The organism is Nocardioides sp. (genome assembly GCF_041913365.1).
Classification (GTDB): Bacteria; Actinomycetota; Actinomycetes; order Propionibacteriales; family Nocardioidaceae; genus Nocardioides.
Genome location: NZ_JAYSFM010000002.1, coordinates 171,139 through 222,483 on the forward strand (window position 1 = coordinate 171,139; position 51,345 = coordinate 222,483).

General features: G+C 73.1%; 51 protein-coding genes (1 of these 51 only partly in view). 15 read left to right on the forward strand and 36 right to left on the reverse strand.

The window, feature by feature from the left end; translation table 11 throughout:
- The 4 genes in view from mshC to ACE3QY_RS05855 are tightly spaced (at most 60 nt apart) and all read right to left on the reverse strand, a layout consistent with a single transcriptional unit that may run on beyond the window.
- Positions 1–1,024 carry the 5' portion of a cysteine--1-D-myo-inosityl 2-amino-2-deoxy-alpha-D-glucopyranoside ligase gene (mshC, locus tag ACE3QY_RS05840; protein ID WP_374455067.1) on the reverse strand. It extends 215 nt beyond the left edge of the window, so only the first 1,024 of its 1,239 coding nucleotides appear in the window; its start codon is at positions 1,022–1,024; its stop codon lies beyond the left edge, outside the window.
- A 60-nt stretch (positions 1,025–1,084) separates the two neighbouring features.
- Positions 1,085–1,864 (reverse strand): SCO1664 family protein, encoded by a 780-nt coding sequence (locus tag ACE3QY_RS05845; protein ID WP_374455068.1) that lies wholly within the window; start codon positions 1,862–1,864, stop codon positions 1,085–1,087.
- Positions 1,854–2,438 (reverse strand): DUF3090 domain-containing protein, encoded by a 585-nt coding sequence (locus ACE3QY_RS05850; RefSeq protein WP_374455069.1) that lies wholly within the window; start codon positions 2,436–2,438, stop codon positions 1,854–1,856. Before ACE3QY_RS05850 ends, ACE3QY_RS05845 begins: the two co-directional genes overlap by 11 nt.
- A 10-nt stretch (positions 2,439–2,448) precedes the next feature.
- Positions 2,449–3,168, reverse strand: a complete 720-nt coding sequence (locus tag ACE3QY_RS05855) for a histidine phosphatase family protein (RefSeq protein WP_374455070.1) — start codon at positions 3,166–3,168, stop codon at positions 2,449–2,451.
- 33 nt (positions 3,169–3,201) lie between these two features.
- Here ACE3QY_RS05855 and corA point away from each other — a divergent pair, with 33 nt between their 5' ends.
- Complete coding sequence (gene corA, locus ACE3QY_RS05860) at positions 3,202–4,182, forward strand: magnesium/cobalt transporter CorA (RefSeq protein WP_374455071.1); 981 nt, start codon at positions 3,202–3,204, stop codon at positions 4,180–4,182.
- Positions 4,173–5,441: an MFS transporter gene (locus ACE3QY_RS05865; RefSeq protein ID WP_374455072.1), complete on the forward strand. Its 1,269-nt coding sequence runs from the start codon at positions 4,173–4,175 to the stop codon at positions 5,439–5,441. Before corA ends, ACE3QY_RS05865 begins: the two co-directional genes overlap by 10 nt.
- On the opposite strand, the gene ACE3QY_RS05870 is transcribed toward ACE3QY_RS05865, so the two are convergent.
- Positions 5,407–6,228, reverse strand: a complete 822-nt coding sequence (locus ACE3QY_RS05870) for an undecaprenyl-diphosphate phosphatase (protein ID WP_374455548.1) — start codon at positions 6,226–6,228, stop codon at positions 5,407–5,409. The two genes, ACE3QY_RS05865 and ACE3QY_RS05870, sit on opposite strands and share 35 nt — an antisense overlap.
- Positions 6,229–6,295: 67 nt before the next feature.
- Here ACE3QY_RS05870 and ACE3QY_RS05875 point away from each other — a divergent pair, with 67 nt between their 5' ends.
- From ACE3QY_RS05875 to ACE3QY_RS05885, 3 genes are all read left to right on the forward strand, one after another.
- A complete protein-coding gene (locus tag ACE3QY_RS05875; protein WP_374455073.1) occupies positions 6,296–7,243 on the forward strand; it encodes an aldo/keto reductase in 948 nt (315 codons plus the stop codon).
- A gap of 20 nt (positions 7,244–7,263) precedes the next feature.
- Positions 7,264–7,491 carry a DUF5703 family protein gene (locus ACE3QY_RS05880; protein ID WP_374455074.1) on the forward strand — a complete coding sequence of 76 codons (228 nt, stop codon included), beginning with the start codon at positions 7,264–7,266 and terminating at the stop codon, positions 7,489–7,491.
- A 100-nt stretch (positions 7,492–7,591) separates the two neighbouring features.
- Positions 7,592–7,966, forward strand: a complete 375-nt coding sequence (locus ACE3QY_RS05885; RefSeq protein WP_374455075.1) for a hypothetical protein — start codon at positions 7,592–7,594, stop codon at positions 7,964–7,966.
- Positions 7,967–7,970: 4 nt separating this feature from the next.
- On the opposite strand, the gene ACE3QY_RS05890 is transcribed toward ACE3QY_RS05885, so the two are convergent.
- From ACE3QY_RS05890 to ACE3QY_RS06000, 23 genes are all read right to left on the reverse strand, one after another.
- Entirely contained in the window at positions 7,971–8,435 is a 465-nt protein-coding gene (locus ACE3QY_RS05890; RefSeq protein ID WP_374455076.1) for a DUF427 domain-containing protein, read from the reverse strand.
- Positions 8,435–9,097 carry a ribulose-phosphate 3-epimerase gene (gene rpe / locus ACE3QY_RS05895; RefSeq protein ID WP_374455077.1) on the reverse strand — a complete coding sequence of 221 codons (663 nt, stop codon included), beginning with the start codon at positions 9,095–9,097 and terminating at the stop codon, positions 8,435–8,437. The genes ACE3QY_RS05890 and rpe overlap by 1 nt, the downstream gene beginning before the upstream one ends.
- Before the next feature lie 9 nt (positions 9,098–9,106).
- A complete protein-coding gene (locus ACE3QY_RS05900) occupies positions 9,107–10,054 on the reverse strand; it encodes a lipid kinase (protein WP_374455078.1) in 948 nt (315 codons plus the stop codon).
- A 67-nt stretch (positions 10,055–10,121) separates the two neighbouring features.
- Entirely contained in the window at positions 10,122–11,078 is a 957-nt protein-coding gene (gene ligD, locus ACE3QY_RS05905; RefSeq protein ID WP_374455079.1) for a non-homologous end-joining DNA ligase, read from the reverse strand.
- A gap of 29 nt (positions 11,079–11,107) precedes the next feature.
- Complete coding sequence (locus ACE3QY_RS05910) at positions 11,108–12,118, reverse strand: hypothetical protein (protein ID WP_374455080.1); 1,011 nt, start codon at positions 12,116–12,118, stop codon at positions 11,108–11,110.
- 146 nt (positions 12,119–12,264) lie between these two features.
- The gene (locus ACE3QY_RS05915) at positions 12,265–13,584 is read right to left on the reverse strand and encodes an RsmB/NOP family class I SAM-dependent RNA methyltransferase (RefSeq protein WP_374455081.1); all 1,320 of its coding nucleotides are present in this window, start codon (positions 13,582–13,584) and stop codon (positions 12,265–12,267) included.
- Positions 13,577–13,996 carry an MmcQ/YjbR family DNA-binding protein gene (locus ACE3QY_RS05920; protein ID WP_374455082.1) on the reverse strand — a complete coding sequence of 140 codons (420 nt, stop codon included), beginning with the start codon at positions 13,994–13,996 and terminating at the stop codon, positions 13,577–13,579. The genes ACE3QY_RS05915 and ACE3QY_RS05920 overlap by 8 nt, the downstream gene beginning before the upstream one ends.
- Positions 13,993–14,931, reverse strand: coding sequence for a methionyl-tRNA formyltransferase (fmt, locus tag ACE3QY_RS05925; protein WP_374455083.1), 939 nt, complete (start codon positions 14,929–14,931; stop codon positions 13,993–13,995). The genes ACE3QY_RS05920 and fmt overlap by 4 nt, the downstream gene beginning before the upstream one ends.
- Positions 14,931–15,476 (reverse strand): peptide deformylase, encoded by a 546-nt coding sequence (gene def, locus ACE3QY_RS05930; RefSeq protein WP_374455084.1) that lies wholly within the window; start codon positions 15,474–15,476, stop codon positions 14,931–14,933. The genes fmt and def overlap by 1 nt, the downstream gene beginning before the upstream one ends.
- Positions 15,477–15,560: 84 nt before the next feature.
- Positions 15,561–17,567, reverse strand: coding sequence for a primosomal protein N' (locus ACE3QY_RS05935; protein ID WP_374455085.1), 2,007 nt, complete (start codon positions 17,565–17,567; stop codon positions 15,561–15,563).
- A gap of 57 nt (positions 17,568–17,624) precedes the next feature.
- Positions 17,625–18,827, reverse strand: coding sequence for a methionine adenosyltransferase (gene metK, locus ACE3QY_RS05940; protein WP_374455086.1), 1,203 nt, complete (start codon positions 18,825–18,827; stop codon positions 17,625–17,627).
- Positions 18,828–18,900: 73 nt separating this feature from the next.
- Positions 18,901–20,115, reverse strand: coding sequence for a bifunctional phosphopantothenoylcysteine decarboxylase/phosphopantothenate--cysteine ligase CoaBC (gene coaBC, locus ACE3QY_RS05945; RefSeq protein ID WP_374455087.1), 1,215 nt, complete (start codon positions 20,113–20,115; stop codon positions 18,901–18,903).
- Positions 20,116–20,128: 13 nt separating this feature from the next.
- On the reverse strand, positions 20,129–20,440 hold the full coding sequence (gene rpoZ / locus ACE3QY_RS05950) for a DNA-directed RNA polymerase subunit omega (protein WP_374455088.1): 312 nt from the start codon (positions 20,438–20,440) through the stop codon (positions 20,129–20,131).
- Positions 20,441–20,511: 71 nt separating this feature from the next.
- Complete coding sequence (gmk, locus tag ACE3QY_RS05955) at positions 20,512–21,117, reverse strand: guanylate kinase (RefSeq protein ID WP_374455089.1); 606 nt, start codon at positions 21,115–21,117, stop codon at positions 20,512–20,514.
- Positions 21,114–21,437 (reverse strand): integration host factor, actinobacterial type, encoded by a 324-nt coding sequence (gene mihF, locus ACE3QY_RS05960; RefSeq protein WP_310252650.1) that lies wholly within the window; start codon positions 21,435–21,437, stop codon positions 21,114–21,116. The genes gmk and mihF overlap by 4 nt, the downstream gene beginning before the upstream one ends.
- A gap of 132 nt (positions 21,438–21,569) precedes the next feature.
- Positions 21,570–22,007 carry a hypothetical protein gene (locus ACE3QY_RS05965; RefSeq protein WP_374455090.1) on the reverse strand — a complete coding sequence of 146 codons (438 nt, stop codon included), beginning with the start codon at positions 22,005–22,007 and terminating at the stop codon, positions 21,570–21,572.
- Positions 22,004–22,828: an orotidine-5'-phosphate decarboxylase gene (gene pyrF / locus ACE3QY_RS05970; RefSeq protein WP_374455091.1), complete on the reverse strand. Its 825-nt coding sequence runs from the start codon at positions 22,826–22,828 to the stop codon at positions 22,004–22,006. Before pyrF ends, ACE3QY_RS05965 begins: the two co-directional genes overlap by 4 nt.
- Positions 22,825–23,661, reverse strand: a complete 837-nt coding sequence (locus ACE3QY_RS05975) for a tRNA-dihydrouridine synthase (protein ID WP_374455092.1) — start codon at positions 23,659–23,661, stop codon at positions 22,825–22,827. The genes pyrF and ACE3QY_RS05975 overlap by 4 nt, the downstream gene beginning before the upstream one ends.
- Entirely contained in the window at positions 23,658–24,479 is an 822-nt protein-coding gene (locus ACE3QY_RS05980; RefSeq protein WP_374455093.1) for a hypothetical protein, read from the reverse strand. Before ACE3QY_RS05980 ends, ACE3QY_RS05975 begins: the two co-directional genes overlap by 4 nt.
- Entirely contained in the window at positions 24,476–25,558 is a 1,083-nt protein-coding gene (locus tag ACE3QY_RS05985) for a quinone-dependent dihydroorotate dehydrogenase (RefSeq protein ID WP_374455094.1), read from the reverse strand. Before ACE3QY_RS05985 ends, ACE3QY_RS05980 begins: the two co-directional genes overlap by 4 nt.
- Entirely contained in the window at positions 25,555–28,914 is a 3,360-nt protein-coding gene (carB, locus tag ACE3QY_RS05990; protein ID WP_374455095.1) for a carbamoyl-phosphate synthase large subunit, read from the reverse strand. The genes ACE3QY_RS05985 and carB overlap by 4 nt, the downstream gene beginning before the upstream one ends.
- 1 nt (position 28,915) lies before the next feature.
- A complete protein-coding gene (gene carA, locus ACE3QY_RS05995) occupies positions 28,916–30,058 on the reverse strand; it encodes a glutamine-hydrolyzing carbamoyl-phosphate synthase small subunit (protein WP_374455096.1) in 1,143 nt (380 codons plus the stop codon).
- Positions 30,059–30,175: 117 nt separating this feature from the next.
- Entirely contained in the window at positions 30,176–31,807 is a 1,632-nt protein-coding gene (locus tag ACE3QY_RS06000) for an ABC-F family ATP-binding cassette domain-containing protein (protein WP_374455097.1), read from the reverse strand.
- Between the two features lie 170 nt (positions 31,808–31,977).
- Between ACE3QY_RS06000 and ACE3QY_RS06005 the strand changes: the two genes are divergently transcribed.
- Positions 31,978–33,222, forward strand: a complete 1,245-nt coding sequence (locus ACE3QY_RS06005) for an acetyl-CoA hydrolase/transferase family protein (protein ID WP_374455098.1) — start codon at positions 31,978–31,980, stop codon at positions 33,220–33,222.
- A gap of 4 nt (positions 33,223–33,226) precedes the next feature.
- Here ACE3QY_RS06005 and ACE3QY_RS06010 read toward each other — a convergent pair whose 3' ends face one another.
- Positions 33,227–33,679: a hypothetical protein gene (locus tag ACE3QY_RS06010; RefSeq protein WP_374455099.1), complete on the reverse strand. Its 453-nt coding sequence runs from the start codon at positions 33,677–33,679 to the stop codon at positions 33,227–33,229.
- An 18-nt stretch (positions 33,680–33,697) separates the two neighbouring features.
- Positions 33,698–34,120, reverse strand: coding sequence for a VOC family protein (locus ACE3QY_RS06015; protein ID WP_374455100.1), 423 nt, complete (start codon positions 34,118–34,120; stop codon positions 33,698–33,700).
- Positions 34,121–34,161: 41 nt separating this feature from the next.
- Here ACE3QY_RS06015 and ACE3QY_RS06020 point away from each other — a divergent pair, with 41 nt between their 5' ends.
- From ACE3QY_RS06020 to ACE3QY_RS06040, 5 genes are all read left to right on the forward strand, one after another.
- The gene (locus ACE3QY_RS06020) at positions 34,162–34,887 is read left to right on the forward strand and encodes a VOC family protein (protein ID WP_374455101.1); all 726 of its coding nucleotides are present in this window, start codon (positions 34,162–34,164) and stop codon (positions 34,885–34,887) included.
- Positions 34,888–34,937: 50 nt separating this feature from the next.
- The gene (locus tag ACE3QY_RS06025; RefSeq protein ID WP_374455102.1) at positions 34,938–35,588 is read left to right on the forward strand and encodes a DUF3060 domain-containing protein; all 651 of its coding nucleotides are present in this window, start codon (positions 34,938–34,940) and stop codon (positions 35,586–35,588) included.
- Positions 35,589–35,671: 83 nt separating this feature from the next.
- Positions 35,672–36,976, forward strand: coding sequence for a hypothetical protein (locus tag ACE3QY_RS06030; protein WP_374455103.1), 1,305 nt, complete (start codon positions 35,672–35,674; stop codon positions 36,974–36,976).
- A gap of 11 nt (positions 36,977–36,987) precedes the next feature.
- The gene (locus ACE3QY_RS06035) at positions 36,988–37,650 is read left to right on the forward strand and encodes an RNA polymerase sigma factor (protein ID WP_374455104.1); all 663 of its coding nucleotides are present in this window, start codon (positions 36,988–36,990) and stop codon (positions 37,648–37,650) included.
- Position 37,651: 1 nt separating this feature from the next.
- A complete protein-coding gene (locus ACE3QY_RS06040) occupies positions 37,652–39,325 on the forward strand; it encodes a hypothetical protein (RefSeq protein ID WP_374455105.1) in 1,674 nt (557 codons plus the stop codon).
- Here the strand turns inward: ACE3QY_RS06040 and ACE3QY_RS06045 are convergent, their stop codons facing one another.
- The 4 genes from ACE3QY_RS06045 to ACE3QY_RS06060 form a co-directional block, all read right to left on the reverse strand.
- Positions 39,326–40,594 (reverse strand): dihydroorotase, encoded by a 1,269-nt coding sequence (locus ACE3QY_RS06045; RefSeq protein ID WP_374455106.1) that lies wholly within the window; start codon positions 40,592–40,594, stop codon positions 39,326–39,328.
- Entirely contained in the window at positions 40,594–41,532 is a 939-nt protein-coding gene (locus tag ACE3QY_RS06050) for an aspartate carbamoyltransferase catalytic subunit (protein ID WP_374455107.1), read from the reverse strand. The genes ACE3QY_RS06045 and ACE3QY_RS06050 overlap by 1 nt, the downstream gene beginning before the upstream one ends.
- Complete coding sequence (gene pyrR / locus ACE3QY_RS06055) at positions 41,529–42,122, reverse strand: bifunctional pyr operon transcriptional regulator/uracil phosphoribosyltransferase PyrR (protein WP_374455108.1); 594 nt, start codon at positions 42,120–42,122, stop codon at positions 41,529–41,531. Before pyrR ends, ACE3QY_RS06050 begins: the two co-directional genes overlap by 4 nt.
- A 189-nt stretch (positions 42,123–42,311) precedes the next feature.
- Complete coding sequence (locus ACE3QY_RS06060; protein ID WP_374455109.1) at positions 42,312–43,592, reverse strand: acetyl-CoA C-acetyltransferase; 1,281 nt, start codon at positions 43,590–43,592, stop codon at positions 42,312–42,314.
- Positions 43,593–43,720: 128 nt separating this feature from the next.
- Here ACE3QY_RS06060 and ACE3QY_RS06065 point away from each other — a divergent pair, with 128 nt between their 5' ends.
- Together ACE3QY_RS06065 and ACE3QY_RS06070 are read left to right on the forward strand one after the other, a co-directional pair.
- Positions 43,721–45,055, forward strand: coding sequence for a 3-oxoacyl-ACP reductase (locus tag ACE3QY_RS06065; RefSeq protein ID WP_374455110.1), 1,335 nt, complete (start codon positions 43,721–43,723; stop codon positions 45,053–45,055).
- Positions 45,055–45,936, forward strand: coding sequence for a MaoC family dehydratase (locus ACE3QY_RS06070; RefSeq protein WP_374455111.1), 882 nt, complete (start codon positions 45,055–45,057; stop codon positions 45,934–45,936). The genes ACE3QY_RS06065 and ACE3QY_RS06070 overlap by 1 nt, the downstream gene beginning before the upstream one ends.
- On the opposite strand, the gene ACE3QY_RS06075 is transcribed toward ACE3QY_RS06070, so the two are convergent.
- Both ACE3QY_RS06075 and ACE3QY_RS06080 read right to left on the reverse strand, forming a co-directional pair.
- The gene (locus ACE3QY_RS06075) at positions 45,937–46,803 is read right to left on the reverse strand and encodes an acyl-CoA thioesterase (protein ID WP_374455112.1); all 867 of its coding nucleotides are present in this window, start codon (positions 46,801–46,803) and stop codon (positions 45,937–45,939) included.
- Positions 46,803–47,747 (reverse strand): PAC2 family protein, encoded by a 945-nt coding sequence (locus ACE3QY_RS06080; protein ID WP_374455113.1) that lies wholly within the window; start codon positions 47,745–47,747, stop codon positions 46,803–46,805. The genes ACE3QY_RS06075 and ACE3QY_RS06080 overlap by 1 nt, the downstream gene beginning before the upstream one ends.
- Positions 47,748–47,865: 118 nt before the next feature.
- Between ACE3QY_RS06080 and ACE3QY_RS06085 the strand changes: the two genes are divergently transcribed.
- Both ACE3QY_RS06085 and ACE3QY_RS06090 read left to right on the forward strand, forming a co-directional pair.
- Positions 47,866–49,065, forward strand: a complete 1,200-nt coding sequence (locus ACE3QY_RS06085; protein ID WP_374455114.1) for an acetyl-CoA C-acyltransferase — start codon at positions 47,866–47,868, stop codon at positions 49,063–49,065.
- Complete coding sequence (locus ACE3QY_RS06090; protein ID WP_374455115.1) at positions 49,062–51,140, forward strand: 3-hydroxyacyl-CoA dehydrogenase NAD-binding domain-containing protein; 2,079 nt, start codon at positions 49,062–49,064, stop codon at positions 51,138–51,140. Before ACE3QY_RS06085 ends, ACE3QY_RS06090 begins: the two co-directional genes overlap by 4 nt.
- Positions 51,141–51,345: the final 205 nt, after the last annotated feature.

Here is a 51,345-nt window from a genome sequence, read left to right on the forward strand (position 1 = left end):
CGCGCCGCCAGTCGGCGAGGGTGTCGACGGCGTCCCAGAGCTGGGCGTCGGTCCACTCCCAGTCGCTGCGGTAGTGGTGGCGCAGCAGCACCAGCCGGATCGCCATCGGGTCGACCTCGCTCATCCGGAGCGCGGAGACGAAGACCAGGTTGCCCTTGGACTTCGACATCTTCTCGCCGTCGAAGGCCACCATCCCGGCGTGGGCGTAGGCCCGCGCGAACTTCTCGCCGGGGTGCGCCACCTGGCCGTGGCCGGCGGACATCTCGTGGTGCGGGAAGACCAGGTCGCTGCCTCCGCCCTGCACGTCGAAGGCGGTGCCGAGGTGGTCGAGCGCGATCGCGGTGCACTCGATGTGCCAACCGGGGCGACCGGGACCCCAGGGGCTGTCCCACGCCGGCTCGCCGGGCCGCTCGGCCCGCCACAGGAGGCAGTCGAGCGGGTCCTTCTTGCCCTCGCGGTCGGGGTCGCCGCCACGCTCGGGGAAGATCTCGAGCATCATCGCGCGGTCGAAGCCGGAGACCGACCCGAAGGCGGCGTCGGAGGTGACGGAGAAGTAGAGGTCGTCCTCGACGCGGTAGACGGCGCCGGCCTCCTCGAGCCGCTGGATGAGCTCGATGACCTGCGGGATCGACTCCACGGCGCCGATGTAGTGCTCAGGCGGGAGGACGCGCAGCGCCTCCATGTCGTCGCGGAACAGCTGCGTCTCGCGCTCGGCGAGCTCGACCCAGTCGACCTTGACCTTCTCGGCCCGCTCGAGCAGCGGGTCGTCGACGTCGGTGACGTTCTGGACGTACGTCACCTCGTGGCCGGCGTTGCGCCAGGCGCGGTTGAGCAGGTCGAACGCGACGTAGGTCGCGGCGTGGCCCATGTGCGTGGCGTCGTAGGGCGTGATGCCGCAGACGTACATCCGGGCCGGGCCCTCGGGACGGGTCTCGACGAGGCCGCTGCTCGCGGTGTCGTGCACCCGCACCGCGGGGCCCGTCACAGGGAGTCGGGGAACGTCGAGGGACGACCAGGCACGCATGTCCGGCAGCCTATCGGCCGGGTGTGCGCCTCGTGCGAGGGGAGATCGTTGGTACGCGTCTCAGAACGGCGGCCAGGGGATGACGGGGTACGCCGAGGTGGCGGGAGGCGGGAACGTGCCCTCGGACAGGAGCCGGCGGAGCCGCCGCGCGGTGACGGCCACCTCGTCCTGGGTCAGGAGGCCGGCGAGGGTGGCGCCGAGCTCTCCGTCGAGCGCGGCGGCCAGGCGGCGCAGGCCGTCGATCTCCTCGGCCGTGATCTCCTCGCCGACGAAGCCCCAGAGCACGGTGCGGAGCTTGTGCTCGACGTGGAAGGTCAGGCCGTGGTCGACGCCGTGGCGGTGCCCGTCGGCCATCGGCAGGACGTGGCCGCCCTTGCGGTCGGCGTTGTTGACCACGACGTCGAACAATGCCATCCGCCGCAGCCCGGGTGAGTCCTCGTGGACCAGCGAGACCGGCTGGTCGTGCGCGTCGAGCCCGTCGAAGACGTGGCGGAAGCCCTCGGGCACCGCGCCCTCGCCGACGATGTCGACCGGCGCCTGGTCCTCGACCTCGTCGCGCCAGAGCTGGACCATGCCCGGCCCGTGGGGGCCCTCGCGCAGGACAGTCGTCGGGACGATGTCCCACCCGAGCGCCTCGGAGACGGCGTACGCACCCACCTCGCGCGCCGCGAGGGTGCCGTCGGGGAAGTCCCAGAGCGGGCGCTCCCCCGCGATCGGCTTGTAGACGACCCGGACGCCGTCGATCTCGCCGACGAACGTCGCGTTGGAGGCGGGCAGCACCCGGCCGTGCAGCGTCAGCTCGCCCGTCGGGAAGCCGGCCGGCAGCACGTCAGGGGTCACGGCGCCGGAAGCCGTTGGCCCGCACGCAGAGGTGGCCGTCCGGGTCGATCGGCTCCCCGCAGAACGGGCAGTCCGGCCGGCCCGCGCCGATCACCGACCGGGCCCGCTCGACGAACGAGCGCGCCGCGGCCGCGGTGATCCGGACGAGGAAGATCTCCTCCGGCTCGGGCTCGAGGAGGTCCTCGAGGTCCTCCTGGAGCTGCTCGGGCGACACCACGGCCGCCTCGGTGAAGGGGAACACCTCGATCACGACGCGCTCGTCGGAGGCGTCCCACGACAGGGTCATGGTGCCGGCGCGGAACTCCTCCTCGATCGGCTGCTCGAGGGGCTGGTTGTCGGTGAGGTCGCGCGGCGCGATCGCCGGGATCAGCACGTCGTCGCCGGCGGCGCCCATCAGCTCGTCGAGGAGCTCGTCGATGCGCTCGGCGAGCGCGGACACCTGCTGCTTCTCCAGGGACACGCTGACGAGGCGGGCGCCCTCGCGTGCCTGCAGGAAGAACGTGCGCTGGCCGGGCTCGCCAACGGTGCCGGCGACGAAGCGCTCGGGCGGGTCGAAGCGGTGCACGACGGGCATGTCACTCACCCTAGGACCTCCCTGTCTGGGTCGCGGGGCCCGCTCCCCCGCCCACCTCTGCGTCCCCACGGCGCCGGTTGCGCGCCTTCCTCGGCGGGGTCAGCCACGACAGGTCACCGGCGTGGGTGTTGGTGCCGAGCACGAAGGGTCGCGTCTCGCCGTAGCGGATGATCGACACCGAGCCGGGGTCGACGTGGATGCGCTGGAACAGGTCGAGGTGGCTGCCGAGCGCGTCGGCGAGGATCGACTTGATCAGGTCGCCGTGGCTGACCGCGAGCCAGACGGCGTCGTCGCCGTGCTCGGCCGTGACCCGGGCGTCGTGACGGCGCACGGCCGCCACCGCGCGGTCCTGCATCGCCCGCATCGACTCCCCGCCGGGGAACGTCACGGCCGACGGCTGGGCCTGGACCGTCTTCCAGAGCTTCTCCCGGGCCAGCTCCTTGATCGGGCGGCCCTGCCACTCGCCGTAGTCGCACTCGGAGAGCTGCTTCTCCGTGCTCGCGCGCAGTGGCGCGGACTGGCGGGACGTGATCTCCTTCGCGGTCTCCCGGCACCGCTCCAGCGGGCTGGTGACCGCGGCGGCGAGGCGTACGCCGGCGAGCCGGTCGCCGACGGCCCCGGCCTGCTGCACCCCCGTGTCGTCGAGGTGGACGCCCGGCGTGCGGCCGGCCAGCACACCGGCGGTGTTGGCCGACGAACGACCGTGTCGGACGAGGATGACGGTTGCCATAGGACGGGAGGTTAGTGGGACTAGCCTGAGCGCGTGATCGTCGACAACGCGCTCTACCACGACGGCCGCCGGGTGCCGCTGGGCGCAGGGGACGACCAGAGCCTCGGCTACGCACGGATCCCGTGCGACCCGGGCGACTTCCAGTGGATCGGGATCCACGACCCGAGCGCCGAGGAGCTGCAGCTCATCGCCCGGACCTTCGACCTGCACCCGCTCGCGGTGGAGGACGCCGGGGATTCGCACCAGCGGCCCAAGCTCGAGCGCTACGACGACACGTTGTTCCTCGTGCTCAAGACCCTCTGGTACGTCGACGAGGAGGACGCGGTCGAGACGGGCGAGATCAACATGTTCGTCGGGCCCGACTTCGTCGTGACGGTCCGGCACGGCGAGGGCATCGACCTGGCCGCCTCCCGCCGCGACCTCGAGCACCGCGCCAAGGTCCTCGAGCACGGCCCTATGGCGGTGCTCTACGCCATCTGCGACCGGGTGGTCGACGAGTACGAGCGGGTCGGCGCGGCCCTGGAGGAGGACGTCGACGAGGTCGAGGAGTCCGTCTTCTCCCCCGCGCGCACCAACGACTCCACCCGGATCTACGTCCTCAAGCGCGAGATCGCGGAGGTGCGCCGCGCCGTGCTGCCGCTGCGTGAGCCGATGCGCAAGTTCGCGATGGGCATCGACAGTCGGATCACCGCCGACACGGCGACGTACTTCCGGGACGTGGCCGACCACCTCCAGCGGGTCGCGGAGGTCATCGACAACCTCGACCAGCTGCTGTCGACGGCCTTCGACGCGCACCTCGCCCGGATCTCGGTCCAGCAGAACGAGGACATGCGCAAGATCTCCGCCGGCGCCGCGCTGGTCGTCGTGCCCACGCTGGTGGCGGGGGTGTACGGCATGAACTTCGACCACATGCCCGAGCTGCACTGGACCTACGGCTACCCGTTCGCGCTCCTGCTGATGGCCGGGATCGTGGGCGGGTTGTTCGCCTGGTTCAAGAAGTCCGGGTGGCTGTGAGCGGTGCCGCCCCGACCAGGGCGGCCCCCTCCGCCTGGCGCGTGGTGTGGTGGTTCGGCTTCGTCAGCCTGGCGGCCGACATGGTCTACGAGGGGGCCCGGTCGGTCTACGGCCCGTTGCTGGCCGCGCTCGGCGCCTCCGCGGTCGTGGTCGGGCTGGTCACAGGTGCGGGCGAGGCGGTGGCCCTCGTGCTGCGCCTCGCCTTCGGCCCGATCGCGGACCGCACCGGCCGCTACTGGTCACTGACGATCGTCGGCTACGGCCTGACCGCGGCCTGCGTACCGCTCCTCGCGCTCGCGCCACGGCTGGGCGCAGCCGGCATCGCCTTCGCGGCGACGATGATCCTGCTCGAGCGGCTCGGCAAGGCGGTGCGGTCGCCGTCGAAGTCGGCGCTCCTGGCACACGTGGCCGCAGCGGTGGGCCGCGGTCGCGGGTTCGGCGTGCACAAGGCGCTGGACCAGGTCGGTGCCTTCGCCGGCCCGCTCCTCGTCGCCGGTGTGGTCGGCGTCGCGTCCCTCTGGTGGGGCATGGCCGTCCTGGCCGTGCCTGGCGCGATCGCCATGGTCCTGCTGCTCACGCTGCGCAGGCGGGTCCCCGACCCCGGCGTGTACGACGAGCAGCCGATCGTCGCCGACGACGCCCCCGCCGAGCGCCGCGGCTGGTGGGCCGAGGCCGTCGGCGCAGGCCTCTCCGGCGACTTCTTCCGCTACGCCGTCGCCGCGTCGCTCACGACCGGTGCCCTGGTGACCTTCGGGATCATCGGCTACCACCTCACTGTCGAGGGGCTGGTCCCCGTCGCGGCCGTCCCGGTCGTGTACGCCGCCGCGATGGCGGTCGAGGCGCTGGCCGCACTGCTCGTGGGCTCGGTCTACGACCGCACCGGCACCCGGGTCCTGCTGCTGGTCCCCGTCCTGGTCGCCCTCGTGCCGGCGCTGGCGCTCGGGTCGGCGCTGGTCGCGGTCCTGGCCGGGGTGGTGGCGTGGGGCTTCGCCCAGGGTGTGCAGGACTCCACGGTCAAGGCCGTGGTCGCCGACCTGGTCGAGGCGCCGCGGCGCGCGACGGCGTACGGCGTCTTCGCGGGCATCCAGGGGATGTTCGCGATCGTCGGCGGGGTCGGCGCCGGCTGGCTCTACGAGCGCTCGCTGCTCGCCCTCGTCGTCGTGGTCGCACTCACGCAGGTGCTCGCGCTGGCGCTGCTGGTCGACACGTTTCGAAAGGGCGCCGTCAGGCGGTCAGCACGCCTGCGCCGAGCAGGATGAGCGTGCCGGCGCCGAGCAGGATCCGGTAGACGACGAAGGGCGTGTACGACCGCGTGCTGACGTAGCGCAGCAGCCAGGCGATGGCGGCGTACCCGACGACGAACGACACCACGGTGGCGGTGATCGTCGGGCCCCAGCCGAAGTCGTTGTGGCCGTGCGGGATCTCCTTGAGCTCGAACAGGCCGGCGCCGACCACCGCGGGGATGGCGAGCAGGAAGGCGAAGCGGGTGGCCGCCTCGCGCTCGAAGCCGAGGAAGCGGCCCATCGAGATCGTCGCGCCCGAGCGGGAGACGCCGGGGATCAGGGCCAGTGCCTGCGCGGCTCCCATCAGGGCGGCGTCCTTGAGGGTGATCTTCCCGAGCGCCCGGTCGGTCCGGCCCACGCGGTCCGCGACGCCCAGGACGACGCCCAGCACGATGAGCGTGCAGCCGATGATCCAGAGGTTGCGGAAGTCGCGCTCGATGACGTCCTTGAGCAGCACGCCGAGCACCACGATGGGCAGCGAGCCGACGATGATGAACCAGCCCATCCGGGAGTCGAGCGTCCCGCGGAACTCCGGCTGGAAGAGCGAGCGCACCCACGCGCTCCCGATGCGCCAGATGTCCTTGCGGAAGTAGATCAGCACCGCGAGCTCGGTGCCGATCTGGATGACCGCGGTGAAGGCCGCGCCGGGGTCGCCCCAGCCGAAGAGCTCGGGGAAGATCCGCAGGTGCGCGCTGCTCGAGATCGGCAGGAACTCGGTCAGCCCCTGGATGATGCCGAGGACCACGGCCTTGAGGAGATCGATCACAGGGCAGGAGCCTACGGGCGCGTCCGTGCTCGTCCGTGCAGGACCCGTGGCTACTCTCACCTCCATGCAGCAGCGTTCGCTCGGCGCCACCGGTCTGAAGGTCTCCCGCCTCGGCCTCGGCACCATGACGTGGGGCCGTGACACCGACGAGCACGAGGCCCGCGACCAGCTCATCTCCTTCGCCGAGGCGGGCGGGACGCTCCTCGACACCGCCGCCGGCTACGGCGACGGTGCGAGCGAGGAGCTGATCGGCTCACTCATCGGCGACGTGGTCGCGCGCGACGAGGTCGTGCTGGCCACCAAGGCCGGGATCTCGCGACGCACCGGCGAGCGCGTCACCGACACCTCCCGCGGCACCCTGCTCTCCACCCTCGACGCCTCGCTCAAGCGCCTCGGCGTCGACCACGTCGACCTGTGGCAGGTGCACGTGTGGACCGACGAGACGCCCGTCGAGGAGACCCTCTCCGCGCTCGACCTCGCCGTGTCGTCCGGTCGGGCCTCCTACGTCGGCATCTCCAACTACACCGGGTGGCAGACCGCGCAGGCCGCGACCTGGCAGCGGGCGGTCCCCGGGCGCACTCCCCTGGCTTCCACCCAGGTCGAGTACTCCCTGCTCAACCGCCAGGTCGAGCACGAGGTCGTGCCGGCCGCCCGGGCGCTCGGCCTCGGCATCCTGCCGTGGTCACCACTCGGCCGGGGCGTGCTCACCGGCAAGTACCGCACCGGTACGCCGTCCGACTCGCGCGCCGCGACCGAGCACTTCGCCCGGTTCGTCGGCGCCTACCTCGACGAGCGTGGTCGCGGGATCGTGGAGGCGGTGGCCCGCGCCGCCGACGGCCTCGGCTGGTCGCCGCTGGAGGTGGCACTGGTCTGGGTCCGCGACCGGCCCGGGGTCACCTCACCGATCGTGGGCGCTCGCACCGCCGCACAGCTCAAGGGCGCGTTGGGCGTGGAGGAGCTGGCACTTCCTGCGGAGATCGTCGACGCGCTCGACGACGTGTCGGCAGACTGAGGGAACGGAGGAGGTCGTCGATGGCCCGGATGCAGCGCCGCCCACCCGGGCGGGGCGTCGAGTGGGAGTTCGAGACCCTCGTGCTGCCCAAGGACTTCTCCCGCAACGTGGTGACCCGGATGCTCGTGGAGCGTGCCGAGCACGGCGGCTGGGAGCTCGACCGGCTGCGGATCGGCAACGACGGCAAGCGCCGCGTGGTGCTGCGCCGCAAGATCATCCGGCAGCGGCTGACGCTCTTCGCAGGCTGATCACGCGCGGCATGGGGTCGGGACCCCATGGCCGACGACCTCCGCAGGTGCTCGACTCGAGGGGACGGGGTCGACCGACCCCGGTGAGGGGACGACCTCGATGTCCATGCGACGCAAGCACAAGACCGAGCTCGGGATCGTGGAGCTGGCCGTCGACCCGGCCGACGTCGACCGCCGGCGCTATCCCGTGAAGATCCGGCTGACCCGCCCCCTGACGGCGTGGGAGGCCGAGGGGCTCGCGGTGGTGGTGCCCGGGCTGCGCGCCGAGGGCGACGCGATCGTCGTACCCGACGCCCGGCTGGACGACATCGCCCGTGAGCACGAGGAGTGGGCCGCGCGGCTCGAGCGGGCCCAGTCCCTGGGTGACGAGCTCGAGGGTGAGCGGATGCTGGCCGACGAACGGCGGGTGGACCGGCAGCGCCGTCACGGGTCGCACCTGAGGAGCCAGCAGACCGACGACCGCGGGCTGCACTGAGCAGCTACCAGCCCGAGGTGCCCGGAGCGCCCTTGAAGGGCCCGGTGACCCGCGAGGTGATCCAGCCGCCGTAGAAGCTGCCGGGCTGCGGCTGCACGACCTCGCCGTCGACGGTGCACTCCTCGACACGCCCCGGGTAGAGCGCGACGTGGTCCACCAGCGCCTCGAAGCCCTTCGACGGCGTCGGGTAGGTCCACGCCACCGCCGGCACCACCGCTTCGCCGACGACCAGGTCGAGGTAGGCAGCCTGGCCCTTCCACTCGCACCACGAGACGCCCTCGGCGGGCCGCAGCACGCCGTCGGCGAACGCCGACCGCGGCAGGTAGTACGTCGGCGGGTGGCTGGTCTCCAGCACCCGCAGGCTCGCGGTGGTGTCGGCGACGACGACGCCGGCGTGGGTGACCCTGACGTGCTCACGGCTCGGCTCGACCCGCGGCGGCCGCGGGTAGTCCCACACCGACTCGGCCATCAGGCGCCTGCCGCCTCGGCCTTCGCCTTCAGCTCGCGCACCATCGCGTCCGGGTCGTCCGCGGAGTAGACCGCCGAGCCCGCCACGAAGACGTCGGCGCCGGCCTCGGCGCAGCGCTCGATGGTCTCCAGCGAGACCCCGCCGTCGACCTGGAGCCACGTCTCGACGCCGTGCTTGCGCATCAGCTCGCGCGCGGTGCGGATCTTGGGCAGGCACAGGTCGAGGAACTTCTGGCCGCCGAAGCCGGGCTCGACGGTCATGATGAGCACCATGTCGAGCTCGGGCAGCAGCGCCTCGTAGGGCTCGATCGGCGTCGCGGGCTTGAGCGCCATCGAGGCCCGGGCACCCTGGGCCCGGATCTCCCGCGCCAGCCGGACCGGGGCCTTGGCGGCCTCGGCGTGGAACGTCACCGACCCGCACCCGGCCTCGGCGTACGCCGGTGCCCACCGGTCGGCGTCCTCGATCATGAGGTGCGCGTCGAGCGGCTGCGAGGCGTGCCTGCTCAGTGCCTCGATGACCGGCAGGCCGAGCGTGAGGTTGGGGACGAAGTGGTTGTCCATCACGTCGACGTGCACCCAGTCGGCGCTGGGGATCCGGGCGACCTCGTCGGCCAGGCGCGACAGGTCGGCGTTGAGGATGCTCGGCGTGATCTGGATGCCCACGGGTCGATCCTAGGGACTCCCGGTCCCGTCCAGGCGGGCGGCACGGCTGTGGGCAGGCACCACCACGTGGAGGGCGTTGCGGTCGACCTCGAACGTCGCCGTGGTCGTGGCTGCGATCTCGCCGTCGACGTTGACCGGCAGCGGCTCGTCGGTGACCAGGCGGAGGCGGCGGGCGGTGACGTGGTGGACCCGCTCGTGCTCGACCAGGTGGCCGGTGCGCAGCAGCCGGGCGACCGAGACGTGGTCGCGCAGCCGCCCCTGCTCCACGGCGTAGACGTCGAGGAGGTGGTCGTCGATCGACGCCTGGGGCGCGACCGTGAGCCCGCCGCCGTAGTGGCGACCGTTGCCGACCGCGACCTGCATGAGGTCCGACAGCTCCAGGACCGTGCCGTCGTCGAGCTCGAGCCGGGCCGCGAACGGGCGGTGCGAGCGGTACGCCGCGAGAGTGGCCGCCGGGTAGGCGAAGCGACCGAGCCGCCTCTTCAGGCCCGGCGTCAGCCGCTGGGTCACCGCAACCGAGAGGCCGACTGAGGCCACGTTGAGGTAGGCACGCCCCTCGACGCGTCCCAGGTCGACGTCCACCACCTTGCCCGTGACGAGGGTGTCCACGGCCTCGACGAGGCCGGTGGGGATCTCCAGCGTCCTCGCGAAGTCGTTGGCCGTGCCGAGCGGGAGCACACCGAGGCGGGTGCGTGTGTGGGCCACCATCTCCGCCGCGCAGCCGATGGTGCCGTCCCCGCCCCCGGCCACCAGCAGGTCGGGTGCGTCGTCGACGGCGGCGGACAGGGCCTCGAGGAGCTCGAGGCCGCCGTGCACCGGTCGGACGGTGACCTCGTCGGCGACACCGCGCAGGGCCTTCTCGACCAGCGGCAGGACGCGGGCACCCCGGCGGGAGGCGGTGTTCACGACGACGGCGACCCGGTCGGTGCGCGGGGTGGCGGGGGTCTGCTGCGACATGCCCCGAACCTAGGTGGCCATCGTGAGAGGACGATGAGCGCGACCTGTGCCTGGGCTGAGTGCTCGGCTACTCCTCCTCGAGGTCGGGCGTCTCCTCGCCCTCGGCCTCGTCGCGCTCGGCCCACTCCAGGAGCGGCGCGATGTCGAACGGGTGCCCGTCGATGTCGGCGTGGAGGTCGCCGAGGTCGGCGTAGCGCTCCGGCATCGTGAAGATGGTGAAGTCGTCGGGCGTGCAGTCGTCGACCTCGTCCCACCGGATCGGCGCCGAGACGCGCGCCTCAGGGACCCCGCGCACGGAGTACGCCGCCGCGATGGTGTGGTCGCGGGCGTTCTGGTTGTAGTCGACGAACAGCTGGGCGGGATCCCGGTCCTTGCGCCACCACGCGGTGGTCACCTCTCCCCCGGCCCGTCGCTCCACCTCCCGTGCGAACGCCAGCGCTCCGCGGCGTACGTCCTGGAAACCGTGGTCCGGCGGGATCCGCACGTAGACGTGCAGGCCCGAGCCGCCGCTGGTCTTGGGGAACCCGACGGCGCCGAGCTCGTCGAGCACCTCGTGGGCGACGTGTGCGACCCGCTGGACGGTCGCCCAGTCGCACTGCGGGCCGGGGTCGAGGTCGATGCGCCACTCGTCGGGCTTCTCGGTGTCGTGCCGCCGGCTGTTCCACGGGTGGAACTCCACGGTCGACATCTGCACCGCCCAGATCACGCTGCCGAGCTCGGTCACGCACAGCTCGTCGGCGGTGCGCTTCCACCGGGGGAAGAACAGCTGGACGGTCTCGACCCAGTCCGGGGCGCCGGCGGGCAGCCGCTTCTGGTGCACCTTCTCCCCCGCCAGGCCCTTCGGGAACCGGTGCAGCATGCACGGGCGCTCGAACAGTGCGTTGACGATGCCGTCCCCGACGGAGAGGTAGTAGTCGACCAGGTCGAGCTTGGTCGCTCCGCTCTCCGGGAAGTAGACGCGATCGGGGTTGGTCACCTTGACGACGCGGCCCTCGACCTCGATCTCGGTGAAGGGCGACGGCATGTCGAGGAGCCTAGCCGGGGCGAGCCTTGCTACGGGGTCGGCTTCTCGCTCGGCGTCTCGGACGGGGTTTCGGTCGGCGTCTCAGGCTCGGCGGGCGCGACGGTGACGGTCACCGCGTCGGACCAGCCCTCGTCGGCGTACTGGCTCTCGGGGCGGTGCCAGCGGAACTCCGTGGTCTCGGTGACGGCCACGTCGACGTGGATCAGGCCGTCGGTGCCGGCCAGCACCTGATCGCCGACGGCCTTCCACTGACCGCCGGGCACACGCGACTCGAGCACGAGGGGGTCACCGGTGACGCGGGAGTGCCCGTCGGTCACGCGACCGGTGAGCGTCACGGAGTCACCCGACGCGGCCCTCGCCCGGTCGGCGGACAGCGACGTGCTGAGGGCGACGCCCTCGAAGTCGAAGGTCGAGCCGGCACCCTGGACGGCGTCGAGGTTGAAGGCGCCGCCGTCGCAGCCGAAGCCGCTCACCACCAGGCCCCTGCCGTCGCCGTGGGCGGCGGCGAACTCGGCTGCCGTCGCGGTGCCACCGGACGACAGCGGCGCGTGGGAGCCCAGGTCGACGAGCGTCCAGTCGTAGGTGAGCGACGCCGCGGACACGCGGGTCCACCCGCCGCTCGGCACCGTCAGCGAGGTGCGGGCCAGCCAGGCGGCACGCGCAGGCGTGTCGGACGTGATGACCAGGACGTACGACGTGCCGGTGCTGCCGCCGGTCGAGGCGACCGAGAAGCTCGACTCCATCGACGCGAGGGAGTCGAACCAGACGACGGGACCGGAGGCGGTGCCCCCGCTGCCCGGCACCAGGCCGAGCGACCGTCGGCCCATCGGTGCGTCGAAGGGCCCGAGGTTGAGGCGGGAGGCCGGTGCCGTCCCGGGGCGGAAGAGGTCGGTGCAGTCGACGTAGGTCAGGTAGACGTCGGAGTCACCCGTGGCCGGGCCGGTCAACGTCTCGACGCCGTCGGCGTGGGCGGGCGCCACCGGCAGTGCGCACAGCAGCGCACCCGCAGCGACCGTCATGAGCGTGGACCGCACCCGCATGCTTCGTCTTCTCTCCCCGTCGCGCGGCACGCCCCTCCGGTGCACCGTGCTGCACCCCATCATGCGCGGGTACGCCAACGTTGTGAACAGGTGACACGGAGATGACCAATTCTTCGTACTGCCTGAACGCCGCCGACCGGCTCTCCTCAGGCGAGCGGGCGCCGTCGCAGGGTCGCGGCGAACATCGCGTCCGTCCCCTCGCGGTGGGGCCAGAGCTGGAAGCGGTCGACCTCCTCGGTGTCGCCGCGGGACGCCAGGACGGCCGACACCACCCCCGAGGTCTCTGCGAGCACCGGTGAGCACGTCGCGTAGACGACCACCCCGCCCGGGCGGACGGAGTCGATCGCCGAGTCGAGCAGCACCTTCTGGAGGGCGACCAGCACGTCGAGGTCGTCCGGGCTCCGTCGCCAGCGCGACTCCGGGCGTCGCCGCAGGGCGCCGAGACCGGTGCACGGCGCGTCGACCAGGACGCGGTCGAAGGTGCCCGGCACCCAGGCCGGACGGGTGCCGTCGCCGGCGACGACGTGGGTGGACGCCGACGGGACGGCGCGCAGTGCCGACGCCACCAGCGCGGCACGGTGCGGCTGGCGCTCGTTGGCAACGAGCCGGGCGCCGCGCTCGCTGGCGAGGGCGGCCAACAGCGCTGCCTTGCCCCCCGGGCCGGCGCAGAGGTCCAGCCAGCGCTGGTCACGCCCCTGCAACGGCGCGTCGGCCATCGCCAGCGCGACCAGCTGGGACCCCTCGTCCTGCACCCCGGCACGACCCTCGGCCACGGCCGGGATCCCGGAGGGGTCGCCGCCCGGGAGCACGGCGCCGTACGGCGACAGGCTGGTGCGGACGGCGCCGGCCGCCTCCAGCTCGCCGACCTCCGCCAATCCGGGCCGGGCGACGAGGGTCACGCGCGGGGCCGCGTTGTCCGCGGCGAGTAGGGCCTCCAGCTCGTTGTCGCCGCCAAGGGCCTCGGCGAGCGCCTCGACGACCCACTGCGGGTGCGACTGGGCGACTGCGAGGTGTCCGTGCGGGTCGGTGTCGCGGTCGGGGGCCACCTCGGCCACCCAGTCCCCCCGGTCGCGCCGGGCGACCTTGCGCAGCACGGCGTTGACCAGGCCGGCCGGACCCTGGCCGACCGTGGCGCGCACGAGGTCGACGCTCGTCGAGATCGCGGCGTGGTCGGGGACGCGCATCGAGAGCAGCTGGTGCACGCCGAGGCGCAGCACGTCGCGCACCTCGGGCTGGAGCCGGGGCTTGGTGAGGCAGGCGTCGATGACCGGGTCGTAGAGGCCTTGCATCCGGATCGCGCCGGAGGCGAGCTCCGTGGCCAGGCCCGCGTCGCGGCCCTCGAGGCGGTGCTTGCGCAGCACCTGCGGCAGCACCAGGTTGGCGTAGGCCTCGTCGGCCCGCACCGCGGTCAGCACGTCGAGCGCCGCGCGCCGCGGACGGTCCACCGGGCGACGGCGCTCAGTCACCGAAGTGCTCCCGCACCAGCCGCCTGGGCGCCTTGGTGGCCCACGCCTCGGTGATGATCTCGACGAGCTCGTCGCGCCCGATCTCACCGAGCCGGGACTGCTGGACGAGGACGGCGCTGTAGCCGTTGAAGTGGTCGATGGTGAAGAACGGCGTGTGCTCGTCCTCGACGAGCGCGTGCTTCTCCGCCTCGGTGGGCGTGACGATCACCAGGAGGTCGTCGTACATCTCCCCTGTCGCGGGGTCCACCGCCGTCTTGTGGGGGGCGCGGTAGAGGACGAACCCCTTGCCCTTGTCGCCGCGCGGCACCTTCCAGGTCGGTCGGTCGCCCCAGGAGATGCCGAGCTCGGTCTCCGGCAGCGAGCCGCAGATCTCGTCGACGTCCTCGGGCCGCGCGGGCCTGGCGGTGCTCATGACGGGCCCTCGTCGCCGAGACGGGCGCCGGACTCGAGCCGGACCCCGCGGGCCCAGTCGGCGGCCGGCATCTGTTTCTTCCCGAACGCCTTGACCTCGCCGAGCTGCAACGGCGTGGTGGCGGTGCCCACGAAGACGGCGTTCTTGGTGACCTCGAGGACGCCGGGCTCGAGCGCGGGCCGGTCGGTGTGCACCAGTGGGCCGATCTTGATCCGCTCGCCCTCGAAGGTGCTCCACGCTCCCGGCGCAGGCGTGCAGGCCCGGACCTGGCGGTCCACGCCGACGGCCGGGTGCGTCCAGTCGACCCGGGCGTCGTCGACGAGGATCTTGGGGGCGTACGACACCCCGTCCGCGGGCTGCTCCCTCGCCTCGAGCGAGCCGTCCTCGATCCCGTCGAGGGTCTGCACCAGCAGGCCGGCGCCGCCCTCCGCGAGGCGGGCGAGCAGGTCGCCCGCGGTGTCGCCGGGGCGGATCCGCTCGGTCATCACCCCGAACACCGGCCCGGCGTCGAGCTCCTTGACGATCCGGAACGTCGTCGCCCCGGTCACCTCGTCACCCGCCCACAGCGAGTGCTGGACCGGCGCCGCGCCGCGCCAGGCGGGGAGCACCGAGAAGTGCAGGTTGATCCAGCCGTGGGGCGCCAGGTCGAGCGCGGACTGCGGCAGCAGGGCGCCGTACGCCACCACGGGGCAGGCGTCGGGGCGCAGCGCGGCGAGGGCCGCCTGGAAGTCCGCGTCGCGCGGGTGCTCCGGCTTCAGCACCGGCACACCGAGCTCCTCCGCACGCTGCGCGACCGGGCTCGCCACCAGCCGGCGGCCGCGTCCAGACGGGGCATCGGGCCGGGTGACGACACCGACGAGCTCGTGCCGGCTCGCGGCGATCGCGTCGAGGGCGGGCACGGCGACCTCGGGGGTGCCGGCGAACACGACCCGCATCAGAGGCCGAGCCCGAACGTGTTGTGGGGGCTGACCCGGACGGTGGGCCGCTCCAGACCGAACCAGTCGGACTCGCGGATCTCCTTCATCGCCGCCTTGCGGGCCTCGGTGTCGAGCTTGTCGATGAAGAGGATCCCGTCGAGGTGGTCGGTCTCGTGCTGCATCGCGCGGGCGAGCAGCTCGGAAGCCTCGATCCGCAGCGGCTCGCCGTGCACGTCGAAGCCGGTCGCCACCACCGACAGCGCCCGCAGGCAGTCGTAGGTCAGCTCGGGCAGCGACAGGCAGCCCTCGGCGCCGTCCTGGGTCTCGTCGGAGAGCTGGAGCGTCGGGTTCACCAGATGGCCGACCTCGCCCTGGACGTTCCAGGTGAAGACCCGCAGCCCGACGCCGATCTGCGGCGCCGCGAGCCCGGCGCCCGGGGCGGCCAGCATGGTGTCGGTGAGGTCGGTGACGAGCCGCTCGAGCTCCTTGTCGAAGCTGTCGACCTCGACCGCGCGCTGGCGCAGGACGGGATCGCCGAAGAGGCGGATGGGCTGGACGGCCACGGATCTCCTTCGAGACGGCTGGGACCTGGACGGCGGACGGGAACGCCCAAGTCTAGGGACGCGTCCGCCGGGCCCACAGCCGCGCTAGATGCTGAGCGGGTCGACCTGGATCCGGACGGGGTCGAGCTTGCGGGCCGATCGGACGCGCTGGAGGTCGCCGAGCGCCTGCGAGAGGGCGTCTCCCCGCGACCACGGGACGCGCAGCAGCACTCGCTGCTCGTCGTCGACCGGGACGGGGCCGAGCACCTCCGCCTCCGCGGGGAGGTCGAGGAGGTGGAGGACGTCGTCGAGGGCGCCCAGGTCGCCGGTCACCGTCGCCAGCCGCGCCGCGGGTGGCAGGTGGGCCTGCACCCGCTCCTCCACCTCACGCCGCGCGAAGCCGGCTGGGTCCCAGCGCACCAGCGCCTGCAGGGCGGGGTGGGCAGGGTCCCCGACCGCCACCACGTGCCCTCCTGGCCGCACCAGCGCGGCTCCGTTGAGCCAGCGCCTCAGCGCCTCCTCGGCGGCGCGGAGGTCGTCGCGGGCCAGGCTGAGCCACGTGTCGAGCAGGACCACGGCGGCGTAGCCGCCCGCTGCCACCGGCTCGGCCCCCACCGTCGCCACCACGATGTCGGGACTGCCGGTGACCTCCTCGACGACCCGCTCGCCGCTCGAGCTGCGCACGGTCGTGCCGGCGAACATCCGGCCCAGCTCCTCGGCCGTCCGCGCCTCGCCCCGCACCGGGGCCCGCAGCCCGCGGCCCCCGCAGGTCGGGCACGCCCAGGCCATCTCGGCGTGGCCGCACCACCGGCAGTGCGGTGGCTCGGCGGGCCCGCCGACCGCCAGCGGGCCGGTGCACGCGCTGCATCGCGCCGGCGCCCGGCAGGTGTCGCAGGCGAGCGACGCGGCATAGCCGGCGCGGGGCGTCTGGACGAGCACGGGTCCGGACTCCAGACCGCGGCGGATGGCGTCGTACGCCGCCCGCGGGACGCGGGTGCCCACCGAGCGGTCCTCGGCCGGGACCGCCTCGACCCGCACCCGCTGCCGCAGGACCTCCCGCGGCACGGCGAGCTCGTGCGCCCAACCGGTCGCGAGGAGCTGCTGGGCCTCCGGAGTGCGGGCGACGCCGCCCAGGATGGCCGCCGTGCCCTGCTGCTCGGACCGGGCGAGGAGCACCTCGCGGGTGTGGGGATAGGGGGCGCGGGGCTCGGCGTGCAGGTCGTCGCCGTCGTCCCAGATCACCACCAGGCCGAGGTCGTGCACCGGGGCGAAGGCCGCCGACCTGGTGCCGACGACCACCCGGCGCGCCCCGCGCGAGACGGCCAGGAAGTCGCGGTAGCGCCGCGCGGGACCGCCCTCGGCGGTCAGGCACACGTGGTGGCCCTCGCCCAGCACCTCGGTCAGGGCGGCGTCGACGCGGGCCACGTCGCGGCGGTCGGGGACGCACACCAGCACGCCCCGCCCGGCGGCGTACGTCACCGCCACCACCTCCGCGACCATCGCCGGCCAGTCGTCGCCGGGGGCGGCGGACCACACGGCGCGGGGCGACTCGCCACCGCCCAGCCGACGCAGGAAGGCATCGGCGTGCTCGACCTGCCCCCAGGCACGCGGCGTCGCCCCGACGAAGGACGGCGCCGCCGGGGACTCGTCCTTCTCCGTGGCGGCGTGCCGCGGCGGCACGGCCAGGCGCAGCACGTCGGACCGGGCGCCGGCGTAGTGGCGGGCGAGGGTCGCGCTCAGGGCCACGATCTCGGGCGCGAGGACCGGCTCGGGGCTGACCACCCGGCGCAGCGGTTGGAGCCGGCCGGTGTGGTCGGTCTCGGTGCCCCGCCCGACGACGAAACCGTCGACGTCTTGCCCGGCGAAGCGCACCTTGACCCGCGCTCCCGGCACGGCCGTCGCGGCCATCGCTCGCGGGACGGCGTAGTCGAAGGGACGGTCGAGGTGCGCCAGGGCGATGTCGACGAGGACCCGGGCGACCGGGTCGGTGTCGGCGGGCTCCCACGAGGCGGCCTTGCGCCGGCGGGTCGCCGCGGCCTTGACCCGGGCGTCGTCCACCGCAGCACGAAGCCCCGGGAGCATGTCTGCTTCCGGGGCTTCGCGTGAGGTCATGCGGCGATTCTGTCAGCGGCCACCGACCGCCGTGGGCGGCGGGCGGGCGCCTGTGGATCAGATGCCCGCAGCGGCCTTCAGCTTGTCGGCGCGGTCGGTGGTCTCCCAGGTGAACCCGGGCAGCTCGCGACCGAAGTGGCCGTAGGCCGAGGTCTCGGCGTAGATCGGGCGCAGCAGGTCGAGGTCGCGGATGATCGCGGCCGGACGGAGGTCGAAGACCTCGAGGACGGCGTCCTGGATCTTCTCGTCCGCCACGACACCGGTGCCGAAGGTCTGGATGAAGACACCGACGGGCGCGGCCTTGCCGATGGCGTAGGCGACCTGGGCCTCGCAGCGACGGGCCAGGCCCGCGGCGACGACGTTCTTGGCGACCCAGCGCATGGCGTAGGCGGCCGAGCGGTCGACCTTCGACGGGTCCTTGCCCGAGAAGGCACCACCACCGTGGCGGGCCATGCCGCCGTAGGTGTCGACGATGATCTTGCGGCCGGTGAGGCCGGCGTCGCCCATCGGGCCGCCGATGACGAAGGTGCCGGTCGGGTTGACCAGCATCCGGTAGCCGTCGGAGGGGATGTCGAACGTCGCGAGGACCGGGTCGATCACGTGCTGCTTGATGTCGGCCTCGAGCGTGGCGTGCTCGACGTCGGCGTCGTGCTGGGTCGAGAGGACGACGGTGTCGATGCGCACCGGGCGGTCGTCCTCGTCGTACTCGATGGTGACCTGGGTCTTGCCGTCGGGACGCAGGTAGGCGAGCGTGCCGTCCTTGCGGACCTCGGTCAGGCGCTGGGCGAGGCGCTGGGCGATGGTGATCGGCAGCGGCATCAGCTCGGGGGTGTCGTCGCAGGCGTAGCCGAACATCAGGCCCTGGTCGCCGGCACCGCGCTTGTCGAGCTCGTCGTCGGAGTCGCCGACGCGGGACTCGTGACCGGCGTCGACACCGGCGGCGATGTCGGAGGACTGGGCGCCGATGGCAACCTGGACGCCGCACGAGGCTCCGTCGAAGCCCTTCTCGGAGGAGTCGTAGCCGATGTCGAGGATCGCCTTGCGGACGATGTCGGCCACGGGGGCGTAGGCCGTGGTGCGCACCTCGCCGGCGACCACGACGAGGCCGGTGGTCAGCAGTGTCTCGACGGCCACGCGCAGGTTGGCCTTGTCGGGGTCCTCGGCCATCAGGTGGTCGAGCACCGAGTCGCTGATGCGGTCGGCGATCTTGTCCGGGTGACCCTCGGTCACGGACTCGGAGGTAAAGAGGCGTCCAGCCACGTCGTCACTCGCTTCTTTCAGTCGTTCGGTTCGGTCAAAACGTACCTGCTGACCAGCATCCGGGACGTATGTCTCAGCCAACGAATCGGCGAGACACCTCGTCCCAGATCACGTGGGCCAGCGCGGTCTTGCTGCCGTGCGGCACGTCCACGGACCCACCGTCGGCGCCGAGGATCACCGCCTCGTTGTCGCTGCTGCCGAAGACTGCTCCCCCGCTGACGTCGTTGACGACGAGCAGGTCGCAGCCCTTGCGGGCCAGCTTGGCGCGCCCCAGGTCGAGGACCGACCCGGTCGCGTCGCCGGTCTCGGCCGCGAACCCGACGATGACCGCGCCCTCGCGGGCCCGGTCATGGGAGATCTCGGCCAGGATGTCGGGGTTCTGGGCCAGCTCGATGGCCGGGGCGGACCCGTCCTCGGACTTCTTGATCTTCGCGTCGCTCACGCTGGTGGGCCGGAAGTCGGCGGGCGCCGCGGCCATCACGACGGCGTCGGCGGTGGCCGTCGCGGCCACGACGGCCTCGCGCAGCTCTGCCGTCGTCTCCACGCGTACGACGCTGACGCCGGCCGGGTCGGGCAGCGACACGTTGGCGCTCACGAGCGTGACGTGGGCGCCGCGCGCGGCGGCGGCGCGGGCGAGGGCGTAGCCCTGCAGGCCCGAGGAGCGGTTGCCCAGGAAGCGCACCGGGTCGAGGTACTCGCGGGTGCCGCCGGCGGAGACGACGACCTTGCGGCCGGCGAGGTCGTGGCCGGCGTCACCGCGGTCGAGGACGCCGAGCACCAGCTCGAAGATCTCGGCCGGTTCGGGCAGGCGCCCCTTGCCGGTGTCGGCGCCGGTGAGACGGCCCTCGGCGGGCTCGATCACGATCGCGCCGCGCTGGCGCAGCGTGGCGACGTTGGCTTGCGTGGCGGGGTGCTCCCACATCTCGGTGTGCATCGCGGGGGCGAACACCACCGGGCAGCGCGCGGTGAGGAGGGTGTTGGTGAGCAGGTCGTCGGCCAGGCCGTGCGCGGCCTTGGCCAGGACGTCGGCAGTGGCCGGGGCCACCACGACCACGTCGGCGCTCTTGCCGATGTGGACGTGTGGCACCTCGTGCACATCGGTCCACACCTCGGCGGAGACCGGCTTGCCGGAAAGTGCCGCCCAGGTCGGCGCGCCGACGAACTGCAGCGCCGCGGCGGTGGGCACGACCGTGACGTCGTGCCCCGACTCGGAGAACCGGCGGAGCAGCTCGCAGGCCTTGTAGGCCGCGATCCCGCCGGAGACCCCCAGCACCACGCGAGTGGTCATCGAGGGGCTCGCGTCACTCCGTGTCCGCGCCGGCTGCGGCCTCGGCGGCTGCGGCCTCGGCGGCGGGGTCGATGTCCTCGCAGGTGAGGAGGTCGTCGTTGATCTCGCGGAGCGCGATCGAGAGCGGCTTCTCCTGCACGTGGGTGTCGACCAGCGGGCCGACGTACTCCAGGAGGCCCTCACCGAGCTGCGAGTAGTAGGCGTTGATCTGGCGAGCACGCTGGGCGCTGTAGAGCACCAGCTTGTACTTGCTGTCGGTCTTGCTGAGCAGGTCGTCGATCGAGGGGTTGGTGACGCCCTCAGCGGCGATGGTGGGAGAAGCCACGGTCGCGTGCCTCGCTTCTGGTCGGTGGTGCGGTCGGGTGGGTCCTGTGCACGCCGGATCGACCGGCGGACTCAGTCGAGCGACGAGTCTTCGCCCTGGACCGTCATCAAGGTTACCAACTCGTCCGCGGCAGCGTGAACTTCGTGGTTGACGATGGTGACGTCGAACTCCGCCTCGGCGGCGAGCTCCTCGCGAGCGGTCGCGAGCCGGCGCTCCCGCTCGGCCTCCCCCTCGGTGCCGCGCCCGACGAGGCGGCGTACGAGCTCCTCCCACGACGGCGGCTTGAGGAAGACGAACAGCGCGTCGGGCATCGTCTCGCGGACCTGGCGGGCGCCTTGCAGGTCGATCTCGAGCATCGCGGGGTGGCCGGACGCCAGGGCCAGCTCGACGGGGCCGCGCGGGGTGCCGTAGCGGGCGGCCTTGTGGACCACGGCCCACTCGAGCAGGTCGCCCCGCTCGACCATGTGGTCGAACTCCTCGTCGGAGACGAACCAGTAGTGGACGCCGTTCTCCTCGCCCGGTCGCGGCGGGCGGGTCGTGGCGGACACCGAGATCCAGACCTCGGGGTGCGTCTCGCGCACCGCGGCCGCGACGGTGCCCTTGCCGACCGCGGTGGGACCGGCGAGCACGATCAGGCGGGAGCGGCGGTTGGGGTTGCCCCCTCCGGTGCCGCTCACGACGCGTCGGGACCGAACTCGCGCTCGAGCGCAGCGACCTGCTTGACGCCGAGACCGCGCACGCGACGGCTCTCGGCGATGCCGAGGCGCTGCATCACCTGGCGGGCGCGCACCCGGCCCAGGCCGGGGACCGACTGGAGCAGCTCGACGACGCGCATCTTGCCGATGACCTCGTTGGTCTGCCCCTCGTGGAGCACGTCGAGGATGGAGCCGCCGGAGTTCTTGAGCCGGTTCTTCACCTCGGCCCGCTCGCGTCGGGAGGCCGCAGCCTTGTCGAGGGCTGCCTGGCGCTGCTCAGGCGTCAGAGGGGGCAAGGCCACGAAAGCGATCCTTCTCGGTGGGTCTCGGGTCCGGGTGGGTGCGGCTCAATCTAGTCAGATCGCGACGAGGCAGGCAATCGAGGCCGCGACGACCTCACCCCGAGGTGACGTACGCCATGGACCGGCGTCCGTTCATCGGGACAGCGGGGTGCCGCACACGTCGAGGGCGTGCTGCTCGACCGCCCCCATCGCGGTCACGGTCCGCTCCGAGCCGACCTCTCGGGCGGCCGCCTCGATGGCCTCCCGGTCCTCCTCCGAGACGTCGGCCGGCGGCTCCTCCGCGGAGTACGTCGACGGGTCGACGCCCGCGTCGGCGAGCGCGTCCTCGAGCTGGCGGAGCGGCTCGATGACCGCGGCCCAGTCGTCGGCGATGTCGCGCGGCGCCTCGGCCCGCAGCTCGTCGTAGGCGTCGAGCGCGTCGAAGAGCACGCCGGTGTCCTCGGACGCGGCGACCTCGGTGAGCGCCTCCTGGTGCTCCTCCACCGCCTGGCAGTAGTCCTCGGCCGGGTCGCTCGAGCAGCCCGCCAGCGCGGCCGGGACCAGCAGCGCCAGGAGGTGGGTCCGTCTCACGCGCCCAGCTCCTGCACGGCGTCGTTGCCCCGCCTGGCGGCGTCGCGCAGCGCGGTGACGTCCGGTCCGGCCTGCAGCACCTCGCGTGACGAGCTCGGCAGCGCCCACCGGGCGGCGGTGCCGAAGATCCGGGTGAGGTCGGCCGTGGTGCCGCCCTGGGCGCCGTAGCCGGGCACCAGGAACGGTCCGTTGATGTCGAGGTCCTCGGCGGTCTGGCCGATAGTGGCGCCGACGACCGCCCCGAACGAGCCGACCGGCTCCGCCCCCGCGTTGAGCGCGCGGAGGTGGCCGAGCACCGTGCCGGCGACGGTCGTGCCGTCGGTGCGGGCGTGCTGCACCTCCGGGCCCTCCTTGTTCGACGTGAGGGCGAGCACGAACAGGCCGCCGCCGTGCTGCCGACAGGCCTCGACCATCGGGTCGAGGGAGCCGAAGCCGAGGTAGGGGCTGGCCGTGACGGCGTCGGAGGCCAGCGGCGAGGACGGGTCGAGGTAGGCGTCGGCGTAAGCCTGGCTGGTGGAGCCGATGTCACCGCGCTTGACGTCGAGCAGCACCAGAGCGCCGGCGTCGCGCGACTCGGCGATCACCCGCTCGAGCACGGCGACCCCGCGGCTGCCGAACCGCTCGTAGAACGCGCTCTGCGGCTTGACCACGCTCACCACGGGCGCGACCGCCTCGACCACGGTGAGGGCGAAGCGCTCCAGGGACGCGACGTCGTCGGCCAGGCCCCAGTCGTGCAGCAGGCCGGCGTGCGGGTCGATGCCCACGCAGAAGCGGCCGCGCGCGTCGATGGCCTCGGCGAGCCGGGTGCCGAAGGGAGTCATGGGGTCTCCTCCTGGGAGTCGGTGAGCGAGGCCCGCAGCCGGGCCACCGTGGTGGGGTCGTGGAGCAGCGCGGTGCCGACCTGGACGGCGACGGCACCGGCGGAGAGGTACGCCCGGGCGCTGGCGACGTCGTGCACGCCGCCGCAGCCGATGACCGGGACCTCGGGGAGCGCGCGGCCGACGTCGGCCACGCACCGCAGCGCGATCGGCGCGACCGCGGGGCCGCTCAGTCCGCCTGAGCGACCGTCGGGGAAGGCTGCGGGGACGGCGTTGCCGACCACGATCGCCGTGGCCCCGGCCTCGTGGCAGGACCGCGCCGCCTCGACGACCCGCGAGACGTCGGGCCGGAGCTTGGCCAGGACAGGTCGGTCGGCGGGGAACTCGCGGCGCACGGCGGCGATCACGCTGGCGGCGTGGTAGGGCTCGCGCGCCTCGAACAGCCGGGCACCGGCCTCGTCGGGCGCGCCGACGTTGACCTCGAGCCCGGCCACGCCCGGGGCGCGGCTCAGCCGGCGGGCGAGGTCGGCGTACTCCCCCATCGTGCTGCCGGCGACCGAGACGACGACCCGCGCGCCCGCCCGGACCAGCCAGGGCAGCTCGGTGGCGAGGAAGTGCTCGAGCCCGGGGTTGGGCAGGCCGACGGCGTTGACCAGCCCGCCGGGGACCTCGACCAGGCGGGTGCCGGTGCTGCCGGGACGCGGGTCGAGGGTGATCGAGCGGGTGACGAAGGGCAGCCCGTCGAGACCGTCGGGGCCGGAGTACGCCACCAGCTCGCGCCCGGTGCCTCCGCACCCCGCCGCGACCATCACCGGGCCGGGGACCCGCGCGCTCACAGCGCCTCCCAGCGGACGCGGTCGCCACGGACCACGGGACCCTCGGCGCAGGCGCGGACGACGCGGTCCACGCCGTCCTCGCCGACGACCGGCAGCGGGCAGCCGTGGCACAGCCCGGTGCCGCACGGCGTGTTGGTCTCCACCGCCACCTGGCTCCAGGCACCCGCGCGCTCAGCGGCAGTGGCGGCGGCGCGGAGGACCTCGGTGGGCCCGGCCGCGTAGACGACATCGGCGTCGCTGCGCCGCACCAGGTCGTCGACGTGCTCCGCCACGGTGCCCCGCTGGCCGATCGAGCCGTCGGCGGTGAGCACCGTGACCGACCGGGCGGAGCGGCGCGCCTCGAGGGCGGAGAGCAGGCGGGCCTCGTCGGGGGCCGAGACGACCAGCGAGACCGCGCAGCCGCGCTCGCGCAGCCGCTCGGCCAGCGGGAAGAGCGGCGCGGCGGCGTAGCCCTCCCCCACGAGCAGGCAGGACACCGCCTCCTTGGGCAGCGCGAACGCGCGTCCCAGCGGGCCGGTGACGGCGACCTTCGCGCCCACCGGCTGGGCGGCGAGCCAGGCGGTGCCCTCACCGCGGGCCTCCACCACCACGTCCAGCGTCGGGCCGAAGGCGCTCGCCGCGCGGACCCGGTGCACCCACAGCGCGCGGCGGGCGACGTGCCCGTCGACGCTCACCGCCACGAAGTTGCCCGGCCGGAACGCCTCCGGGACGCCGGGCGCGGTCAGGGTCAGGTGCCGGTAGCCACCGATCCGCTTGGTGGCCACCACCTCGCCCACGACGTGGACGGGGCCGCGCGACGGGCCGGGGACCTGGGTCATGCCTGCGTGAGCCCCCGCACGATGCGGCGCGGCCACAGCGGCCCCTCGTAGACGAAGGCGGTGTAGCCCTGGAGCAGGTCCGCACCGGCCGCGAGCCGGCGGCGGGCGTCGTCGACGGTGGTGATGCCGCCGACGCCGACGAGGGTGAGGTCCGGTCCGACGCGCCCGCGCAGGAGGCGTACGACGTCCTCCGACCGCTGGGTGAGCGGTCGACCGCTGAGCCCTCCCGCGCCGACCCCCTCCACCGCGGCGGCCGGGGTGGCGAGGCCCTCCCGGCTGATCGTCGTGTTCGTGGCGATGATCCCGTCGAGGCCGATCGCCAGGGCGAGGTCGGCCACGGCGACGACGTCGTCGTCGCTGAGGTCGGGAGCGATCTTGACCAGCAGCGGCACCCGGTGGTCGGGCCGCACCTCGTCGGCGCGCCGGCGTACGGCGCTGAGGATGGGCTCGAGCTTCTCCACGGCCTGCAGGTCGCGGAGTCCGGGGGTGTTGGGGGACGAGACGTTGACGACGAGGTAGTCGGCGTAGGGGGCGAGCAGGCCGGCGGACTTCTCGTAGTCGCGGGCCGCCTCGTCCTCGGGGACGACCTTGGTCTTGCCGATGTTGACTCCCAGAACGGGCGGACCGAGGAACGAGGTCCGGCCGTGATGCGAAGCAGCCTCAGCCACGAGGGGGTTACGAGACCGCCAAGCCGCAAGTCTCTTCGCCACGACCTCCGAGCCGTCGTTGTTGAAGCCCATCCGGTTCACGATGGCGCGGTCGTCCTTGAGCCGGAACAGCCGCGGCTGCGGGTTGCCCGGCTGGGCCTCCCCGGTGACCGTGCCGACCTCGACGTGACCGAAGCCCAGCGCGGCGAGCCCGTCGATCCCGACGGCGTTCTTGTCGAAGCCGGCCGCCAGGCCGAGCGGGTGCGGGAACGTCAGGCCCAGCGCGTGGACCGGGGCGGACGGCACCCGCAACGCCCGACTCGTCACCGGCGCGGCGGCCCGGATCGCCCGGAACGCCGCGTGGTGGATCCGCTCCGGGTCGACCCGGGTCAGCGCCAGCTCGAAGAGGACGTCGTAGGGGCGCACGGTCACTCGGCCGGGACCTCCGTGGCGGACGTGCCCGCCGGCAGGTGGGCCGCCCAGTCCTGGAGCGAGCGCACGCCGATGTCACCGCGCCGCATCGCCTCCAGGCCCTGCACGGCCGCGCCGAGGCCCTGGATGGTGGTGATGCACGGGATGTCGGTGAGCACGGCCGCGGTGCGGATCTCGTAGCCGTCCGCACGCGGCGAGCCGCCGCTGGTGGCGCCGTGCGGCGTGTTGATCACCAGGTCGACCTCGCGGTCGAGGATCCGGCCGACGATGGTCTTCTCGCCGTCGGGCCCCTCGCCCTCGGACTGCTTGCGCACGACGGTGGCCACGACGCCGTTGCGGCGCAGCACCTCCGCCGTGCCGGCGGTCGCGAGGATCTCGAAGCCCATGTCGGCGATCTGCTTGACCGGGAAGATCATGTGCCGCTTGTCGCGGTTGGCGACCGACACGAACACACGTCCCGACAGCGGCAGCGAGCCGTAGGCTGCCGCCTGCGCCTTCGCGAAGGCCGTGCCGAAGAAGGCGTCGAAGCCCATCACCTCGCCGGTCGAGCGCATCTCGGGGCCGAGCAGCGCGTCGACGGTGCGGCCGTCGGCGGTCTTGAAGCGGTCGAAGGGCATGACCGCCTCCTTCACCGCGATGGGCGACCCGTCGGCCAGGTGGCCGCCGTCGCCCTTGGCCGGCAGCACGCCGGCCACGCGGAGGTCCGCGACCGACTCCCCCAGCATCACCCGGGCCGCCGCCTTGGCCAGCGGCGTCGCGGTCGCCTTGGAGACGAACGGCACCGTCCGCGACGCGCGCGGGTTGGCCTCGAGGACGTAGAGGACGTCGGACGCGAGGGCGAACTGGATGTTGAGCAGGCCGCGGACGTCGAGCCCGCGGGCGATCGCCTCGGTGGACGTGCGGATCCGGTCGATCTCCTCGCGGCCCAGCGTGATCGGCGGCAGCGCGCAGGACGAGTCGCCGGAGTGGATGCCGGCCTCCTCGATGTGCTCCATCACGCCGCCGAGGAAGAGCTCCTCGCCGTCGAAGATCGCGTCGACGTCGATCTCGACCGCGTCGTCGAGGAAGCGGTCGACCAGCACCGGCTGCCGCTCGTTGATCAGGCCGTTGGCGACGTAGCGCTCGAGGTAGTGCTCGAGGGCGGCGTCGTCGTAGACGATCTCCATGCCGCGCCCGCCCAGGACGTACGACGGGCGCACCAGGACCGGGTAGCCGATCTCGTGGGCGATCCGCTGCGCCTGGGGGTACGACGTCGCGGTGCCGTGCTTGGGCGCCGGCAGGCCGGCGTCGGCGAGCACGCGGCCGAAGGCGCCGCGCTCCTCGGCGAGGTGGATCGCCTCGGGCGTGGTGCCGACGATCGGGACCCCGGCGTCGGCGAGGCCCTGCGCCAGGCCCAGCGGCGTCTGGCCGCCGAGCTGGCACACGACACCGGCGACCGGGCCGGCCTGCTGCTCGGCGTGGACGATCTCGAGGACGTCCTCCAGCGTGAGCGGCTCGAAGTAGAGCCGGTCGGAGGTGTCGTAGTCGGTGCTCACCGTCTCCGGGTTGCAGTTGACCATGATCGTCTCGTAGCCGGCCTCGGCCAGCGCGAGCGAGGCGTGCACGCAGGAGTAGTCGAACTCGATGCCCTGGCCGATGCGGTTGGGCCCGGAGCCGAGGATGATCACGGCCTCCTTGCCCTCCGCGCGCGGCTGCACCTCGGTCTCCTCGTCGTAGGACGAGTAGTGGTAGGGCGTGCGGGCGGCGAACTCGGCCGCGCAGGTGTCGACCGTCTTGAAGACCGGCCGGATGCCCAGGGCGTGGCGCACGCCGCGGATCACGTCGGCGCTCAGGCCCCGGATCCGGCCGACCTGCTCGTCGGAGAAGCCGTGCCGCTTGGCGAGGCGCAGCAGGTCGGGGGTGAGCTCGGTGGCGTCGATGAGCGCGACCGCGACCTCGTTGATCAGCGCGAGCTGGTCGACGAACCACGGGTCGATCTTCGTCGCGTCGAAGATCTCCTGCGGCGTCGCACCGGCACGGATCGCGTCCATGACCTTCTTCAGCCGGCCGTCGTGCGGGACCTTGACCTGCTCGAGCAGCGCGGCCTTGGACTCCGCCGAGGCGAGGTCGTCGTCGAAGTGCTTGTGCCAGTCGAAGGGCGCGTGCTTGCTCTCCAGGGAGCGCAGCGCCTTCTGGAGCGCCTCGGTGAAGTTGCGACCGATGGCCATCGCCTCGCCGACCGACTTCATGTGCGTGGTCAGCGTCGGATCGGCCTCCGGGAACTTCTCGAAGGCGAACCGCGGCACCTTGACCACGACGTAGTCCAGCGCCGGCTCGAAGGAGGCCGGGGTTTCCTCGGTGATGTCGTTGCGGATCTCGTCGAGGGTGTAGCCGACCGCGACCTTCGCGGCGATCTTGGCGATCGGGAAGCCGGTCGCCTTCGACGCCAGCGCGGAGGACCGCGAGACGCGCGGGTTCATCTCGATGACGATGAGGCGGCCGTCGGCGGGGTTCACGGCGTACTGGATGTTGCAGCCACCGGTGTCGACGCCGACCGCCCGGATGATGCCGATCGCGAGGTCGCGCATCTTCTGGTACTCGCGGTCGGTGAGCGTCATCGCCGGTGCGACCGTGATCGAGTCGCCGGTGTGCACGCCCATCGGGTCGAGGTTCTCGATCGAGCACACGATGACCGTGTTGTCGGCACGGTCGCGCATGACCTCGAGCTCGTACTCCTTCCAGCCGAGGATCGACTCCTCGAGGAGCACCTCGGTGGTCGGGCTGGCGGCCAGGCCCGCGCCGCCGATGCGGCGCAGGTCCGCCTCGTCGTACGCCATGCCGGAGCCGGTGCCGCCCATCGTGAACGACGGGCGGACGACCATCGGGTAGCCGAGCTCCTCGGCGCCGGCGAGCAGGTCGTCGACCGAGTGGCAGATGAAGCTCCGGGCCGACTCGCCGCCGAGCTGCTCGACGATCTTCTTGAACTGCTGGCGGTTCTCGCCGCGCTCGATCGCGTCGATGGACGCGCCGATCAGCTCGACGCCGTACTTCTCGAGGATGCCGGCCTTGTCGAGGGCCATCGCGCAGTTCAGCGCGGTCTGGCCGCCGAGGGTCGCGAGCAGCGCGTCGGGGCGCTCCTTGGCGATGACCTTCTCGACGTAGTCGGGCGTGATCGGCTCGACGTAGGTCGCGTCGGCGAACTCCGGGTCGGTCATGATCGTGGCCGGGTTGGAGTTGACCAGGATGACCCGCAGGCCCTCCTGCCGCAGCACGCGGCAGGCCTGGGTGCCGGAGTAGTCGAACTCGCAGGCCTGGCCGATGATGATCGGCCCCGAGCCGATGACCAGGACGCTCGTGATGTCGGTGCGCTTCGGCATCTCAGGCCTTCCCTTCCATCAGCGCGGAGAAGCGGTCGAAGAGGTACGCCGCGTCGTGCGGGCCGGCCGCGGCTTCCGGGTGGTACTGCACGGAGAACGAGCGGAGCCGTCCGTCGGCGTCGCGGAGCTCGAGGCCCTCGACGACGTCGTCGTTGAGGCAGACGTGGCTGACCGTGGCCTCGCCGAACTCGGTGGTCGTCGACCCCTCGAGCGGGGCGTCGACGGCGAAGCCGTGGTTGTGGGCGGTCACCTCGACCTTGCCCGTGGTGCGATCCATCACCGGCTGGTTGATGCCGCGGTGGCCGTACTTCAGCTTGTAGGTGCCGAAGCCGAGCGCCCGGCCGAAGAGCTGGTTGCCGAAGCAGATCCCGAAGTAGGGGATGCCCTCGCGCAGCGCGCCCTGGAGCAGCTCGACCTGGCCGGTCGTCGCGGCCGGGTCACCGGGACCGTTGGAGAAGAAGAGGCCGTCGGGAGCCACGGCCTGCACGTCCGCCAGCGACGCGGTGGCGGGGAGCACGTGCACCTCGATGCCACGCTCGCTCATCATCCGCGGGGTGTTGGCCTTGATGCCGAGGTCGACCGCAGCGACGGTGAAGCGCTTCTCCCCGACCGCGGGGACGACGTAGGTCTCCCCCGTGCTGACCGCCTCGCTGAGGTTGGACCCCGTCATCTCCGCGGACTCCTGCACGCGCTGCAGGAGGCGCTGCGGGTCGGTCTCGGTGGTGGAGATGCCGACGCGCATCGCGCCACGCTCGCGCAGGTGGCGGGTCAGGGCGCGGGTGTCGACGCCGCTGATCCCCACCACGCCCTGCTCGCGCAGCTCGTCGGCGAGGCTGCGGGTGCTGCGCCAGTTGCTGGGGACCCGCGCGGGGTCGCGGACGACGTAGCCGGCCACCCAGATGCGCGAGGACTCCATGTCCTCGTCGTTCATCCCGGTGTTGCCGACGTGCGGGGCCGTCATCACGACGACCTGGCGGTGGTAGCTGGGGTCGGTCAGCGTCTCCTGGTAGCCGGACATGCCGGTCGAGAAGACGGCCTCGCCGAAGGTCTCACCCTCGGCTCCGAAGGACTCACCGCGGAACGTGCGCCCGTCCTCGAGGACGAGGAGCGCTGGTGCAGGCAGTTTTTGGACAGGCGATGCCACGCCGTACCTCCTTCTCCGCCTCACGGGACGGATCGTTAAAGGATGTTCGAGCCGACGCCGACCCTACCAGCGTGAGGCCCACGACCCGGCATCGTGTCCACGTCGCCGAGCCGCGCCTCACCAGGACATCAGGCCGAGCTCCGGCCCCTGCCAGCGCCGCCGCAGCCACCGGTCGTGCGAGGCGAGCACGACGCCGCCGGGCGAGGTCGCCAGCGCCTCCTCGAGCTCGCCGGCGAGCGCCAGCGACACGTGGTTGGTCGGCTCGTCGAGGAGCAGCACGTCGGGCGCGGCGGCGATCGCGACCGCCAGCCCGAGGCGGCGGCGCTGTCCCACCGAGAGGCTGCCGACGGGCGTGCGGTGGTCGCGCGGGTGCAGCAGGCCGAGGTCGCGCAGCGCCGGCGCACCCGCGAGCTCCCGCACCGCGTCGTCGTACGTCGCCAGCGCGGAGCGCGACGGGTCCGACACCTCGGGGTCCTGGGTCAGCTCGCGCACGCGCCGGGCGGTCACGTCGACGCGGCCGCTCGTCGGGGCGAGCCGCCCCGAGAGGACGCCGAGGAGCGTCGACTTCCCCGAGCCGTTGGGACCGGTGAGGAGGAGGTGCTCCCCCGCCGCCAGGTCCAGTCGCGGCGCCCGCAGCCGGCCGGCCACCTCCAGGTCGCGCACCTGGACCAGGCGCCCGGACGCACCGGTGGTGAGGTCTCCCCGGAAGCGCAGGGGTGCCGGTGGCTTGCGGACCTGCTCGCGCTCGGCGACGTCGAGCCGACGCTGCGCGTCCTTCTTGCGCCGGGCCAGCGTCTGGTCGACCCGTCCGCCCTTGAAGGAGTAGATGTACTTGTCGCCGTCGGTCGGGCCGCGGTCGTGCGCGATCGCGCTGGTGCCGATCCTGGTCGCGGCCCGCAGCCGGGCGATCTCCTGCTGCTGCTCGGCGTAGGTCTGCTCCCAGCGCCGGCGGGCGTCGGCCCGGGCGGCCTCGTAGTCGCTCCAGCCGCCGCCGAACCGCTTGCCGCCGCTCCCGTTCGTGCCGAGCTCGCCGGCGTCGAGGTCGACCAGGTCGGTGCAGACGTCGTCGAGGAGCACCCGGTCGTGGCTGGCGAGGACGACCACGCCCGGCAGGTCCTTCAGGAAGCCGGTGAGGACCTCGATCGCGTCGTCGTCGAGATGGTTGGTGGGCTCGTCCAGCAGCAGGCACGTCGGGCGGGTCGTCATGATCGTGGCGAGCGCGAGGCGGGTGCGCTGGCCGCCGGACAGGGTGCCCACGCCCCGCGCGGGGTCGAGGTCGTCGAGCCCGAGGCGGGCGGCCGCGAGCGCGGCGCGTCTGTCCGCGTCCCAGGCGTCGTGGGCCAGGGCCCGCTCGAGCGCGTGCTCGTACGCCGCGTCGCCCTCGGGGGTGCCGACCAGCGCGGCCAGCCGCTCCACGTCGGCAACCGCGGTCCGGAGCGGGGCGAGCGTCATGGCGAGGACGTCGGCGACCGTCGCGCGGTCGCGGAACGGCGGCTCCTGGCCGAGCAGCACGAGGTCGTCCGGCACCTGCACGGACCCGGACACGTGCGCCCGCTCGGGCAGCCGGCCGGCGACGGCACGGAGGAGGGTCGACTTGCCGGTGCCGTTCTCGCCGACGAGCCCGATCCGGCGACCCGGCTGGGCCAGCAGGTCGACACCGGTCAGCACGGCGCGGCCGGGGTAGCCGACCGAGAGACCGGAGACCACCAGCGGGGCGAGCACGGGCGAGGTGGAGGAGGGGGCAGGCATGCGGGGATTCCTTCGCGGGTCAGGAGAGGACTCGCCGGGCATGAGGGCGCACGAGGGCGCCGCCGCGGACGCGAGTCGGTCAGTCCTGGATCCACATGATGACCAAAGCCTAGGCCAGACGGGCCGGATGGCCCACTGGATATCGGCGCGGGCGTTGACAGGCTGGCCACATGCGCGTCGTCACCCCCGCCCAGGCCGTCCGTCTCGTCGCCCAGCACTGCGCGCGTGCCGAGGTCGGCGCCACGCCCCGTGTGGTCACGAGCGGCAACTTCGCGTCCCCGGTCACGCTGCTCGGACCGCTGCTCGGCGAGCTGCCGGCGGCGCGGCTCCATGCGCTGAACGCGCAGCCGGACCTGCCCGTCCACGACGGCGTGGTCCCCGAGACGACGTTCGTCGGGCCCGGCTTCCGCCGCCACCCCCGGCTGTCCTACGTCCCGTGCCGGCTCTCGATGGTGCCGCGGCTGTTCCACGGCCCGCTGGCCCCCGACGTGGTCGTCGTCCACACCACCACGCCCCGCGACGGGCAGGTCTCGCTCGGCCTCGAGGTCAACGTGCTGCCCGCCGCCATCGAGGCGGCGCGCGAGCGGGGCGCGCTCGTCGTGGCGCAGCTGAACCCGCGCATGCCGTGGACGTTCGGTGACGCCGTGCTGCCGCTCGACGCGATCGACCTCGGCGTCGAGGTCGACGTACCGCTGACGACGCACACGGCACCACTGCCGGGCGACGACGCGCGCCTCATCGGGTCCCGGGTCGCGGCGGAGATCGGTGACGGGGCGACCCTCCAGGCCGGGATCGGCGAGGTGCCCGACGCGACGATCGGCGGCGTCCTCGCGCGGCGGGGCCTGCGGATCTGGACCGAGATGTTCAGCGACGGCGTCCTCACCCTCGAGAAGGCGGGCGCGCTGGACCGCGGCACGCCGCTGCGTACGTCGTTCGTGTTCGGGAGCCAGGAGCTCTACGACTGGGTCGACGACAACCCGCGGGTGCAGATGCTGCGCACCGAGACGACCAACTCCCCGGCGCAGATCGCCCGCCAGCCGGCGATGACGTCGATCAACACCGCCCTGCAGGTCGACCTGTTCGACCAGGCCAACGCGTCGCGGATCGGCACGCGGATCTACAGCGGGTTCGGCGGCCAGACCGACTTCACCGTGGGGGCGAGCCACTCGCCCGGCGGCTGCGCCTTCATGGCGCTGCGCAGCTGGCACCCGCGCGCCGACGTGTCGACCATCGTGCCGCTCGTCGACGAGCCGGTGACGTCCTTCCAGCACGGGGCGGTCGTGACCGAGCAGGGCATCGCGTGGATGTGGGGCCGCGACGAGCGCGAGCAGGCCCGCAACCTCATCGAGCACGCCGCCCACCCCTGCGCCCGCGACGACCTGCGGGAGGAGGCCCGGGCACTCGGCCTGGCCTGACCGGTCAGGACCAGGCGGCGCGCATCACGTCGTACGTCACCGCCGGGCTGTCGTCGTCCCCGGGCACGACGCTGCGCATGACCACCCCGACGCCGGAGTCGCCCACACGGACCTCGATCTCCCAGCGCCGGCCGGGGGCGTACTCGTAGCCCACCGTGGCCGAGGAGTCGTCGCCGGTGCCGACGAGGGTGGCGAGGTCCTGCTGGTGCCAGCTGTCGACCCACGCGGCGGTGACGGTCCCGTCGGCCGTCGGCACTCCCAGCAGCAGGGAGCCGGCCTGCTCGCCGTCGGCGGGGTGCGGCCAGGTGTAGTCGAGCCGGAGGGCACGTCCGCGGGCCGCGTCGGCGACCTCGAGGATCGAGTCGCCGCCGGAGAAGTCGTCAGTCGGCATCAGCCGGAAGTCGGCGGTGCCCGGCCAGCGGCCGGCGGGTGCGTCGTAGGGCAGGGCGGTGGTCATCGGACCATCATCGACCCGTCAGGCGACGAAGACGCAGAACACGTGCCCCGCCGGGCTGGCATAGGCACGCAACGGCTCGTCGGGGTCGTCGGTCCGGTCGAGGCGCAGCTCGCCGCCGAGCTCCAGGACGCGCTCGTGGACGGCGTCCAGCGCGGTCCGGGACGGGACCGTGGTGTCGAGGTGCGACACCGAGGGGTGACCCGGCTCGGGCCACCGGCTCGACGGCAGCGCGGCGACCTCCTGGACGGCGAGGCAACGCCGGCCGTCGGGGTGCGTGAGGACGAGCCAGTCCGCGTCGTCGGCTTCCGCGTCGGGCACCTCGTCCCCCGGCCGGTAGGCGAGGCCGAGCAGGTCGCGCCAGAACTCCGCCTCGGTGCGGACGTCGACGGCGTCGAGGACCGTGTGCAGGAGCTGCGGGACGGCGGGCGGGACGTCGCTCATCCTCCGAGCGTACGAGGCCGGCGAGGTGTCAGGATCGCGTCATGCCGACCCGCCCCGCCTGGACCCAGGTCTTCCTCGACACCCCTGCCCCCGCCTTCGAGGCTGCCGTCGCGTTCTGGGCCGCCGTCACCGGCTGGCGCCCCTCCGAGCGGCGCGGCGAGGACGGCCAGTTCCTCACGCTGCTGCCGCCGGCAGGGTCGGCGTACGTCAAGATGCAGGCGGTGGACGGCCCGGCCGGCATCCACCTCGACCTCGACTCAGCGGACCGGCCGGCCGCCGTCGCCCGGGCACGTGAGCTCGGCGCGACGACGGCGTGGACCTACCACGACGTCGAGGTGATGCGCTCCCCCGGCGGCCTCGCCTTCTGCCACACCCTCCTCGACGGCGAGCCCGTGCTGGAGCGTCCCGGCGCCACCATCCTCGACCAGGTCTGCCTCGACATCCCGGACGCCGCCTGGGACGCCGAGGTGTCGTTCTGGGAGGACCTGACCGGCCGGGAGAAGCAGGTCGGGGCACTGCCGGAGTTCGTCCGGCTCGTCACGCCCGGCCAGCCGCGGATCCTGCTCCAGCGGCTCGGGGAGGGCGAGGGGCCGGTGCGGGCGCACCCGGACCTGGCGACCGCCGACCGGCAGGCCGACACCGCCGCGCACGTCCGGCTCGGGGCGACGGTGCGGGCGGTCCACGCGCACTGGACGGTCCTCACCGCCCCCGGCGGACAGGTGTACTGCCTGACCGACCGCGACCCCCGGACGGGCGGCGCCGGCTGATGTGACCCCCGCCACGGCGGCGAGGCACCCGAACTGCGTACTGTCGGTATGTGACCGTCGCCCACAGAGCCCTCTTCAGCCTGTTCCTCACCCTCGCCGTAGGTGCCGCCGCCGCGGTGGCCGCACCGGCCCACGCCGCCGGGATCACCGTCCCTGTGCAGTGTGAGCTGGGCAGCGAGACGCTGCTCCCCTGGGACGGCGTCACCTACGACCTCCAGGGCACCTGCGGGGCCGTGCGGGTGACGGCCGACGACGCGACGGTGACGATGCCCGCTGCTACGCAGCTGACGATCGAGGGCGTCGGCAACACCGTCACCGCGAAGCCTCTCGGGGCGGTGTCCGTGGTGGGCGCCGGCACCAGCCTCACGACCCCGTCCATCCAGGACCTGGCCCTCGCCGGCAGCGGTTCGACCGTGTCGGTCGCCGGCCTGGTGGAGCGGGCGGAGCTCACCGGCACGGCCTCGACCCTGGCCGCCGACACGGTCAACGTCCTGAGGCTCCGCGGCTCGGACCACGTGACCGCTCGCAAGGCCTTCCGCACCCGCATCACGGGTTCGGACAACCTGCTCGGCCTCACCCGCGCCGTCCGCCTCGTCGTCACCGGCGACCGCAACGCCGTCACCGTCGCCAAGGGGCGCACCACGGTCCGCGACCGCGGCGAGGGCAACGTGCTCGACCTGCGTCCCCGCCGGCGTGGCTGACGGTCTTGTAACGCACCCGGCGTCGCAGGCGCTGTCGTGGTGAGTGGCCCGAGGGGAGGGTCGCCGAACACGAGAGGCCTCACATGGAACTCACGATCCTGCGACGACTGGCGGCCACCACCGCCCTCGTCGCGACGGCTGCGTCACTCGCGGTCGTGCCCACCCTGGTCGGCGGCAGCGCGTCCGCGAGCACCACGACCCAGGTCGACACGTCCCTGTCCATCCGCGCGGTCAAGCCGGCCGTGGCTCCCGGCAGGTCCAGCACCATCCGGGGTCGCATCGCGACACCGGGCGCCGAGCCCGCCGGTCGCGAGGTGCTGCTCGAGGCCCGCGCACCGGGCACGCCGGGCTTCATCCCTGTCGGCACCACGACCTCCGGGACGTCCGGCAGGCTCACCCTCGACGTGACCCCCGAGACCACCACGCTCTACCGCTGGCGCTACGCCGGTGCCGTCGACGCCGACCGAGCGGTCAGCGGCGTCGCGCGGGTGAGGGTCCGCGTCCCGCAGCACCCGGCCCTACGGGTCCGGACCACGCTGTCCATCCGGCTCAAGGAGGTCGGGCCCTCGGACCAGACCGTGGTCCGCGGCAAGCTGTTCGCCCGGGGCATGCCGCTGGGTCGCCGATGGGTCGTGCTCGTCTCGCGCACGCCGGACTCGTCCGGCTGGGGCTTCGAGAGCGCCTCGCGCACCAACGGCCGCGGCACGGTGGTGTTCGGGGTCGAGCCCGAGGGGCAGACGGCCTACCGCCTCGCCTTCCTCGGCACGCCGAAGCTCCGCCCGTCGCGCAGCGCGCGCGTCGTGGTGCGGAAGCCGTCGGAGGTCTCCATCTCGGCAGTGCCCGGTGTGGTCGACCCCGGTGCGTCCTCGACGGTCTCCGGGGTCGTCACCTCGTCCGGCGCCCCCACGCCTGACGCCTCGGTCACCCTGCTGGCCCGCAAGGTCGGCAGCAGTGCCGCGTGGTCGGCCGAGCAGACCGGCACGACGGCCGCCGACGGCACCGTGTCGTTCACCGTGGCGCCGGAGCGCTCCACGGCGTACCGGCTGCGCGTCACGCACAGCCCCGGGGTCACCCGCGGGACCAGCCCGATCGCGCGGGTGCTGGTGCGGGCGGCGAGCTCGCTTTCGATCCGTGGCCGCACCGTCGGTGAGGGGTACGTCGTCGACGGCCAGCTCCGTGCTGCCGGCGCGACGCGTCCCGGACGGACGGTCACCCTCCAGGCGATGGCACCGGGGAGCACCGCCTGGACCCCCGTCGGCGTGGACGTGACGAACGGCAAGGGACGGGTGCACTTCGTCCAGGACCGCGTCGCGGACACCCAGTACCGTCTCGTCTACGACGGCGAGGCGCGCTTCCTGCCGACGGTGAGCGGCACGGTCGTCTCCTGACGACCTCTTCAGTGGAGGAGCACGAGCTGGACTCGACCGAGCGCCGCGAGCGGCCGGACGGGAGTGCCGACACGGCCCCCGCCCGGCCGTTCGGTGGTGCGCGCCCACCCGGCCCCGACGACCGCCTCCAACGGGCGCTCGACGGTGCCCGGTCCGGCGACGAGGCGGCGTTCGCCCTCCTGTGGCGCACGCTGCACCCGCCTCTCCTGCGCTACCTCGCGGTCCGCTGCCCCGACGGCCGTGAGGACGTCGCGTCGGAGACCTGGCTCCAGGTGGTGCGGGATCTTCCGGGCTTCGGCGGCGGCATCGACGACTTCCGGGGCTGGCTCTTCACGATCGCCCGCAACCGCGCGATCGACCACGGCCGGGCACGGTCCCGGCGACCGGCGGTGCCGGTGGCGGCGCCGGCGGAGCACACGACCGCTGCGTCGGTCTCGAGCGCCGAGGAGGACGCCGTGGCACGCGACGCGACGGACCACGCCCTCCGCATCGTGGCGTCCCTGCCCGCCGAGCAGGCGGAGCTGGTGATGCTGCGGGTGGTCGCCGGCCTCGACGTCGCCGTCGTCGCTCGCATGGTGGGCAAGAAGCCCGGGACGGTGCGCGTCGCCGTTCACCGGGCCCTGCAGAAGCTGGCACGCGACCCGCGTGCCCACGCGCTCGGAAAGGTGGTGTGAGATGTCCGGTCACGACGACGACCTCTCACCGTGGAACGACGACCCGCTGGTGCAGGCGCTGCGCGCCCCCGGCACGGCCGACGAGCTGGCCGGGGAGTCCGAGTTCGTCGCCGCCTTCCGTGCCGCGCAGCCGGGCGCGCAGACCGCGCACGGCACCGCCCGCGGCCGGCTGCGGCTGGTCGGCCGACGTCTCGGTGGCGGCGGCACGGCCGTGGTGGTCGCGGTCGCGCTGGGTGCCGGCGCCGCTGCGGCGTACACGCAGAACCTGCCCGACCCTGTGCAGCGAGCCGTCCACGACGTGCTCGGCCCGGTCGGGGTGCCGGCACCGGAGAAGCCCCGCACCGACGGCACGCCCAGCACCCCCGAGTCCCAGGCCCCCTCCCCCGGCACCCAGCAGCCCTCGAGCGAGCAGCCGCCGTCGCAAGGGCCCGACGAGGCCACGACCGAGCCCACCGACGACCCCTCCGAGCAGCCGACCGAGGAGCCGACGGACTCGCCCTCGGCCAGCCCCACGGAGCCGACGACCTCGCCGACCGAGACGCCCACAGAGACGCCGACGAGCACCCCGACCCCCGTGACGCCGACCTCCGTCACGCTCGCCGGCGCCAGCCACCGGGCAGCGCCCGACGAGCAGGTCGCCCTCACCGGCACGCTGACCGCCGCCGACGCGACGCCCGTGGCGGGCCAGGCCGTGTCGCTGCTCCAGCGCCAGGAGGATGCGTGGCTGCCCGTCGCCACGGCGACGAGCGACGAAGCGGGCGCGATCAGCGTCACCGCACCGGCCCTCACGCGGACCTCGGCGTTCCGGCTCGCCGTCGGTGAGGAGCTGACCAGCCGGGTCTGGCGGGTCGTGCTGGTGCCGACCCTCACGCTCACCCAGCGCCCCAGCGGGTCGTCGACGGCGCTCGACGTCACCACGCGCGGTGGTCGGGCCGGTGACCCGGTCGAGCTGGTGAGCCCACGCCCGAGAGGTCCAGTGGTCGTCGGTCGTGCCCGGCTGGGCGCCGATCTCAGCGCGACGTTCCAGGTGCCCTCACCCAGCACCCGCGTGCGGTACGTCGCCCGGCTGGCGCGCACGCGCGCCCACGCCGCTGTACGCGCCGGCGTGCGCCTGCTGCCGGCCAGGCCCGTGGCGATGAGCGCGAGCGTCCTCGACACCACTCCCGGACCGGGCGACACCGTCGTGGTGTCGGGCACCGTCACCGGGCCGGAGGGCGTCGTGCTGCCGGGTCGCCAGGTGTGGCTGCTGCTGCGCACCGCCGGCGGCGACTGGCGTCGGCTCGGCTCCGCGACCAGCGGCGCGGACGGCTCCGTGTCGATCTCCGCCGGCACCCTGGACGGCAACGCTGCCGTGCGGCTGCGGGTCGGCAAGGTCCGCAGCCCCGTCGTCGCGCTGAAGCTCCAGCCGGAGTGGACCGCCACGGTCACCCCGGGTGACCGTTCCGCCGTCATCGGCGGGCGGGTGCTCGGTGGTGGCACCGGCGACCGGGTGCTGCTGCGCACGGTGGTCGACGGCGTGCTGACCACGGTCGGCGAGGCGACGCTGGCCGCCGACGGGTCGGTCAGGTTCCAGGTGCCGCTGCCCGAGCGACGCCAGGTCCGCTACCGGCTGGTGCTCCCGCGCACCCCGATGCACCTCCGCGCGACGACGGCGGTGGTGGTGCGAGCCCCCTAGTCAGGCCAGGGCACCGTCGCGGACCGTCACCCGGCCGGCGTACACCGTGTGGACGACGCGCGAGGTGAGGCTGCGGCCGTGCCAGGGGTTGTTGCGCGACAGCGAGGCGGAGGCGTCCCGGTCGACGGTGATCGAGGCGTCGGGGTCGACCAGCACGAGGTGGGCCGGCGAACCCGGCGCGAGCGCCTGGCCCTGGCCGCCCAGCCCTGCGATGCGGGCCGGGTTGACCGACATCACCCGGGCGATGTCGGCCCAGGAGAAGTCCTCCATCACCGTGCGCACCACCCCGAGCGCGGTCTCCAGGCCGAGCATCCCGAAGGCCGCGTCGACGAAGGCGTGCTCCTTGTCGTGGCGCGCGTGCGGCGCGTGGTCGGTGGCGACCGCGTCGATGGTGCCGTCCGCGAGGCCGGCGCGGACGGCGTCGACGTCCTCCTGCGGTCGCAGCGGCGGGTTGACCTTGTACGTCGGGTCGTAGCCGGTGAGCAGGTCTGTGGTCAGGAGCAGGTGGTGCGGCGTCACCTCGGCCGTCACGTCGATGCCTTGGGCCTTGGCCCAGCGGACGACCTCGACCGAGCCGGCCGTCGAGACGTGGGCGACGTGGACCCGCGACCCGGTGTGCCGGGCGAGCATCACGTCCCGGGCCACGACGACCTCCTCGGCGATGCCCGGCCAGCCGGGGAGGCCGAGCCTCCCGGACAGCTCGCCCTCGTGGCAGCAGGAGGCCGGCCCGGCGAGCGCGGGGTCCTGGGCGTGCTGGGAGACCACGCCGCCGAAGGCCTTGACGTACTCCAGGGCACGGCGCATGACCCGGGCGTCGTGCACGCACTTCCCATCGTCGGAGAAGACCGTCACGCCGGCGCGGGAGCGGTGCATCAGCCCCAGCTCGGCGAGCTCCTCGCCCGCGAGGCCCCGGGTCACGGCGCCGACCGGCTGGACGTGGACGAGCCCGGCCTCACGGCCGAGCTCCCACACGCGGGTCGCAGCCTCGGCGGTGTCGGTCACCGGCGTGGTGTTGGCCATCGCGAGCACGGCCGTGTAGCCGCCGAGCGCGGCCGCCTGGGAGCCGGTGAGGATCGTCTCGGCGTCCTCCCGGCCGGGCTCGCGCAGGTGGGTGTGCAGGTCGACCAGGCCGGGCAGTGCGACGAGGCCGTCGGCGTCGATGGTCTCCGCCCCGGACGGTGCCTCGTCGACGAGCACCCCGGCGTCGTCGACGTAGAGGTCGGCGGTCTCCTCGCCGAGCAGCGAGGCTCCCTTGATCACCAGCGACATCAGGCCTTCTCTCCTTCGAGGTCTCCTGCGAGCAGGTGGTAGAGCACGGCCATCCGGATCGCGAGCCCGCTGGAGACCTGCTCCAGCACGACCGACTGGGCCGCGTCGGCGGCGTCGGCGGCGATCTCGAGGCCACGGTTCATCGGGCCGGGGTGGCAGATCGGGACGTCGGGCTTGAGCAGCGCGAGCCGGTTGCGGGTGAGCCCGTAGCCCACCGTGTACTCCCGGGCGCTCGGGAAGAACGCGCCGGACATCCGCTCGCGCTGGACCCGCAGCATCATCACGGCGTCGGCCTCCGGCAGCACCGCGTCGACGTCGTACGACGTCTCGAAGCCCGCCGCGGCCGACCAGCTGCCGATGCCGCTGGGCATCAGCGTCGGCGGGGCGACCACGGTCACCCGGGCGCCGAGCTTGGTCAGGCACTGGACGTTGGAGCGGAAGACCCGGCTGTGGGTCAGGTCGCCGATGATCGCGACGTGGCGGCCCTCGAGCGAGCCGAGGTGGCGCTGGAGGGTGTAGGCGTCGAGCAGCGCCTGGGTCGGGTGCTCGTGGGTGCCGTCGCCGGCGTTGACGACTGCTGCGTCGACCCACTCGCTGACCTGCACGGCGGCGCCGCTGGCGGGGTGGCGGATCACGAGGCCGTCGACGCCCATCGCGCAGACCGTCAGGACGGTGTCGCGCAGGCTCTCGCCCTTGGATGTGCTGGAGCCCTTGGCGCTGATGTTGATCACGTCGGCGGAGAGCCACTTGCCGGCGATCTCGAACGACGACCGGGTGCGGGTGGAGTCCTCGAAGAACATGTTGACGACCGTGCGGCCGCGCAGTGCGGGCAGCTTCTTGACGTCGCGGCGCTGCACGTCGTGCATGTCGGCCGCGGTCTCGAAGAGCTGCTGGACCTCGTCGGTGGAGAGGTCGTCGATGGAGAGCAGGTGCTTCACGAGATCGTCACCTCGTCGACGCCGTCGACCTCGCTGAGCCGGACGCTGACCCGTTCGGCGAGGGCACTGGGCAGGTTCTTGCCGACGTGGTCGGCGCGGATCGGCAGCTCGCGGTGGCCGCGGTCGACCAGGACCGCGAGGCGCACGGCCGACGGCCGACCGAGGTCGGCCAGCGCGTCCAGGGCGGCCCGGATGGTGCGGCCGGAGAAGAGCACGTCGTCGACCAGGACGACGACCTTCTTGTCGATGCCGGTGGGCGGCAGGGCGGTCTTGTGCGCGCGTCGTGTGGGCTGGGAGCGGAGGTCGTCGCGGTACATCGTCACGTCGAGCTCGCCCACCGCCACGGGCGCGCCCTCCACCGCGGCGATCTTCTCGGCGATGCGCCTCGCGAGCGGTACGCCGCGCGTGTGCAGGCCGAGCAGCACCAGGTCGGTCGCGCCCTTGTTGCGCTCGAGCAGCTCGTGTGAGATGCGGGTGAGGGCCCGGGAGATGTCACGGGCGTCGAGGACGGTGCGGTCCGCCCGGTCGCTCGTGGATTCAGGCGTGGAATCGGGCGTGGACTCGGGCAGGGTCTCTTCGGGGGCAGGCATCTGCGCGCCGGACCTCCTTCTCCGCCTCACGGGACGGCTCGTTAAAGGATGTCGATCGGCCCCGACCCTACAGGTGAGCGGGCACTTCGTCCCCGTCAGGCGGACCGAGCGGGCACTTCGTCCCCGTCAGCGGGCGCGCACGGGGAGGAACTGCCCGGTCACCGGTCCGGACGGGTACGAAGTGCCCGGTCAGCGCTCGAGGATGGCGACGACGCCCTGGCCGCCGGCGGCGCAGATCGAGATGAGCGCCCGCCCCTTGCCCTTCTGGGCGAGCAGCTTCGCGGCGACGGGGACGATGCGCCCGCCGGTGGCGGCGAAGGGGTGGGCGGCGGCCAGCGAGGAGCCGTTGACGTTGAGCTTGTCGCGGTCGATCGACCCGAGCGGGGCGTCGAGGCCGAGGCGCTCCTTGCAGAACACCGGGTCCTCCCAGGCCGCGAGCGTGGAGAGCACCTGCGAGGCGAAGGCCTCGTGGATCTCGTAGAAGTCGAAGTCCTGCAGCGTGAGCCCGTTGCGCTCCAGCATCCGCGGGACGGCGTACGCCGGCGCCATCAGCAGGCCCTCGTGGCCGTTCACGTAGTCGACGGCGGCGGTCTCGGCGTCGACGAGGTGGGCCAGCACCGGCAGGCCCCGCTGCTCGGCCCACTCGTCGCTGGCGAGCAGCACGGCGGAGGCGCCGTCGGACAGCGGGGTGCTGTTGCCGGCGGTCATGGTCGCGGCCGAGCCCTTGCCGAAGACCGGCTTGAGGGTCGCCAGCTTCTCGACCGTGGAGTCGGGACGCAGGTTGTTGTCGCGCTCCACGCCGCGGAACGGCGTGATCAGGTCGTCGTGGAAGCCCTCGTCGTACGACCGGGCCAGGTTGTGGTGCGAGCGGGCGGCGAGCTCGTCCTGCGCCTCGCGGGTGATGCGCCACTCCAGGGCGGTCAGGGCGGCGTGCTCGCCCATCGACAGCTTGGTGCGCGGCTCGCCGTTCTGCGGGATGTCGAGGCCGATGTCGCCGGGACGGATGGCGCCCAGCGCCTTGAGCCGACTCGCGGTGTCCTTGGCAGAGTTCACCTTCATCAGCTTCTTGCGGAGCTTGTCGCTGATCGCGACCGGCGCGTCCGAGGTGGTGTCGGTGCCACCGGCGACGCCCGCGTCGATCACGCCGAGGGCGATCTTGTTCGCCACCTGGATCGCGGCCTGCAGGCCCGTGCCGCAGGCCTGCTGGATGTCGGTGGCGGGGGTCTCGGGCGCGAGCTTCGAGCCCAGGACCGACTCGCGGGTGAGGTTGAAGTCGCGCGAGTGCTTGAGCACGGCGCCGGCGACGACCTCGCCGAGCCGCTCGCCCTGCAGGTCGAAGCGCTCGACCAGTCCGTCGATGGCGGCGGTGAGCATCTCCTGGTTGGAGACTCCGGCGTAGACCGTGTTGGAGCGCGCGAACGGGATGCGGTTGCCGCCGACGACGGCGACCGGACGAGTGGTGGTCTGCATGTCCATATCCTTGCCGGTGAGGTGCCCGACGCCAACGGTGTGAGGGGCACGTCACGAAATGTGGACTCTGAGTTGCACACGGAGTTACATGTGTCCGACCGCCGCACGACCGAAAGGCCTCCGTCCCCATGAGCGACCGCTACCAGGGCTTCGTGTCCACCCCGATCGGCCAGCTGTTCGTCAAGAACCTGGGGCTCCCCAACCCCACCGCGCTGGAACGCTGGTCGGAGGGGGCGCCCCTCGTGGACGGCGTCGTCGTGCTCGGCGGGAGCGGTCGGCTGGGCGAGGTGCTGCCCTCGACGCTCGACGGCCTCGGCATCGCCTCCGCCCGCGAGCTCGAGGACGGCGCCAGGGCCAAGGGCCTCGTCTTCGACGCCACCGGGATCACCGACACCGCCGGCCTGGTCGCGCTGCAGGAGTTCTTCACCCCGCTCATGCGCCGGCTCGAGACCTGCCCACGCTTCGTCGTCCTCGGTACGCCGCCGGAGCTGGCGTCAGGCTCGGAGCGGGTCGCCCAGCGCGCACTGGAGGGCTTCACCCGCTCGCTCGGCAAGGAGATCGGCCGCGGCGGCACCGTCCAGCTCGTCTACGTCGCGCCGGCGGCCGACGGCGCGATCGCCTCGACGCTCGCCTTCCTCCTCTCTCCCAAGTCCGCCTACGTCTCGGGCCAGGTCGTGCGGATCGGTGCTCACGGCGCGACGACGACCGACCCCGTCACCGACTGGACCCGGCCGTTGGCCGGCAAGGTCGCCCTCGTCACCGGCGCCAGCCGCGGCATCGGCGAGGAGATCGCGCGGGTGCTGCACCGCGACGGTGCCACCGTCGTCGGTGTCGACGTGCCGCAGGCGGCCAGCGAGCTGCAGACCCTGATGGCCGAGCTCGAGGGCGACCACCTCGTCCTCGACATCACCGCCAAGGACGCGCCGCAGCGCATCGCGCACCACCTGCGCGAGCACCACGGCGGCGTGGACGTCGTGGTGCACAACGCCGGCATCACCCGCGACAAGAAGCTCGCCAACATGGCCGAGGACCGCTGGGAGAGCGTGATCGCGGTGAACCTGACCGCACCCGAGCTGATCACCCGCGAGCTCCTCGACGCCGGAGTCGTCAACGCCGGTGGTCGCATCGTCGGGGTCGCCTCGATCGCGGGCATCGCCGGCAACGTCGGCCAGACCAACTACGCGACCTCCAAGGCCGGCGTGATCGGCCTCGTGGACAGCCTGCGCGACGAGCTCGACAACGGCATCACCGTCAACGCGGTGGCGCCCGGATTCATCATCACCCAGATGACCGCAGCCGTGCCGTTCGCGACCCGCGAGGTCGGCCAGCGGCTCAACGCGATGGCGCAGGGCGGGCTCCCCGTGGACGTGGCCGAGACCATCGCCTGGTTCGCGAGCGCCGGGTCGGGAGCGGTCAACGGCAACGTGGTCCGCGTCTGCGGCCAGATGATGCTGGGCGCCTGATGACGGAGTCGAAGACCCTCACGGGCGACCCCGGTGGACTGACCACGCTGGTCAAGGCGGCCCTCCCCGCCCTGCCGGGCATCAACCAGCTGCCCGGCGTCCGGAAGGGCCGTCCCGACGACTTCACGGGCCTCGCCTACCGCCGCGAGGGCGTGGTCGCCGAGCGCGGCCGCGTCGACGCGTACGCCGCCGTCTGCGGCTTCCCACGCAAGGACGTGGTGCCGGTGACGTACCCGCACCTGCTGGCCTTCCCGCTGCACATGGCGATCATGGGCGACCCCGCGTTCCCCTACCCCGCGATCGGCATGGTGCACGTCGAGAACACCATCACCGCGCACCGCGCGATCGGCGTCGGTGAGTCGCTCGACGTCGCCACCGCGGTGGGCGCGCCCCGCCCCCACGCCAAGGGGGTGCTCCTCGACTTCGCCACGACGGTGACCACCGACGGGGCGACGGCGTGGGAGTCGACCTCGACCTACCTGCGTCGCGGCCGCCCGGTCGACGGCGAGCCGGAGCCCGGCCTCGCGATCGTCGACACGCCCACGGGCGGCATCGAGTGGCGGCTGCCCGCCGACCTCGGGCGGACGTACGCCGCCGTGTCGGGCGACGCGAACCCGATCCACCTCTACCCGCTGACCGCCAGGGCACTGGGCTTCCCGCGTCAGATCGCCCACGGCATGTGGACCAAGGCCCGCTCGGTCGCGGCCATCGAGAACCGGCTGCCCGAGGCGGTGACGGTCGAGGTCGCCTTCAAGAAGCCCGTGTTCCTGCCCGCGACGGTCGCCTTCGCGGCACGCCGTGACGACGAGCGGTGGACCTTCGCGATGACCAGCCCGGAGGACGGCTCCCCCCACCTGCTCGGGCGTACGACGCCCGCCTGATCAGCGGTCCCGGTCGCGTAGCCTGATCAGTCCCTCCTGGGCCACCGTCGCCACCAGCTCGCCCGACTGCGTGAACACCCGGGCCAGGGCCAGCCCGCGGGCACCGCCGGCGAACGGCGAGAACTGGTCGTAGAGCCACCACTCGTCGGCCCGGAACGGCTTGTGGAACCAGATGGTGTGGTCCAGCGAGGCCGGCATCAGGCGAGGCGAGGCGATGTGGATGCCGTGCGGCACGAGCGCGGCGCCGAGCAGGGTCAGGTCGCTCGCGTAGGTGAACGCCGCGGCCTGCATCGTCGGGTCGTCCGACACCGCGCCGTCGACCTTGATCCAGAGCCGGGCCTGCGCCGGGTGCGCCGGGTCGTCCGGGATGCCGCGGCCGGTGATGCCGACGTGGCGGATGTCGAGCGCCGACCACTCGCGCTCCCAGTGCTCGGCAGCCTCCGGGCCGCGCTCGCGGGCCAGCTCGACCAGCGGCATGCCCTGCTCGGGCGGGACCACGTCGGGCATCCGGTCCTGGTGCTCGAGGCCCGGCTCGGGGATCTGGAAGTTGGCCGTCATGTAGTAGATCGGCCGCCCGTGCTGGCGCGCGGACACCCGGCGGGTCGAGAACGAGCGGCCGTCGCGGATCCGCTCGACGTCGTACACGATCGGGACGGCGGGGTCGCCCGGGCGCAGGAAGTAGGAGTGCAGCGAGTGGAGGACGAACTCGCCGTCCACGCTGCGGGTCGCCGCGACGACCGCCTGGGCGGCGACCTGGCCGCCGAAGACCCGCTGGCGCTCGGTGCGCGCCTGCGTGCCCCGGAACAGGTCGACCTCGAGCTCCTCGAGCTCGAGCAGTGACGTCAGCTCGGCCGCGCTGCCCGCCATCAGCGGTCCTCCCAGCCCGGGTCGTCGCCGTTGTCCTTGGACTGGTCGTCGAGGTCGGCCAGGAACGCCTCGAAGGCGCTGCCGATCTCCTCGCCGGTGGGCAGCGGCTCGTCGCCCGCCAGCAGCGACGTGCCGGCGGCCTCGGCCTCGCGGAAGGAGTCGTACTGCTGCTCCAGGCCGCGGACCACGTCGCCGACCTCGTCGTGGGAGGCGAGGTAGCGGTCGACCTCGGTCTCGGTGATCTCGGCGGCCTCGCGCACGTCGGTGAGGTCGATGGTCAGGTGGCCACCGATCTCGAGGTGCTCGAGCAGGACGAGTGCGGCCTGGGGGTACTCCATCTGCGCGAGGTAGTGGGGGATGTGCGCCACGAAGCCCAGCGCGTCGTGGCCCCACTCCCCCAGCCGGATCTCGAGCAGCGCCTGCGCGCTCGCCGGCACGCGCAGCTCGCCCTGCCACGGGCTCTCGCCCGGCACCAGGTCGGGACGGTTGGCGTGCGGCGTGATCGCGATCGGACGGGTGTGCGGCACGGCCATCGGCACCGCGCCCATGCTGACGACGCGGGACACACCGAAGTGCTCGACGACCTCGCGGACCGCGCGGGCGAAGGCCTCCCACCTGATGTCGGGCTCCGGGCCGGCGAGCAGCAGGAACGGGGTGCCGCCCGTGTCGCGCATCGCACGGACGACCAGGCGGGGCGCCTCGTAGTCGGCGTAGTGGTCACGGACGAACGTCACGGGAGGACGGCGCGCGCGGTAGTCGTGGAGCGCGTCGACGTCGAAGGTGGCGACGACCTTGCCGCCGGACAGCTCCGACAGGTGGGAGGCGGCCAGCTCGGCCGCCTTGCCGGCGTCGAGGAAGCCGGTGAGCACGCAGACCAGCGTCAGGTCGCCCGCGTCGGCGAGCACCTCCGCGTCGTCCACGATGTGCACGAGTCGTTCGGCCATGCCTCAACCCTAGTGAGTCCGTGCCCGTGACCCGACACACACCCGCGCATCTGGGCAGGTCTTGTTACTCAGGGGTAACGTGTCGCCGTCCTGCTGTTCTCATCCCTGGGAGATATCAGTGCCCCGTCCACAGCGTGAGGTCGTCTTCGTCGACGGCGTGCGCACCCCGTTCGGCAAGGCCAAGGGCCAGTACGCCGAGACGCGCGCCGACGACCTCGTCATCAAGTGCATCCGCGAGCTGATGCGCCGCAACCCGTCCCTCCCGCCCGAGCGGGTCGACGAGGTCGCGGTCGCCGCCACCACCCAGATCGGCGACCAGGGCCTGACCATCGGCCGCACCGCCGCGCTTCTCGCCGGGCTCCCGCAGAGCGTCCCTGGCTACTCCATCGACCGCATGTGCGCGGGCGCGATGACCGCGGTCACCAACACCGCGTCGGGCATCGCCTTCGGCGCCTACGACGTCGCCATCGCCGGCGGCGTCGAGCACATGGGCCGCCACCCGATGGGCGAGGGCGTGGACCCCAACCCCCGCATCCTCTCCGAGCGCATCGTCAACCCCGACGCCCTCGTGATGGGCAAGACGGCCGAGAACCTCCACGACCGCTACCCCACGATCACCAAGCAGCGCGTCGACGAGTACGCCGTCCGCAGCCAGCAGAAGACCAAGGCCGCCTACGACGCCGGCAAGATCCAGCCCGACCTGGTGCCCGTCGCGACCCGGTCGGCCGACGCCGGCTGGGGCCTAGCCACCCTCGACGAGCCGATGCGTCCCGAGACCACCCTCGAGTCGCTCGCCGGCCTGAAGACGCCGTTCCGCTCCCACGGCAACGTGACCGCCGGCAACGCCGCGGGCATCAACGACGGCGCCACCGCCGCCCTCCTCGCCGACGAGGAGACCGCGCGCGAGCTCGGCCTGCCGGTCAAGATGCGCCTGGTCACCTACGCCTTCGTCGGCGTCGAGCCCGAGGTGATGGGCGCCGGCCCGATCCCGGCGACCGAGAAGGCCCTCAAGCTGGCCGGCCTGACGATCGACGACATCGACGCATTCGAGGTCAACGAGGCGTTCGCGGTGCAGGTCCTGGCCTTCCTCGAGCACTACGGCATCGCCGACGACGACGCGCGGGTGAACCCCTACGGCGGCGCGATCGCCATGGGCCACCCGCTCGCCTCGTCCGGCGTACGCCTGATGAACCAGCTCGCCCGCCAGTTCGAGGAGCGCCCCGAGGTCCACTACGGCCTCACCACCATGTGCATCGGCATCGGCATGGGCGGCACCGTGATCTGGGAGAACCCGCACTGGAACGGAGACACCAAGTGAACGACGCCACCATCTTCGAGCGCGCGCAGGCGATCGTCTCCGACGCCGAGCGCGTGACCCAGGCCCACCTCCGCACGGTGTCCCTGCCGGGCGCGAGCATCGGCCTGATCACCCTCGACAACGGCGAGGACCACACCAAGCCCAACACGTTCGGCCCGGCCTCGCTGCTCGCGCTGAACACCGCGATCGACGCGGCGCTCGCCGACGACGCGATCGACGCGATCGCCGTGACCGGCAAGCCGTTCATCCTGGCCGCCGGTGCCGACCTGAACGCGATCCAGGGCGGCGGCCCCGATGCCGTACGCACCGTCGCCGAGCTCGGGCACGCGGTCTTCCGCAAGCTGCAGGACGGCGGCAAGCCGTCGTTCGGCTTCATCAACGGCCTCGCCCTCGGCGGCGGCCTCGAGGTGGCGCTGCACTGCACCTACCGCACCGTCATGGACTCGGCGCCGGCCCTCGGCCTGCCCGAGGTCATGCTCGGCCTGGTCCCCGGCTGGGGCGGCGCCTACCTCGTGCCGAACCTCGTCGGCGCCGACAAGGCGGTCACGCTGATCCTCGAGAACCCGCTCAACCAGGGCAAGACGCTCGGCGGGCAGGCGGCGTACGACTTCGGGCTGGCCGACGCGGTCTTCAACGGCGCCGACTTCCTGGAGCAGTCGCTCCTCTGGGCGGCCTCCGTCCTGCGGGGCGAGGTCACCGTCGAGCGTCCCGAGGTGGACCGCGGCGAGGCCTGGGACGCCGCGATCGCGCGCGCCGAGGGCATCGTGGCGAGCAAGACCGGCGGCGCCTCGCCCGCCGCGAAGAAGGCCGTGGAGCTCATCGCCGCGGCCCGCGACGCCGACCGGGACGCCGGCTTCGCCGCCGAGGACGACGCCCTCGAGGCGATGTCGCAGACGGCCGAGCTGCTCGCGTCGCTGTACTCCTTCGACCTGGTGCAGAAGCGGGCCAAACGGCCCGCCGGCGCCCCGGACAAGTCGCTGGCCCGCCCGGTCACCAAGGTCGGCATCGTGGGTGCCGGCCTGATGGCCAGCCAGCTGGCGCTGCTCTTCGTACGACGCCTCGAGGTGCCGGTCGTGCTCACCGACCTGGACCAGGAGCGGGCCGACAAGGGCGTGGCCTACGTGCACACCGAGATCGACAAGCTGCTGGCCAAGGGCCGGATCAACCAGGACAAGGCCAACCGCCACAAGGCGCTGGTCTCCGGCGAGACCGACAAGCAGGTCGCCTTCGGTGACGCCGACTTCGTCATCGAGGCCGTCTTCGAGGAGATGTCGGTCAAGAAGACCGTCTTCGCCGACGTGGAGAAGGTCGTCAGCAGCGAGTGCGTGCTGGCCACCAACACCTCGTCGCTGTCGATCACCGAGATGGCCGCCGACCTCGAGCACCCCGAGCGGGTCGTCGGCTTCCACTTCTTCAACCCGGTGGCGGTGATGCCGCTGCTGGAGATCGTCAAGGGCGACGCCACCGACGACGCCACGCTGGCCACGGCCTTCGCCACCGGTCGGACGCTGAAGAAGACGACGATCCTGGTCAAGGACAGCCCGTCCTTCATCGTGAACCGGCTCCTCGGCCGCTTCATGAGCGAGGTCGGCCGCATCGTCGACGAGGGCACGCCGGTCGAGGTGGCCGACGGTGCGTTCGCCGGCATCGCGCCGATGCCGCCGTTCGTCCTGCTCTCGCTGGTGGGCCCCGCCATCGCGCTCCACAACAACGAGACGCTCAAGGGCGCGTTCCCCGACCGCTTCTACGTCTCCCCCGCCCTCGAGCGGATCGTGGCAGCGAGGAAGGGTGCCTACTACGGTCCGGACGGCGCCCTCGACCCCGAGGTCGAGGCGCTGCTGGAGAAGCCGGGCGACCCGATCGTCCTCACCGCCGAGGAGGTCCGCGAGAAGACGCTCGCCGGCCTGGCCGAGGAGGCGCGCCTGATGCTCGACGAGGGCGTGGTCGCGGCACCGCAGGACATCGACCTCGCCATGATCACCGGCGCCGGGTTCTCGTTCTGGAACGGCGGCCTGACCTTCATGCTCGACGTGAAGGGCATCTCGGAGAAGGCGACCGGCAAGCGCTTCCACTGAGCAGGGCCGCGCTGAAGCACCTGGGCGGTGGTCCACCTACATTCCGTACCTCCCGAATGTAGGTGGGCCACCGCCCGTCGCGTTTCCGGGCTCGACCACCTGGGTGAGCGGTGGTGCCCCAACACTTCGCCCGCCTGAACTGGATGGGGGCCCCCGCGGGGTGGGGGGAGGGGCCGGGCCCGGGGGGGGCCGGGGCGCCGCGGGG

What these genes read in the sequence shown, in the direction of transcription:
- ACE3QY_RS05850 (WP_374455069.1), bottom strand. Translation starts at nt 2,438, where the DNA reads ATGCCCGTCGTGCACCGCTTCGACCCGCCCGAGCGCTTCGTCGCCGGC.
- ACE3QY_RS05855 (WP_374455070.1), bottom strand. Translation starts at nt 3,168, where the DNA reads ATGGCAACCGTCATCCTCGTCCGACACGGTCGTTCGTCGGCCAACACC.
- ACE3QY_RS05875 (WP_374455073.1), top strand. Translation starts at nt 6,296, where the DNA reads ATGCAGCAGCGTTCGCTCGGCGCCACCGGTCTGAAGGTCTCCCGCCTC.
- ACE3QY_RS05880 (WP_374455074.1), top strand. Translation starts at nt 7,264, where the DNA reads ATGGCCCGGATGCAGCGCCGCCCACCCGGGCGGGGCGTCGAGTGGGAG.
- ACE3QY_RS05885 (WP_374455075.1), top strand. Translation starts at nt 7,592, where the DNA reads ATGTCCATGCGACGCAAGCACAAGACCGAGCTCGGGATCGTGGAGCTG.
- ACE3QY_RS05890 (WP_374455076.1), bottom strand. Translation starts at nt 8,435, where the DNA reads ATGGCCGAGTCGGTGTGGGACTACCCGCGGCCGCCGCGGGTCGAGCCG.
- ACE3QY_RS05900 (WP_374455078.1), bottom strand. Translation starts at nt 10,054, where the DNA reads ATGTCGCAGCAGACCCCCGCCACCCCGCGCACCGACCGGGTCGCCGTC.
- ligD (WP_374455079.1), bottom strand. Translation starts at nt 11,078, where the DNA reads ATGCCGTCGCCCTTCACCGAGATCGAGGTCGAGGGCCGCGTCGTCAAG.
- ACE3QY_RS05910 (WP_374455080.1), bottom strand. Translation starts at nt 12,118, where the DNA reads ATGCGGGTGCGGTCCACGCTCATGACGGTCGCTGCGGGTGCGCTGCTG.
- ACE3QY_RS05920 (WP_374455082.1), bottom strand. Translation starts at nt 13,996, where the DNA reads ATGAGCACCGCCAGGCCCGCGCGGCCCGAGGACGTCGACGAGATCTGC.
- fmt (WP_374455083.1), bottom strand. Translation starts at nt 14,931, where the DNA reads ATGCGGGTCGTGTTCGCCGGCACCCCCGAGGTCGCCGTGCCCGCCCTC.
- ACE3QY_RS05935 (WP_374455085.1), bottom strand. Translation starts at nt 17,567, where the DNA reads ATGACCTCACGCGAAGCCCCGGAAGCAGACATGCTCCCGGGGCTTCGT.
- coaBC (WP_374455087.1), bottom strand. Translation starts at nt 20,115, where the DNA reads ATGACCACTCGCGTGGTGCTGGGGGTCTCCGGCGGGATCGCGGCCTAC.
- pyrF (WP_374455091.1), bottom strand. Translation starts at nt 22,828, where the DNA reads ATGACTCCCTTCGGCACCCGGCTCGCCGAGGCCATCGACGCGCGCGGC.
- ACE3QY_RS05980 (WP_374455093.1), bottom strand. Translation starts at nt 24,479, where the DNA reads ATGACCCAGGTCCCCGGCCCGTCGCGCGGCCCCGTCCACGTCGTGGGC.
- carB (WP_374455095.1), bottom strand. Translation starts at nt 28,914, where the DNA reads ATGCCGAAGCGCACCGACATCACGAGCGTCCTGGTCATCGGCTCGGGG.
- ACE3QY_RS06000 (WP_374455097.1), bottom strand. Translation starts at nt 31,807, where the DNA reads ATGCCTGCCCCCTCCTCCACCTCGCCCGTGCTCGCCCCGCTGGTGGTC.
- ACE3QY_RS06005 (WP_374455098.1), top strand. Translation starts at nt 31,978, where the DNA reads ATGCGCGTCGTCACCCCCGCCCAGGCCGTCCGTCTCGTCGCCCAGCAC.
- ACE3QY_RS06010 (WP_374455099.1), bottom strand. Translation starts at nt 33,679, where the DNA reads ATGACCACCGCCCTGCCCTACGACGCACCCGCCGGCCGCTGGCCGGGC.
- ACE3QY_RS06015 (WP_374455100.1), bottom strand. Translation starts at nt 34,120, where the DNA reads ATGAGCGACGTCCCGCCCGCCGTCCCGCAGCTCCTGCACACGGTCCTC.
- ACE3QY_RS06020 (WP_374455101.1), top strand. Translation starts at nt 34,162, where the DNA reads ATGCCGACCCGCCCCGCCTGGACCCAGGTCTTCCTCGACACCCCTGCC.
- ACE3QY_RS06030 (WP_374455103.1), top strand. Translation starts at nt 35,672, where the DNA reads ATGGAACTCACGATCCTGCGACGACTGGCGGCCACCACCGCCCTCGTC.
- ACE3QY_RS06040 (WP_374455105.1), top strand. Translation starts at nt 37,652, where the DNA reads ATGTCCGGTCACGACGACGACCTCTCACCGTGGAACGACGACCCGCTG.
- ACE3QY_RS06045 (WP_374455106.1), bottom strand. Translation starts at nt 40,594, where the DNA reads ATGTCGCTGGTGATCAAGGGAGCCTCGCTGCTCGGCGAGGAGACCGCC.
- pyrR (WP_374455108.1), bottom strand. Translation starts at nt 42,122, where the DNA reads ATGCCTGCCCCCGAAGAGACCCTGCCCGAGTCCACGCCCGATTCCACG.
- ACE3QY_RS06060 (WP_374455109.1), bottom strand. Translation starts at nt 43,592, where the DNA reads ATGCAGACCACCACTCGTCCGGTCGCCGTCGTCGGCGGCAACCGCATC.
- ACE3QY_RS06065 (WP_374455110.1), top strand. Translation starts at nt 43,721, where the DNA reads ATGAGCGACCGCTACCAGGGCTTCGTGTCCACCCCGATCGGCCAGCTG.
- ACE3QY_RS06070 (WP_374455111.1), top strand. Translation starts at nt 45,055, where the DNA reads ATGACGGAGTCGAAGACCCTCACGGGCGACCCCGGTGGACTGACCACG.
- ACE3QY_RS06075 (WP_374455112.1), bottom strand. Translation starts at nt 46,803, where the DNA reads ATGGCGGGCAGCGCGGCCGAGCTGACGTCACTGCTCGAGCTCGAGGAG.
- ACE3QY_RS06080 (WP_374455113.1), bottom strand. Translation starts at nt 47,747, where the DNA reads ATGGCCGAACGACTCGTGCACATCGTGGACGACGCGGAGGTGCTCGCC.